Origin of the sequence: Kosakonia oryziphila (assembly GCF_900094795.1) — a bacterium.
Lineage (GTDB): Bacteria > Pseudomonadota > Gammaproteobacteria > Enterobacterales > Enterobacteriaceae > Kosakonia > Kosakonia oryziphila.
Map to the genome: position 1 here is coordinate 1 of NZ_FMBC01000023.1, position 55,910 is coordinate 55,910.

Below are 55,910 nucleotides of genomic sequence, written 5' to 3' on the forward strand. Positions count from 1 at the left end.
TGGCTGGGCCGAAGCAGACAACAACATCGCTGAAAATGCCCTGCGGACGGTCAGTCTGGGTCGTAAAAACTTCCTGTTCTTCGGTTCTGACCATGGTGGTGAGCGGGGATCATTGTTGTACAGCCTGATCGGGACGTGCAAACTGAACGGCGTGGATCCAGAAGACTACCTCCGCTATGTGCTTGACGTCATCGCCGACTGGCCGGTCAACCGGGTCAGCGAACTGCTACCCTGGCGCATCACACTGCCAACTGAATAGCACATCCCTGTCAATACGGCCCTCGGTGTACGCTTACGATAGAGCAGAACTTCAGGGATGAAAAAAGTGAGCGTTTTGGGTTCGGTTTGCGCGCCAGCTACAGTCGTTCAGTGGGACGTCTTCTGGTTCTGAGTTTGCTGGCAACCTTAAGTACAATAGTCTTGTGGTTGATAGGCTATCATGCTGAAAATAAAGGGTTACATTTGAGATATCAGGCTAACAGCGATTAAATCGCGGCGGGTTATCTCATACCTGACATTAGCGGAGAATATCTTACGACACTCCCCGCTAATTTTAAGAAGAATGGTGCTGAGCACCGTCCTTAATCACCTCGCCAAAACCTACCGAAGTATGGTGCTGGTTTATTAGCGCTGATTTATGGGGATCCCTCAGCGCATAAGCGAGGCTTGTGGCATGGATGTGACGGTTAATCTCTGCTGGCGAAGCCCAGGATACTCAGCAGGCTGACAAAAATGTTGTACAGCGAAACATACAGGCTGACGGTCGCACGAATATAGTTCGTTTCACCGCCGTGAATGATGTTGCTGGTTTCAAACAGAATTGCGCCGCTGGAGATCAGGATAAACACAGCGCTAATTGCCAGGTGCAATGCCGGCAGTTGCAGGAAGATGTTCGCCACCATACCGATCAGTACAACCACTACGCCTGCCATCAGCATACCACCGAGGAAGGACATATCTTTGCGTGTGGTCAGCACATAAGCCGAGCAGCAGAAGAACACCAGCGCAGTACCGCCGAGCGCCAGCCCGATCACATCACCCATACCGGCTGACAGATAGGCATTCAGCATTGGCCCAAGGATATAACCCAGGAAACCAGTGAACGCGAATGCCGCCAGAATACCGGTTGGTTTGTTGGCCAGTTTGTAGGTCAGGAACATCAAACCGTACATTCCCACCAGCGTCAGGATCAGCCCCGGCGAAGGCAGCATCAGCACGGTGCTGGCTGTGGCTGTGATAGCGGAAAACGCCAGCGTCAGGCTGAGCAGAAAATAGGTATTGCGTAAAACTTTGTGCGTGCTGAGCAGGGAACTGCGGTCACGCGATGAAGTAATAATACGATCCATTAGTCACTCTCTTATGACAGATGTAATTGTTTGCCGAGTCTAGAAAAGACTGGCTTTGTAACAAAGTTGTTTTACCCATCTTTACTCATAAAGCAAGGGTATCAGCACGGTATTTCCTGCGACGAAATGTGCTCCAGACAACATAAAGGGATTAATGTGAAGCAGAGCCATATTGGTGTCTTATATGTCACTGAAAGCTATTGCTATATAAATCTTTGGGCGCTAAGAGTGTAAACGCGTCGGCATACTATAAATGAATAAGGTGAAAAGGACATGAAACCACAACCACGTAAACATATAGCACTTTCTCTCATGGCGACCGGCATTCTGAGCATATGCAGTGGTGCTTTTGCCGCAACGGTGCCAGCGGGGACGGTGCTGGCAGAAAAACAGGAATTGGTACGCAACAATGGCAGCGAGCCCTCTTCACTGGACCCGCATAAAGTAGAAAGCGACGTCGAATTTAATATTATCAGCGATATCTTCGACGGTCTGGTGGCAGTCAGGAACGACGGTTCTATTGAACCGCGCCTCGCGGAAAAATGGGAGAATAAAGACAACACGGTCTGGGTATTCCATTTGCGTCCGGGCATCACCTGGTCAGATGGTACCGCCATCACCGCGAAAGATGTGGTCTGGAGCTGGCAGCGTCTGGTTGATCCGAAAACCGCATCGCCTTATGCCAGCTATCCCGGCAACATGCACATCCAGAATGCGGCGGACATTGCATTAGGCAAGAAATCACCTGATACGCTGGGGGTGAAAGCGCTGGATGATTCAACGCTGGAAGTCACGCTGACGCAGCCAACGGCCGCGTTCCTGGCGATGCTGGCGCACCCGTCGCTGGTACCGGTCGATCCGGTGTTAATTAACCGTTTTGCCGATAAGTGGACCAAACCGGAACATATCGTTACCAGCGGTGCGTATAAGGTTACCGGTTGGGTGGTCAACGAGCGCATCGTTGCCGAACGTAACGCGCGCTACTGGAACAACAAACAGACGGTAATTAATAAAGTCACCTATCTTCCCATTAATGCCGAAACGGCGGATGTTAACCGCTACAAGGCGGGTGAAATCGATATTACTTACACCATTCCGGTGAATCAGTTCGCGCAATTACAGAAAACGCTGGGCGATCAGGTGCATGTCGCACCGCAACTGGCGACCTATTATTACGAGTTTAATACCACCAAAGCGCCGTTTAACGATCCGCTCGTACGCCGTGCGCTGAATATGGCGCTGGATAAGGATATCATCGCCGATAAAGTGATGGGACAGGGGCAGCGTCCTGCATGGGTTATCAGCCAGCCGCAAATCGGCGGCGTGAAAATTGCGTCGCCGGATTATGCGTCATGGCCGCGTGAAAAGCGGATAGCCGAAGCGAAAAAACTGCTTAATGAAGCCGGATTCAACGCATCGCATCCACTGAGCTTCAACCTGCTCTACAACACCATGGAGACGCATCAGCGCATTGCCATTGCCGCCAGTTCGATGTGGAAGAAAAACCTCGGCGTGGAAGCGAAGCTGCAAAATCAGGAATGGAAAACCATGCTGGATACCATGCATACCGGTAATTTTGATGCGGTACGCTACGCATGGATTGCCGATTATAATGACGCGTCAACCTTCCTGAATACCTTCCGTACCGGCGACAGCGAAAATACCAGTAAGTACAGTAATCCGGCATATGACGAAGCGATGCAGAATGCGGCGAAAGCGAAAGACATTGCCGAACGTGGGAAATACTACCAGCAAGTGGAAGATCTCCTTGGACAGGATGTTCCGGCCATTCCGGTTTACCATTACGTGCGTACGCATCTGGTGAAACCGTGGGTGGGGGGGTTTGCGCCTGACAGCCTCGGCGTCTATCTGACAAAAGATTTGTACATCAAGAAACACTAAGTTTTGCTAGGAGGCATGTTGAATAAACGATCATAACGCTGATATTTCAGACAAATAACACGTTTTTGATTGTTTTTCAGGCAAACAAACATTCTCAGGCTTTACAGACGACCCGGGGATGTTTATAGTGCGCCTCATTCCGGAAGTGTGGCCGAGCGGTTGAAGGCACCGGTCTTGAAAACCGGCGACCCGAAAGGGTTCCAGAGTTCGAATCTCTGCGCTTCCGCCAGTTTAAACAAGGGGTTACCGAAAGGTAACCCCTTTGTTTTTTGAGCACGCTGATATAGTGTTGATGTATTCGCTTGGTATATTTTTCATAACCAACACTTTCGGTTTTACCGTCACGGTGGCTACAAATCAATCACCAGATCCCGCGAGTGGCTGCGTGAACAACATAGTGCGATATGCTGTGTGGCGGCGGTTTTCTCCGCTGCCGATTGCACCGTATCGCGGTGATCGACCACGCCATCAAGTACCGGCGTCAGACAGGCACCGCAAATTCCCATCTCGCACGAAAGCGGCACCGCCACGCCATTATCCTGAAGCACCTGCGCAATACTTTTGTTTGCCGGAACGGGCCATTTTTCTCCGCTGGAGGCCAGCGTAATGGTAAAGGTCTCTTCCTGCTGCGACGTCACAATGGGTGTGGCAGGCGCAAATGCCTCGCTGTGGATCTGCGCTTCAGGCCAGCCTCTTGCCGCTGCAACTTCTCTTACCGCCGCCATAAAACCCGCCGGGCCGCAGGTATAAATTCGCTCCCCGTCGCCGGGTGCAGGGATCGTTGCCGCCAGCGTCTGACGTGGGCTTTTGCCTTCTGAAGAGCAGTGAATAAGACAAACTCCATGCGTCAGCGAGCGGGAGAGTTCGCGCACAAATGCTGCCTCTTTTCGCCGTTTCACGAAATAGTGCAGCGTAAACGGCGCGCCTGTCGCCTCCCGTTGCAGCAGCATTGCATAGAGTGGCGTTATGCCGATGCCGGCGGCCAGCAGCAGCACCGGGCTGTCATCGCGTAACGCAAACAGGTTGCGCGGCGCTGAGATCATCAGCGTCTGGCCGGGGCGTAGCGTCTGATGGATATAACGTGAGCCGCCGCGTGACGCGCTTTCCTGTGCCACGCAGATCAAATAGCTTTCCGTCGTGCTTTCCCCGGTCAGCGAATACTGGCGGATCAGGCCGCAGGGCAGATGCACATCAATGTGTGCGCCAGGCTGCCAGTCGGGAAGCGGTTCGCCGTTGGCGGCAACCAGCCGCACGGCGAGGTTTTTATCGCCCTGGCGAAACAAGCCATCAACCACCACATTCAGCACATCATTCATCGCACACCTCATACCAGAAAGAACTCGCCAAAGCCCATTTTTTTCAGGCCACGGCGATAGGCAATCGAACTTCTGTCCGCCGGAATATGAGCTTCCAGCGTTAGATCCAGCGGCAGCCTTTCCGGCCGTTGTGTCTCCACCATCAGGCGATCTTCTTCAAACACGCGCAGGTTAAACGCGTGCACCTCTTCGATCGGGATATGCAGATCGAAATTGCGCGCGATCGGCGCAAACATACGGGTAACACGCGAGGAGACCGGCGACGCGGCATTCATGATCACCAGCCGCGCCTCGCCGGGAAAATGGATCGTCAGCGTGGCGGTAAACGGCAAGTGCATCTCGAAATGGCGCAGCCACTGAAAGCCTTCCGGCGCACGATAGTCAGAACTCGCCGGATAATTGCCGACTGAACTCCAGTAATCAGCAATAAAGCCGAACCCTGTCTCCTGCGGGCTGTAATCCGGGACGAACTGGTTATTGGCATCGGCAAAAGTGTCCGTGTGGATCCACGCAAAATGGGCAACATCGAGAAATCCTTCCACCTGGCGGCCAGCAAACCCGTTCACCTCAAAGGCCGGACAGTTGATCTGCTGAAAACCCTCGTCATCCCAGTGCGGCATCGTCGGGAGCGGCTGCGGGTTTTCCGCGTCAAACGCCAGGCAGGTCCAGATCAGGCCGAAGCGCTCTTCAACGGCAAACGTCAACAGATTGAGTTTCGCCGGTACTGGCTGATCGGGGCTGGAAGGGATGCGGTTACAGCGGCCATCTTCACCGAAACGTAGCCCATGATAGGGGCAGACGATGCCCTCTTCATCGTGGAAACCGAGCGTCAGCGGCACGCCGCGATGCGGGCAGATATCGCGGGCGACCACCACCTGGCCCTTCACGCGATAAATCACCAGTTGTTCATCAAGCAGCGTGGCTTTCACCGGCGCTGCACCAACATCGCAGGCGCGGGCGACGGGATGCCAGCATTTTGCCAGACGTAACCAGTCCTCCGGCTCGAAGGTACAATGGGCGGGTGGGGTGGGGAGTGCTGTTTTCATGGTCGACCTTCCTGCTTACGGAAAAGCAATTGTTTAATTGTTGTAACTTTATTGTTGTCATATTAGGGTGTTCACATCCATCGCCATTAATTCACTGTTACGTTGCAAAAAAGTGTACAGGTGCAGCATGAGTCCATTTTCCCGTTTCGCCCTCTATTTCGCTGAAGTTGCCCGCAGCGGCAGCCTGCGCCGCGCCGCAGAAAAACTGCATATCTCCGCATCGGCGATTAACCGGCAGATTTTGCAGGCGGAGGAGGCGTTTGGTACGCCGCTGTTTGAGCGTCTGCCGGAAGGTTTACGCATGACCACAGCGGGAGAGTTGCTGTATGACAATCTGCTGCGCTGGCAGAAAGAGTTCCAGCTTACGCGGCAAAAATTTGATGAGTTACAAGGGCTGAAGCGCGGCTCGGTCAGTGTGGGAATGGTGCAGGCGCTGGCGGAGGGGAGCTTTGCCAGCGCGCTGGCTGATATTATCACCGGGCAACCGTGGCTGGAGCTGGAACTCCAGGTCGCAGATAGCCATACCGTCAGCCAGAAAGTACGGCAGGCCGATCTCGACTTCGGTTTGATCCTCGATCCGGAAGGGCAGTCAGGGCTCAATGTGCTGGCCTTCGCCGAGCTGGAGATGGGTGTGGTGATGCGCGCGGATCACGAAATGGCAACCGCCCCGGCGTTATCACTGGGTGAGCTGAGCGGGACGCGGCATATTCTGCCCGGCGCGCCGCTCATTGTGCATGAACGTGTCGGCATGCTTTATCGCCACTACGATCTCGCTCCGGCAAATACCATCAATTGTAATGACATCCGGCTGATTAAATCGCTGGTGCTGAAGGGGAGCGGCATCACGGTGCTGAGCCTGCTGGATGTACTGGACGAAGTGAAAAATGGGCAACTGGCGTTTGTGCCGCTGCGCAACAAACTGCTGCGCCCGCTGACGCTGGCGCTCTGTACCGCGCCATCGCGCCAGCTTTCCCGCCCGGCGCAAATGGCGATCCAGAAACTGACCCAGGTGCTGGAAGCGATGCAGAGCGTTGGCGCATCAGCCTAACGGCCCGCCCTGAATGGTATCGCACAGGCCGTTGATAATGCGCTCGCCGCTCTCCTCTTTCAGTTCCTGATACCACGCCTGCGTCAGTGCCATATCTTTGCCGTGAGTGATATCGCAGCGTTTGCGCGCCTTGAGCACCAGATCGCGCACCCGGTCGCAACGTAGCGCTTCATACTGGCGCAGCACATTTTCGATGTCGCTCTGCTCGCGAAAAAGGTTTCCCAGTACCACCGCGTCTTCCATTGCCGCGCAGCCGCCCTGGCCGATATCCGGCGTGGTGCTGTGTCCGGCATCGCCCAGCAGCGCCACTTTACCGCGCACCAGCGTGTCGAACGGTTCGATATCATGGATCTCGATGCGGTTCGTGGTTTGCGGATCCAGCGCGGCAATCAACCGTTGCACCGGCGGTGCCCAGCCGCTGAAGTAGCGCGTCAGATCGTCGCGCAGCGTGCTGCGATCTTCGGCCAGCCCGGCGGGCAGCGGCACGTCAAAGAAGAAGTAGAAGCGTCCATCGGAGACGGGCATCAGCGACACCCGTTTGCCTTCACCCACGAAGGTTGTCCACTGCTCGGCGGGCGCAATCGCTTCATCGATTTTCACCAGGCCATTCCAGTTAACGTAACCTGCATAGCGACGCTCTGGCGTATAGCCCAGCACATACGGGCGCAGCGCCGAATGGCTGCCGTCGGCGGCAATCAGAAAATCACCGTGGGCGCAGGTGCCATCGCTGAACCACGCGGTCACGCTGTCGGCATGCTCTTCCACTTCGTTGACTCGTTTACCAAACTGCACCCGGTCGCGTCCCCAGTGATTGAGCATTTCGCGCTGTAACTCCGCCCGCGATACCGGGCACGGGCGTCCGCCCACCCGCTCGACCAGCGGCGCAAGGCTAAACTGCGTCAGCGTTTCGCCCTTGCGGTAATCCCTATAAGCCATAGATCGCATCGGGCCGCCGTAGGTCTCCATCATCTCGCCCATCCCCAGATGGTTCATACATTTCACGCCGTTGGGCCAGATGGAGATCGCTGCGCCGACCGGCTTGATCTCTTTTACCGCTTCGAATACCTGGCACGCAATGCCTGCATTCTGTAATGCGACAGCCGCACTCAGGCCGCCGATACCTGCGCCAATCACCAATGCTTTCATTCTGTTCTCCTTTTACTTGCGTGTAACTGATGGAGCAATTTGCGTACCAGAATGACGACGGGCGCTGGTGCGGGAGAACGCGGGCATGGTGAGGTTGTGTTGCACTTTTGTAGTGCGTGTTTGTATTAACGTTGCTTTCTTGTGAATCAAAAATTTCCAAATTTAGTGCAAGGAATCTAAAGTTTCACAGCGCTGGCGCGGGAGTAGCGACTCTGGCCTGCTTTGTGCATCAGGGCGTTGACGCGAATTGACAACAGGATGGAACGCCATGTCTGATGAAAAGAACAGCAACTTATTGTACGGGCTGGAGCAGCGGATCCCGCCGCTTCCGGCTTTCTTCAGCGCCTTACAGCACGTACTGGCCGGGTTAGTGGGCATCATCACGCCGCCGCTGATCATCGGTGCGACGCTGGGGCTGGGCGAGTGGATGCCGTGGTTGATTAGCATGTCGCTGCTGGCCTCCGGAATTGGTACCTTTTTACAGTCCAACCGCGTGTGGGGCGTTGGCGCGGGCATGATTTGCATGCAGGGCACCAGCTTTGCCTTTCTTGGTGTCTCCATTGCAGGCGGGATGTGGGTGAAAGGGCAGGGGGGCACGGCGCAGGATGTGATGGCGATGCTGTTTGGTGTGAATTTCGTGGCCGCGCTGGTGCCGGTTATCATCAGCCGATTTATTGAGCCGCTGAAGCGCATTTTTACGCCGATCATCACCGGAAGTGTGATTGCCCTGATCGGCATCAGCCTGATTAAAGTCAGCGTGAATAACTGGTGTGGCGGCGTGCAGGCGAAAGATTTTGGCAGTATGAGCAATATTGGCCTCGGCGCAGGCACGCTGGCGGTGATTGTGTTATTAAGCTGCGCGAAAAACCGCTGGCTGCGTCTCTCTTCCGTGGTGGTCGGCATCGCACTCGGCTGTATTGCCGCAGCTCTTGTCGGTAAGTTTCACTTCAGCGGCATTGGCGATACCTGGTTTCGTTTACCGGCGCTGTTTCCCTTTGGTTTCCAGTTTAATAGCGCCCTCTTTCTGCCCGTGGCGCTGGTATCGCTGGTGTGCATCCTGGAGGCGGTAGGTGATCTCACCGCCAACTGCCTGATCTCGCATCAGCCTATCGATAACAGCGCGTTTCGTTCCCGACTGAAGGACGGTATTCTTGCTGATGGCATCAGTTGCATGATCGCGGCGATGCTGGGCGCCTTTCCCAATACCACCTTTGCGCAAAACAATGGCGTTATCCAGATGACGGGTGTCGCCAGCCGCTTTGTTGGCCGCTATATTGGCGTGATCCTTATCCTGCTGGGAGTGTTCCCGCCGTTTGGCGAGGTATTACGCCAGATCCCGCTGCCGGTGCTGGGCGGCGCGACGATGGTGATGTTTGGCTGCGTGGTGGCGGCCGGGATCCGCATCATTACCCAAAATCCGTTAACTCGCCGCGACATGTTGATTGTCGGGCTGGCATTTGGTTTTGGTATGGGCGTCGAAGCCGTACCGGCTTTTCTTGCCCATTTCCCGCCAATTATCGCTAATCTGTTTGGCTCGGCAGCGACCTGTGGTGGTTTAGTGGCGATTGTTCTGAACCTGATTATTCCGCAAGAAAAAACAGCTATCGCCGCTGACGCAAGGAGCAATGATGATCGCGCTGAATCACTTTAATCAGCTACCGGGCAACGAGGCCGCAGCACTGTTACAGCCGTGTGTGGCGATCCCCGGCTGGACGGCGGCGCTGGTGGCCGCGCGTCCGTTTGCCTCACTCGTGGCGCTACAGCAAACCGCACGTGAAATCGCCGGAGCCTGGGGACGTGCTGAGCTGGAGCAGGCGCTCAGCGCGCACCCGCGTATCGGCGAAAAGCCTGCGGGTTCACATGCGGCCTTATCGCGCCAGGAGCAGTCGGCGGTGGACGATGGCGACGCGCAACTCGCCAGGGCGCTGCGCGAGGGGAATGCACGCTATGAAGCGCGTTTTAGCCGCATTTTTTTGATCCGCGCCAAAGGCCGTAGCGGAGAAGAGATTCTGCACGCGCTGGAACAGCGGCTGACCAACAGCGACGCCGAAGAGATCACCGCAGCGCTGGAGCAGTTACGGGAAATCACCTTATTACGACTGGCAGGAGCGATTGGCGAATGAACAGCCTCAGTACCCATATTCTGGATATTTCCAGCGGTAAACCCGCGCAGGGAGTGGCGGTTTATCTGTTACTTGATGAGCAGAGGGTGGCGAGCGGCGTCACCGATGCGAACGGGCGAATCGGTGAGTTTTCATCTTCATTAAAGCCGGGGCACTACCGGCTGGTGGCGCAAACGGGAGAATGGTTTGCAAAGCGCGGTGTGGCGACACTGTTTCCCTGCGCGCAAATTGACTTTGTGATCACGCAAACGGCAGAGGAGCATTTCCATCTGCCGTTCTTAATTGCTCCCGGCGGCTGGTCAACTTACCGTGGCAGTTGACCACGCGCACTGACCGTTAATCCACGTCTCGCTGATATTGCGCTCATCGCCGAGGGTCATCAGCACAAACAATTGCTCGTAAATGTCCTTGCAACGCTCATTACGCAGGCGCTGCAAGGGCGTAACCTCCGGGTCAATCACCACAAAGTCGGCTTCTTTGCCGGGCGCAAAATTACCAATTTCATCGTCCAGACGCAGGGCATGTGCGCCGCCGAGCGTGGCGTGGTAGAACGCTTCGCTGGCCCGCAGGCGATAGCTTTGCAACTGGCCCACTTTATAGGCTTCACCCAGCGTGCGCAGCATGCTGAAAGTGGTGCCTGCGCCCACATCGGTGCCGATGCCCATACGCACTTTGTTCCGCCAACAGGCGGGCAGGCGAAACAGTCCGCTGCCGAGGAACAGGTTCGAGGTAGGGCAAAACGCCACCGCCGAACCGGTATCGTGCAGGCACTGCCACTCTTCGTCATGCAGATGGATGCCGTGAGCAAACACGCTGCGCTCGCCAGTCAGTTGATAGTGGTGGTAAACATCGAGATAACGTTGATGTTCCGGCCACAGATCGTTCACCCATGCCACTTCATTCGGGTTTTCGCTTAAATGCGTTTGCAGCCAGGTCTGTGGGAACTCTTCGCGTAAACGGCGTACCGCTTCGAGCAGTTCTGGCGAGGAGGTGGGCGCAAAGCGCGGCGTAATGGCATAACCCAACCGTCCCCGATGCTGCCAGCGCTGGATCAGCTCGCGCGTTTGCTGGTAGCTCTGTTCAGCGGTTTCACTGAGGTACTCCGGCGTATGGCGATCCATCATCACCTTACCGGCGATCAGCCGCATATTCAGGCGCAGCGCCTCACTAAACAGCGCGTTGACGGATTCCGGGTGCAGCGTGCAAAACACCAGCGCAGTGGTGGTGCCGTGGCTCAGTAACTGGCTGATAAAGAATTCGGCAATCTCTGCGGCGTAGGCTTCATCAGCAAACTGGCTTTCAACCGGAAAGGTGTACGTTGTCAGCCACTCCAGTAGCTGCTCACCAAAGGCGCCAATCATTTCGGTTTGTGGATAATGCACGTGAGCATCGATAAAACCGGGGAGCAGCAGTTTGCCGCGCCGATCGGTGTAGCCTTTGTGCGCATCCAGATATTGCTCGCCCTCCTGCCAGCTCATTCGCGCCTGAATTTTACCGTCACGAATAAACAGCAAACCGTCTTCAATGAAACGCGCGTGGTGGGCGATATCGTCGGCATTGTCACAGACTTTGGCAATATCAAACAGCGCGCCGCGGATCGCGGCATGATAATCAATCATCGTTCCTGCCTTCGTCGTTTCCATACCGGGTGAAGTGTTAAAGCAAAATGAGTGCCAGCCGCGACGAGAAACGCCGCGGCCTGAGATAAGGGGTTACTCTTTTTGTGCCGCGACGTTGGGATTGAAACGTGATGTCGTGACAACAATGCGCTCTTCGCGTGCCAGCCAGCGATAAGTAACGCCGCCCAGCAGGACGCCGATAAACCAGCTAAAGTTGGCAACTTCGTGCAGCGCCGGAATAAAGCTGATGATCAACCCGACGGCCACCGACGGCACCAGCGCGCCAATCGCTTTCGGGTTAAAGCCGTTGCGATACCAGTATTTGCCTTTTGGCGTGTCATCAAACAGATCATCGACAAACACCTGCCCGCGTTTGATCAGATAGAAATCCGCAATCAGGATGCCGAACAGCGGGCCGATAAAGGCACCCAGCACGTCAAGGGTGTAGTGGATCAGTTCCGGCGAGTTAAACAGGTTCCACGGCGTCAGCAGAATCGAGCCGACAGCGGCGATCATACCGCCAGTGCGGAAGCTGATCTTCTGCGGTGAGCAGTTGGAGAAGTCAAACGCTGGCGAGACGAAGTTAGCAACAATGTTGATACCGATGGTAGCGGTGATCATGGTCAGCAGACCAATCGCCACCGCCAGATCGTTGCCCACGCGGCTGACGGTTTCAATCGGGTCGGTGATCATACGACCAAACAGCGACTGGGTACCGGAGACAATCACCACGGTCACGATCGAGAACAGCAGAAAGTTGAACGGTAAACCCCAGCGGTTGCCGCGACGAATTTCGCCCATGCTTTTGCCATACCGCGAGAAATCACCAAAGTTGAGCAGCGGCCCGGAAAAATAGGAGACTACCAGTGCCGTCGCGGTGATCATCTGCCAGGTTTGCTCTCCGGTGCTGAGTGATTTGCTGGCGAGAGTAAAAGAGATACCGTCAAACCCTGTCTTGTATACAATCCAACCCGCCAGCGACAGCATCACCACATACACGGCCGGACCGGCAATATCGATAAAGCGCTTAATCGCACTCATCCCGTGCCAGAACACCATTGCTTGCAGGATCCACATCGTGGCGAAGCACAGCCAGCCGAGGTGCGACAGGCCGAACAGCGAACTCTGTGTTAAAGCAGAGAGCGATGGCCAGAACTTCAGTAGCACCAGCATTAAGGCATTCGCTGCCAGATAGGTCTGAATACCGTACCAGGCGAAGGCAATAAGACCCCGGATCACCGCCGGAATGTTGGCACCGAAGACGCCAAATGCCTGGCGGCAGATAACGGCATAGGGCACGCCTGCCATCTGGCTCGGTTTTGCAACCAGGTTAGCGCACAGCTGCACGATGCAAATGCCCACCAGCAGGCAGAGCAGCACCTGCCAGCTTGCCAGCCCGAGCGTAAAGAAGCTCGCCGCGACAACGTAGCCGCCCATACTGTGTACATCCGACATCCAGAACGAAAAGATGTTGTACCAGCTCCAGTTCTGATCGCGCGTCGGCGCCAGATCCTCATTACAAAGCCGTGGGCTGTATACCGCTCCGGAATCAGCGGCCTTAACCTGATGAGTGTTTTGTGTATTTGGCATGAAACCTGCTCCTGTCAATAAAAGCCCGTGAAAAGGGAGTGCTGAGGTTATTGCAGGATCCAGGCCAAAATGATTAATCTTGTATCCAATAATTTAATTTTATGTATACGATACGATATCGAAAAGTAAAAGGCGGAGTGGTTAATGAGTAATGAAAACAGTCTGCAAGCCGCATCTGCTTTGCAGGACAAGGATGAAACCATCTACCAATCGCTGATGACCGCGATTGTCGAACATCAGTTACTCCCGGGGAGCAAATTACCGGAAGAGGCGCTGGCAGACGTGTTTGGCGTCAGCCGCACCGGGATCAGAAAAGTGCTGCAACGACTCAATGCTGTGCAAATGGTCACCTTAACGCCCAAACGTGGTGCACACGTCGCCAGTCCAACGGTAGAAGAGGCGCAGGCGATCTTCCGTACCCGCACTCTGCTGGAAGTGGCCAACCTGCCTGACGTGCTGGCACACTGCCAGCCACCGCATCTGGCGGCGCTGGAGGCGATTATCCGCCAGGAGCAGCAGGCGCACGAAGCCTATGACGGCCCGGCGGCCATCCGCTACTCCGCTGAGTTCCATATTCAGCTTCAGGCTATTTCCGGTAATCCGGTGTTGACAGAGATGGTCACCGGCCTGAGCCAACGCTCTTCACTGGTGATCGCTGCCTGGGGAGCGCCGTGGCGCCAGGGGTGTCGCTGTAACGATCACGAACAGCTCGTTGATTTACTGCGTAAAAAAGATTTGCGGGCGCTAAGCGCGGCGCTGACGCACCATTTTGAACATATCGTCGCCAGCCTCTGTTTTGAGCGCGCTGGCGTTTGTCTGCCGGATTTCGCCCGGCTGTTTGCCAGCCACAAGGAGGCGTAATGCCTGCCGTTTGTATACAAGTTATCAACCCGAACACCAGCCTGGCGATGACCGAAACTATTGGCGCAGCGGCTCGGGCAGTGGCAGCGCCAGGTACCGAAATTGTGGCGGTGTGTCCGCGTGAAGGTGTGCCGTCGATAGAAGGACATTTTGATGAAGCGATAGCCGCCATCGGCGTGCTTGAACAGGTGAAAGCCGGGCGTCAGCAGGGCGTGGATGGCCATGTAATCGCCTGTTTTGGCGATCCGGGATTGCTGGCGGCCCGCGAGCTGGCGCAGGGGCCGGTGGTTGGCATTGCCGAAGCTGCGATGCATATGGCGACGCTGGTGGCGACCCGTTTTTCCATCGTCACCACTTTACCGCGCACGCTGATTATCGCTCGTCATCTGTTGCAGCAGTACGGTTTTCAGGAGCACTGTGCGGCGCTGCACGCCATTGATTTACCGGTGCTGGCACTGGAGGACGGCAGCGGTGTGGCGCAGGAAAAAGTGCGTGCCCGCTGCATTCAGGCGTTAAAAGAAGATGGCTGCGGTGCGATTGTGCTCGGCTGCGGCGGAATGGCCCAGCTTGCGCAGGAGTTGACGCGTGAACTGCATGTACCGGTGATCGATGGCGTCAGCGCGGCGGTAAAAATGGTGGAGTCGCTGGTGGCGCTGGGTTTATCGACCAGCAAGCGGGGCGATCTGGCCTTTCCGGAACATAAGGCGTTGAGCGGGAAATTTCAGGCATTAATGCCGTAGCGAATGGAGGAGTAATGGCACTTTTCGACGACAACTATATGCGTGATTATCCGCGCGATTTACGTGGTTATGCAGGGAAACCGCCGCACGCGCAATGGCCGCAGCAGGCGCGCATCGCCGTGCAGTTTGTACTGAATTATGAAGAGGGCGCAGAGAACCATGTGCTGCATGGCGATGCCGGATCGGAGCAATTTCTTTCCGATATTATCGGCGCGGCCAGCTATCCGGATCGGCATATGTCGATGGATTCACTGTATGAATATGGCAGCCGCGCCGGGTTCTGGCGTATTCATCAGGAGTTCAGCAAACGCGGGTTACCGCTAACGGTATTTGGCGTGGCGATGGCACTGGCGCGTCAGCCGGAGATCGTTGCGGCCATTAAAGCCGCGAATTATGACGTAGTCAGCCACGGCTGGCGCTGGATCCACTATCAAAACATGGATATCAATGACGAGCGTGAACACCTGCAAAAAGCGGTACAGGTGCTGAGCGATCTGTTTGGTAAAGCGCCCACCGGCTGGTACACCGGACGCGACAGCCCGAATACTCGCCAGTTGGTGGTCGAGCACGGTGGGTTTGACTACGACAGCGATTACTATGGCGACGATCTACCGTTCTGGAGTGAAGTCACCTGTCGCGACGGTACGCGCAAACCTCACCTGATTGTGCCGTACACGCTGGATGCCAATGATATGCGCTTCGCCACCGCCCAGGGTTTTAATACCGCTGAGCAATTTTACACCTATCTGAAAGACAGCTTTGATGTGCTCTACGCCGAAGGTGAAAGTGCGCCGAAGATGATGTCCATCGGTATGCACTGCCGCCTGTTGGGGCGTCCTGGCCGTTTTCGCGCGCTGCAACGCTTCCTCGATTATCTCCAGCAGCATGATCGCGTCTGGGTCTGTACCCGCCAGCAAATCGCCGATCACTGGCGTCGGGTTCATCCCTACGCACAATAGAAAATGCCCGGAAAATGGACTGACCCTATAAAGTGGACAGTTCAAAATCCGGGCGTTTTGGTTAACTCATCAAACTGACCTGGGCGGCAACGATGCGCCAGCCGTAGGGGAAGCGCACCCAGCTCTGCTGCTGGCGGCCAATGCGATCGCTGCCTTCACGGGTGAATTCAGTGCTGCAAACGGCATAATCCTCGCCGAAAGTGGTGATCACCGTATGGCGCAGCTCGCGCTGTAACCCGGCTGCCGGGCGCGCGGCGCGAAAGGCGCGGATCTCCTCAATGCCGTAGAGATTCTCGCCTGCGCCGAGACGCACGGTGCTGGCATTGTGCCAGAACAGCTCATCAAGCACCGCAATATCATTGCCGACCAGCGCGTCTTCGTAGCGGTAAAACGCGGCGGTGACCTCCGCCAGTACCCACGGGCGGTTAATGTCGTCCTGATGCATCATAGTGTTATCTCCGCAGGGCGGGCATCGGTAATGCCCTGTTCTTCCAGCACGCGGGCGGTGCGCAGGCAGGCTTGTTCGTTAAACGGCGCAGCAATCAGTTGCAGGCCAATCGGCTTTCCGGATGCGGTACGCAGCGGCACGGTCACAACCGGCAGGCCTAAAAACGAAATCGGCTGCGTCAGCATGCCCATGCTGGCGCGGATCGGCAACGGCTGGCCGTTTATCTCCATCGTCTGTTCGCCGATTTGCGTGGCGCTGCGCGGTGTGGCCGGGGCGATCAGCACATCCGCATGGGCAAACAGCGCGTGGCTTTCCTGCTGCGCGTGGCGGCGAAAACGCTGCGCCTGTAAATACCACGCCGCCGGGATCATCGCCCCCGCCAGCAGACGTTCGCGCGAGTGCGGTTCAAAACGCTGTGGTTCGCGGCGCAGCGCGGGCAGATACTGATTACCACCTTCTGAGGCACTGATAATGAACGCCGCCGAACGCGAGAGTTCCGCTTCGGGAAAGAACACTTCTTCGCGCGCATCAAGAGCGTGCGCCACGCGCTTGAGCGCGGCTCTGGCATCATCGTCGCACCAGGTGGTGAAATAACCGCCCAGCACCGCGCAGCGCAACCCCTCCATCCCGCGTGAAAGCAGAGGTTGTACCGCTTCACTGGCAGTTTCAGCCTGAAAGGCATCCTGCGGATCGCGCCCCTGTAAGACATCATAAACCGCCGCCAGATCGCTTACCCGGCGGGCGAACGGCCCAATGTGGTCGAGGCTGGCAACAAACGGGTGCGTTCCGGCACGTGACAGACGGCCAAATGTCGGTTTAAGCCCGAAGATGCCGCACAGCGAGGCGGGCACGCGGATGGAGCCGTTGGTGTCGCTGCCGAGCGAAAAATGCACCAGCCCTGCGGCGACCGCCGCCGCGGAACCGCCGGAAGATCCGCCGGCAATTCGCGCCAGATCGTGCGGGTTGCGTGTCGCACCATAGTGGCTGTTTTCGGTGGTAAAACCGTAGGCATATGCATCCATATTGACCATGCCTGACAGCAGCCCGCCAGCTTGCTGTAACTGACGCACGGCCCGGCTATCTTCAGTGGCAGCAGGGCGCTGGCTGAATAACTCCGCGCCAGCAAGCGTAGTGTGCCCGGCGACATCAAACAGGTTTTTCACCGCGTAAGGAATGCCTGCCAGCGGCGGTAGCGGCTGGCCATTCTGCCGCAGGGTATCGATGCGCTGAGCTTCGTCGAGCATGCGTGCTGCGGTCACCGTCGTCCAGGCGTTGATCTGTGGGTTGATTTGCTCAATCGCCGTCAGCGTCTGGCGGGCAATGTCGCATGCGCTCAAATCACCTGCGGCTAGTGATTGCCGGATATCGGTAATGCTCATCTCATGAAGCTTCATGCTTTGTACACTCCGGCAATTTCCAGACGATCGTCCAGCGGCAGCGCCATCAACGGTTCAGCCATCGCAGCAATGCGGCGAAACTGTAACAGTAGCTCGGCGCGCCGCTCATCAGTCAGTTCGACGCCATGAATGCGGGTCATGGCATCCAGATAGACGTCCCATTCGGGTTGTGAATTGTTCATGGTTCTCTCCTCAAAAACCAGCGGCGGAGCCGTTACTGCGGGGATCAAATGCCCCTTCAAACAGACCGTCAGGATGGCGGACAATCGCGCCTGCGTGGCCCATCACTTCGGTGAAATCCGCCAGCACATCAACGTCATGACCTAACGCGCGCAGATGGGCGAGAGTTGCGGACGAGAAGCGGCCTTCCAGTTTCAGTGAATCCGAGGTTTGCCCCCAGGTGCGCCCTAGCAGCCAGCGCGGGCGGCTGATTGACTCTTGCAGCGGTACGCCTTGCATCACGTAGCGGGTAAAAAGCGCCGCCTGGGTTTGTGGCTGGCCGTCGCCGCCCATCGAGCCGTAGACCATCACGCGGCCATCATGTAACCGTGCTGCCGCCGGGTTGAGGGTATGAAACGGTTGTTTACCCGCTGCCAGCGCCAGCAGGTGATCGGGGTTGAGGCTGAACGATGCGCCACGGTTTTGCCAGACGATTCCCGTGTCAGGCAGCACCACGCCGCTACCAAATTCATGATAAATGCTCTGAATAAATGACACGGCGAGGCCGCGGTTATCCATCACGCCCATCCAGACGGTATCACCCGGCCCTTTGCCTGCGCCCCATGGCGCGGCTTGTTGATCATCCACACGGTTGGCCAGCGCCTGAAGTTCGCTTGCAGCCAGCAGGCTCTGGATATCGGTTTTCAGGTGGCGTGGATCGGTGATGTGGGCATCGCGCAGGCCGAAGGCGAGCTTGGTGGCCTCTACAATGCGGTGTACGGTGGCAGCATCGTCCGCGTTTTCCATCATCAGGCGGTCGGTAATACCAAGGATTGCCAGTGAAACCAGCCCTTGCGTTGGCGGCGCAAGGTTCCATACATCACCCTGCGAATGCTGCAAGTGTAACGGCGCAGCGCGGCGCGCATGGTGCTGCTGAAGATCCTCCAGCGTCACAGGCATGCCATATTGCGCCATGCCGCGCGCCAGCCTCTCCGCCAGCGGGCCGCGATAAAAACTCTCCAGCCCCTCTTCAGCAAGGCGTTGCAGCGTGGCGGCGAGCGCCGGTTGACGGAAAAGGCTGCCCGCTTTTGGCGGTTGACCATTGTGCAGATAAGTGTCGGCAAAGCCAGGGAGATTGCGCAGCTCTGCCAGTTTATCCGCAGTGGCGGTGGCCTGGGAAAGAGTTACTGGCGTGCCGTGCCAGGCGTAATCTATCGCATCCGCCAGCAGACGCGGCAACGGCAGCGCTTTTCCGGTTAATTCGTGAGAAACCTTCAACGCTTCATCCCAGCCGCTGACCGTGCCCGCAACAGTGAGCGCGGCGCGCGGCCCGCGATGCGGAATTGCCGCCAGATCGCTGTAGGCCGCAAGCGTCGCCAGTGAACCGGCGGCGCCGCTGGCGTCGATAGCAATCGGTTCGCCTTCCGGCGGCACAATCAGCCAGAAACCGTCACCGCCGAGGCTGTTCATATGGGGATAAACCACCGCAATCGTCGCCGCAGCGGCAACCATCGCCTCGATGGCGCTGCCGCCTTCGCGCAGGACAGACAGCGCACTTTGGCTGGCCAGATGATGGGGGGCGACCGCCATCCCGTGGGTGGAGACATTACTTTGCATTAGCTGTCCTCGAAAGCCGAAAAGTAGTCTGAGTTTGCAAAAGCCGTTCCATCTCTGAATAAAAAGTTTCACGAAGAGGGGCGTGGTATTTTTTTGCCGGGCTGGCATGCATTGTGAAAGGGGAAATCGGTATAGTGCGATGAAACGAAAGTTACAGGGGTCTTATGGAACAGCTTGATGAACGTCTGAAAGGGCAATATGCCTCGTTATCGCCCCAGGAGCAGCGGGTGGCTGATTTTATCTTTGATCACTTTGATGACCTCATTAGCTATAACAGCGCGGAGCTGGCGCAGCTCAGCGGGGTGTCGAAAGCTACCGTCAGCCGCCTGTTCAAGCGTCTGGGGTATGAAAAATACAAAGATATGCGTGATGAACTGCGTACGTTGCGACAAAGCGGAATGCCGCTGACGGATAACCGCGATGCGGTACAGGGCAATACGCTGCTGGCGCGCCACTATAAGCAGGAGATGGCGAACCTGACGCAGTGGGTTAATGCGCTGGATGCGCAGCAGTTTGCCGGCGCGCTGGACGCCATAGTGAAGGCACAACGCATCATTATTATTGGTATGCGTAACTCCTGGCCGGTGGCGCTGCACCTGCGCCAGCAGTTATTGCAGGCGCGCGGACAAGTACAGGTGCTGCCGCAGCCGGGGCAGAGCCTGAGTGAAGAACTGGTGGATTTAACGCCGGACGATCTGGTGGTAATGGTGGCGTTTCGCCGTCGCCCGCGCATTATCCGCCCGTTGATGCAGCAGCTACAGAACGCGAATATTCCGCTATTACTGCTGTGCGAGCCGCAGGCGCACAACCTTTTTCCACTGGCGAGCTGGCATCTTTGCGCACCGCTGGACAGCGTTTCTGCTTATGACAGCTATGCATCAGTAAACAGTTTGATCAACCTGCTGGCGAATGCGTTTCTGCATGAAATTCTCGATAAAGGACGTCCACGGATACATGACATTGCCACGCTGTATCAGAAGCTGGATGAACTGGAACAACGATAATGGGGCACCAGTGTGGTGATTTTGCATTATTTTGGTGCATTTGATTATTGCGAAACGTTCCGGCTTCAAGCGTATATCCTTTGTTTTCTCTGCGATAAATGCCGATTTCACCGTCGGCATTTTTATTGTGCATCGCTGGCACATTAGTTGCAGATGTGCATTTAAGGAATCTTTTGTTTCATGTTAACGTAACGGGGAATCACCATGAGAAAACTTTTGATCGCACTGGCCGGGGCCGCTTGTCTGTTCACCTATGCTGCGGCTGCGCAGGCTGACCAATTACAGGATATTGAAAAGCGCGGCGTGATCCGCATTGCCGTCCCGCAGGATTTTCCGCCGTTTGGCTCGGTAGGCACCGATCTACAACCGCAGGGCTATGACATCGATATGGCGCGTTATCTCGCCAAACAGATGAAGCTCAAGCTGCAACTGGTGCCGGTCACCAGCGCTAACCGCGTGCCTTATCTGCAAACCGATAAAGTGGATTTGGTGATCTCCAGCCTCGGTAAGAATGCCGAGCGCGAAAAGGTAATTGATTTCAGCCGCGCCTATGCGCCGTTCTTCCTCGGCGTGTTCGGGCCGAAAGGGGCGGAACTGAAAGATGCCGCAGCGCTGAGCGGCAAAAGCATCGGGGTAACGCGCGGCGCGGTTGAGGATATGGTATTGACCAGCGTCGCACCGAAAGATGCCGATGTGAAACGTTACGAAGATAACAACACCACGCTCTCGGCATATCTCTCCGGGCAGGTGCAGTATGTCGCGACCGGTAACCTTGTTGTGGCGGCGATTGCCCGGCAGAACGCGGACAAAGCTCCGGTGCCGAGCTTTATGTTGAAAGATTCTCCGTGCTTTATCGGCCTGAAGAAGGACGAACCGGCGCTGAAAGAGAAGGTGAATGCGCTGATTGAGCAAGGGATTAAGGACGGTACGCTGAACAGCCTCTCTGAGCAGTGGCTGAAAGCGCCGCTGCCAGCAAACCTTGGTGTATAAGGCGTGTGGGCGTGTGAATGACTGAACAACTTCATTTTTCTGCACTCTGGCCGCACTGGCCAGAGTTGCTGGCGGGGATGTGGATCACCGTGCAGTTGACGGTGATGGCAACGGTGGGCGGTCTGGCGATTGGCATTTTCGGCGCGGCTATTCGTAGTGGTCGGCCGACGTGGTTCAGCCGGATCTGGGGTGGTTATGTGGAGCTGATCCGTAACACGCCGTTTGTGGTGCAACTCTTTTTTATCGTTTTTGGTCTGCCAAATATCGGTTTCAAGATGACGGCAGGCGAAGCGGCGCTACTGGCAATGATCGTCAACCTGGGTGCTTACAGCACGGAGATCGTGCGCGCGGGGATCCAGGTGACACCAAAAGGGCAATGGGAAGCCGGGCGCGTGCTGGGGTTGAGCCGAAGCCAGACCTTTATCCGCGTGGTGCTTCCACCTGCGTTGCAGCGCATTTATCCGGCGCTGGTCAGCCAGTGCATTATTGTCATGCTGGGGTCGTCCGTGGTGTCGCAGGTCTCTTATGAAGAGTTGACCTTCGCCGCCAACCTGATCCAGTCGCGGACATTCCTCAGCTTTGAGGTCTATCTGGTGACCACCGGCATTTATCTGCTGCTCTCGATCGCCATGCGTCAGTTGATGATGGCAGCGGGACGTAAATGGTTGGGGGTACAGGCATGATGGGCACATTTACTGACTGGGACATTATCCGCAACCTGCTGCTGGCTGGGCGCTGGACGGTGTTGTTGTCGCTGGTGGCGTTTATGGGCGGTGCGCTGGTAACGCTGCCGCTGTTGCTGTTGCGACTCACTGGCGGGCGTCAGGTGAAACGTCTGATCCGCGTGTATATCGAACTGTTTCAGGGCACGCCGCTGTTGATGCAGTTATTCCTCGCCTTTTTCGGTGTAGCGCTGTTTGGCATCGATGTATCGCCCTGGACGGCGGCTTCGCTGGCGCTGACGTTTTATACCAGCGCATTTTTACTGGATATCGGCTATGGCAGCATTCGCGCGCTGCCGAAAGGGCAATGGGAAGCCTCACGCTGCCTGGGGCTGAGCTTTGGTCAGACATTATTCCGTGTGGTGGCACCGCAGGCATTGCGCATCGCCATTGCGCCAACGGTCGGTTTTGCCGTGCAGGTGATAAAAGGTACCGCGCTTTCGTCAATCATCGGTTTTGTTGAATTGACCAAGGCTGGCACGATGCTTACCAACGTCACTTATCAGCCGTTTAAAGTCTTTGCGCTGGTGGCGCTGGGCTACTTCATTTTGTGCTATCCGCTGTCCCGCTACAGCCGTTACCTGGAGAATAAATTCAATGCCTCTCATCACCATTAATCAGGTACAGAAGTACTACGGCGACAACCACGTGCTGAAGGGTGTCGATCTGGACATCGATATGGGCGAAGTGATCTCGATTATTGGCCGTAGTGGATCGGGTAAAAGCACACTGCTGCGCTGTATTAACGGCCTCGAAGGCTACCAGGACGGAAGCATCAAACTGGGTGGCGTGACCATTACCGACCGTGATTCACAGGCGCGAGAGATCAGCCGCTCCATTGGGATGGTGTTCCAGAACTTTAATTTGTTCCCGCACATGACCGCGCTGGAGAACGTCATGCTGGCGCCACGGCGGGTGCTGAAGAAAAGCGCCGCCGAGTGTCGCGAACTGGCGCAACGGATGCTGGAGAAAGTGGGGCTTGGCGACCGCCTCGATTACTACCCGGCGAATCTCTCCGGTGGCCAGCAGCAACGCGTGGCGATCGCCCGTGCGCTGGCGATGTCGCCAAAAGTTTTACTCTGTGACGAGATAACTTCGGCGCTCGATCCCGAACTGGTGGGCGAAGTACTGAGAGTGCTGGAACAACTTGCCGCCGAAGGGATGACGCTGATCCTCGTCACTCATGAAATGAATTTTGCCCGCGAAGTGGGCGACCGCGTGGTGTTTATGCATCAGGGACGTGTGTGGGAGCAGGGTGACAGCAAAACGCTGTTTGCCAACCCGCAAACCACCGAGCTGAAGCAGTTTATCTCCTCCGTGCGCGGTCTTAATTAATGTAAGGAACTTCAAATGGATATCGCTCAATTTCCGCAAATCAATCCGCCGCAACGTCTGCTGATGGGGCCGGGGCCAATCAATGCTGACCCGCGCGTGCTGCGCGCCATGTCGAGCCAACTGATCGGCCAGTACGATCCGGCGATGACCCACTATATGAATGAAGTGATGGCGCTTTATCGCGGCGTGTTTCGTACAGAAAACCGCTGGACGATGCTGATTGACGGCACGTCACGCGCCGGGATAGAAGCGATCCTTATTTCTGCAATCCGGCCGGGCGATAAAGTGCTGGTACCGGTGTTTGGCCGCTTTGGTCATCTGCTGTGTGAAATTGCCCGCCGCTGCCGCGCCGAAGTACATACCATTGAAGTCCCGTGGGGTGAGGTTTTCACGCCGGATCAGATTGAAGATGCCATTAAGCGCGTGCGTCCGCGTCTGCTGTTAACGGTGCAGGGCGATACGTCAACCACCATGCTGCAACCGCTGGCGGAACTGGGTGCTATTTGTCGTCGCTACGATGTGCTGTTTTACACTGATGCTACCGCTTCACTCGGTGGCAACACGCTGGAAACCGATGCCTGGCAGTTGGATGCCGTCTCTGCGGGGATGCAGAAGTGCTTAGGCGGGCCGTCCGGTACATCGCCCATTACCCTGAGCAGCCGCATGGAGGAGGTGATCCGCCGCCGTAAATGTATTGAAGAGGGCATTCGCACCGATGCGCATCTCGACGGTGTGGATGAGATGGTTTACTCCAACTATTTCGATCTCGGGATGGTGATGGATTACTGGGGGCCGGAACGGCTGAATCACCATACTGAAGCGACCACTGCACTATTCGGCGCGCGTGAATGCGCACGCCTGATCCTGCAAGAGGGGCTGGATAATGGCATTGCGCGCCATAAGCTTCATGGCGATGCGTTGCTGAAAGGGATTCAGGCAATGGGGCTTGAAGCCTATGGCGATTTGCAACACAAGATGAACAACGTGCTGGGCGTCGTCATTCCGCAAGGCGTGAACGGTGACCAGGTACGCAAATTGATGCTGGAGGATTTTGGCATTGAGATCGGCACCTCTTTCGGACCGCTGCATGGCAAAGTGTGGCGTATCGGCACTATGGGTTACAACGCGCGTAAAGCCTGTGTGATGAATACCCTGAGTGCTCTGGAGTCGGTGCTGAATTACCTGAAATTTGCCACCACGCAAGGCGCGGCGATGCAGGCCGCGTGGGATCACTATCGCTGCGAGGACGTGTGATGACTCAACCGGCACGTCTGGAGGCGGCAGTACGTGTGATGGCCCGCGCCAATGAGCTGGCAGCGATCAGTGAAACACCGGATGCGCTAACCCGGGTTTATCTTTCCGCACAGCATTTGCAGGCCAACCAACAGGTTGCTGAGTGGATGTGCCAGGCGGGAATGCTCGTCTGGCAGGACAGCGTGGGCAATATTTGTGGTCGCTATGAGGCGGCACAGGAAGGCGCTCCGGCGGTGTTGCTCGGTTCGCATCTTGATACGGTGCGTAACGCCGGGCGCTATGACGGGATGCTCGGGGTGCTGACGGCTATCGAAGTGGTACAGAGCCTGCATCAGCAGGGATTACGTCTGGCACAGGCGATCGAGATTGTCGGTTTTTGTGATGAAGAAGGAACGCGTTTTGGCATCACTTTGCTGGGAAGCCGCGGTTTGACCGGAAGCTGGCCAGCGCACTGGCTCACGCAAACTGATGCCGAAGGTATTAGCGTGGCGCAGGCGATGGTAAATGCCGGACTGGATCCGCACCGGATCCCGCAGGCGGCGCGTGATGCGGCGGCCTTCAGCAGCTATCTTGAATTGCATATCGAGCAGGGGCCGTGTCTGGAACAGGCGGGGCTGGCGCTGGGTGTGGTTGAGGCGATCAACGGCGCGCGCAGGCTGAATTGCCGCTTTATCGGCGAGGCCGGACACGCTGGCACGGTGCCGATGAGTCACCGGAAAGATGCACTGGCTGCGGCTGCCGAATGGATGATCGCGGTTGAGAGCACCACGCAACAGCAAGGCGGCAATCTGGTGGCGACCGTGGGAAATATGCGGGTTCTGCCAGGCGCGGTGAATGTTATCCCCGGCGAGGTGTTATTGTCGCTCGATATCCGTGGCCCGCAGGATGCACCACTTGATGCCTTGCTCAATGAATTGCTGGCGATGGCGCAGGTTATCTCGGCGCGTCGTCATCTGCAATTCAGCGCCGAAGAGTATTACCGCATTGCCGCCACGCCCTGCAATCAAAAGCTGCAAACCCTGCTTGCCGATGCGGTACAGGTTGTGCAGGGTGAGACGTTGTCGCTACCGAGTGGCGCAGGGCATGATGCCATCGCCATGGCGGAACGCTGGCCAGTTGGTATGCTGTTTGTGCGCTGCAAAGGCGGAATTAGCCACCATCCGGCGGAATCAGTACTGGTGGAAGATGTTGCGCTGGCCATTGATGCCTTTGGCCGCGCAGTGAGCGTGTTGGCCACTGCGGAATAACCTGCGCAGTGGCGGTTTTCGGCCAAAAGGGAGGCGATGGAGGAATTTCGTCGTATTGCGCTGCCCGCAGAGGCAATTGCTAAAGCCATTGTGTGGGCCATTGCACAGCCGGATGGCGTCGATGTCAGCGAAATGATTGTTCGCCCAACACAAAGCGCATATTGAGGAGGCGCAACTGGATAAAAAGTCTATATAGGGCGCTGCCTGCGCGGGCGTGAAAAGCAAGGACTGAGGCGATATTGATAATGACGCCACGGTCATTTTCGACAAAGCGCGGTAGTGCCGCCAGCGTCAGGCACATCAGTGCGGTGATATTCAGCGTATAAATGATTTCATGCTCTTCAGCAATTGAAGAAAAACATCGCTTTTTGCGCCAGTGCACACTCCGGACAACCGTACCCGGCGAAACGTCATAAATGTGTCACAATCTTTGCTTTCAGGCCGCGAAATGAGGGAAAAGAATGAAAAAGGTAATCAGGGTAAGCGCTATTGCCATGGCTATGTCCGCACCGGTCGCGCTGGCGCAGGAGATACCACAAGGCTATCAATTACAACAGGTTTTGATCATGAGCCGCCACAACCTGCGTGCGCCGTTAGCCAATAATGGCAGCGTACTGGAACAATCGACGCCGAACCGCTGGCCACAGTGGGATGTACCGGGCGGCGAGTTGACCACCAAAGGCGGCGTACTGGAAGTGTATATGGGCCATTTTATGCGCGAATGGCTGGTCAAAGAACAGTTGCTGAAAGCGGGGGAGTGTCCATCCGCGAACAGTGTCTATGTCTGGGCCAACAGCCTGCAACGCACGGTTGCCACAGCACAGTTTTTCACCAACGGCGCGTTTCCCGGCTGTGATGTTCCGGTTCATCACCAGGAAAAGATGGGCACCATGGATCCCACTTTTAACCCGGTGATCACCGAGGATTCGGCTGAATTCAGTCAGCAGGCGGTCAACGCGATGGAGGCACAGCGCCAGAAGTTTGCGCTGAATGGCAGTTACCAGTTACTGGAAAAAATCACGCGCTATCGCGCATCTCCGGCCTGTAAAGAGAAACAGCAATGCTCGCTCACCGATGCGAAAGATACCTTTAGCGCAAAATATCAGCAAGAACCGGGTGTGTCCGGGCCGTTGAAAGTCGGCAATTCGCTGGTGGATGCCTTTACGCTGCAATATTACGAAGGTTTCCCGCTCGATCAGGTTGCGTGGGGAGAGATTAAAAGCGATGCACAATGGCGCGAATTATCGAAGCTGAAAAACAGTTATCAGGACACACTGTTCACCTCGCCGGAAGTGGCGCGCAACGTCGCAAAACCACTGGTGAAATACCTCGACAAAACGCTGGTGGAAGAGGCCAGCAGCGCGCCGAAAATCATCGTTCTGGTCGGGCATGATTCCAACATTGCTTCCTTGCTGACTGCGCTCAATTTCGAGCCTTACCAGTTGCATAACCAGTACGAGCGTACGCCCATCGGCGGACAAATTGTGTTCCAGCGCTGGCATGACACGGCGGGTAAACGTGATGTCATGAAAATTGAATACGTTTATCAAAGTACGGAACAACTGCGAAACACGGAGCCGTTATCACTGGCTTCCCCCGCGCAGCGCGTCACCCTGACGCTAAAAGGTTGCCCGGTGGACAGCAATGGTTTCTGCCCGGTAGATAAATTTAATGCGCTGATGCGTGATGCGGCAAAATGAAAAAAAGCCCCCGCGAAGGCGGGGGCGAGAGTGGTTATACATTTTTCCGTTCTATCGTCTGTTCACCCCAGAAGAGTTCATCTTTGTCGGTTTTATCAAAGGCGCGAAGTAACACGTCGTCGCTGCCTTCTTCCCAGATTTTCTCTGCCAGTACCTCGTCGTAATCGGCGACTTCAAAGATAGCCTCGGCGATCTCCGGCGAGGTATTGCGTAAACTGGCCCATTCACCGACGCGATGGGCTTTCGCTTCTTGAGTTGGCATCTGTCTCCTCCTGATGAAGGTTAGCCGTTCAATTTTACTGCCAGTCCAGCAACATATTCGCCCTGGTAACGGGCAATGGACAGCTCTTCGTTGCTGGGCTGACGTGAACCGTCACCACCGGCAATGGTGGTTGCGCCATAAGGCGTACCGCCGCGAACCTGCGAGACATCGAACAATTCTTGTGCGGCATAGCCAATCGGCACGATGACCATTCCATGATGTGCAAGCGTAGTCCATGTCGAGGAAATTGTGTGCTCCTGGCCGCCGCCCGTACCGGTGGAACTAAAGACGCTCGCCAGTTTGCCGTACAGTGCGCCAGATGCCCATAACCCGCCAGTCTGGTCCAGGAAGGTACGCATTTGCCCGGACATATTGCCGAAACGGGTTGGCGTACCGAAAATAATCGCGTCGTAGTCGGCCAGCTCTTGTGGTGTGGCGACGGGAGCATTCTGCGTCTTACCGCCAGATTTTAAGAACAGCTCTGCAGGCATTGTTTCAGGAACACGTTTGATGACCACTTCAGCGCCATTCACTTTCTGTGCGCCTTCCGCGACCGCATGCGCCATCGTTTCAATGTGTCCATACATGGAATAATAAAGCACCAACACTTTAGCCATTTGCATCACTCCTGATTAGCTGATTTCGGCAGCACTTCGCTGCGTTCTTCTTAAGCGTATGACGTGATAGCCAGAGTGCAAGTAATAGAGCCATTTCTTTGATAAATAATAAGTTAAGCGTGGCCTGACGCAAGTTACAATCAGACACATATTGATAACGGCATTATTCTGAAGCGTTAAGAGGGGCTTATCGGTTTCGATTAGGGAATATTGGATATCAGGCAGCGAAGCTGTTGCAGGATATTACCATTCACTGGATGAATGATTATGTTCCACTAAGCTTAGTTCCACACGGCGCAGATAAAGGCTCGGCCTCTACGTCGTGAGGTGAAAGAATCCTCTTTTACTGAATGCAGTATGATGTCTAACATTTCACTTATCTGGAGGTCAGACATGGCAAACCATCGTGGTGGAGCAGGCAACTTCGCTGAAGATCGTGAAAGAGCATCAGCAGCAGGCCGCAAAGGTGGGCAGCAAAGCGGGGGGAATTTCAAAAACGATCCCCAACGCGCATCCGAAGCCGGTAAAAAAGGGGGCAAAAATAGTCACGGTAGCCGTGAAAGCTAACGTCGAGTATTGACAACCTGGCAGGTTGTCGCTACGCCCGCCGCCGGGGAAACCCGGCGGTTTTTTTGCGCTTGCGCAACCCGTCGCGCCAACGCACACTACGGGTTTATCTTCTGGTCGGTGTATTATGTCCCTCTCTCGTTACGCCTTTTCCGTCAAACCCCAGGAAGCGTTACTGATCGTCATCACTCTGTTCTGGGGCGGTACATTTCTTGCGGTGCAGTATGCCGTGACAATGAGCGGCCCATTTTTCTTTGTTGGTCTACGTTTTGCCACCGCCGGTCTGGCCGTAGTGTTACTTTCTTTGAGAGTCTTAAATGGCATCACCTGGCTGGAAATAAAAGCCGGCGGGGTGATCGGTATGGCTATCGCCCTCGGCTACAGCCTGCAAACCTGGGGGCTGCAATTTATTCCCAGTAGTAAATCGGCATTTATCACTGCTATGTATGTTCCGCTGGTGCCGCTGTTACAGTGGCTGTGTCTGGGGCGGATGCCGGGGCTGATGCCGTGCATAGGGATCGCGCTGGCGTTTAGCGGGCTATTGTCGCTGGCCGGGCCGGAGGGCAATATGCTGGCGCTGGGGAAAGGGGAGATCATTACACTTGCCAGCGCAGTGGCGATTGCCGCCGAGATCATTCTAATCAGCGCCTGGGCCGGGAAAGTCGATGTCCGGCGGGTGACAGTAGTGCAGTTGCTGACGGCTTCGCTGGTGTCTTTTGCCGCCATGATTCCTTCTGGCGAATCAGTACCGACGCTGTCGCCGGGGTTGCTGCTGGTCGCTCTGGGTCTGGGGATTTTCAGCGCCATTATTCAGGTAGTTATGAACTGGGCGCAGCGCAGCGTATCACCCACACGCGCGACGGTGATTTACACTGGCGAACCGGTGTGGGCGGGCGTATTTGGTCGTCTGGCCGGTGAGCGTTTGCCGCTGCTGGCGCTGTTCGGTGGGGCACTGATTGTACTGGGCGTGCTGGTCAGTGAATTGAAGCTGAAAAAGAAAAAAGCGCCGTTGCCAGCGCCTGAGAACAGTGTTAAACGGTCGGAAGGTTAGCAGGCAGGGCGTGATAGCGCCGGTCAAACCACACCAGCCCCTCCGGCGTTGGATGACGGGAAATATCGACGATCTGGCAAAACAGAATATCGTGCGTCCCAACGCTCACTACCTGGCTGATATGACAGTCAAACGAGGCCAGCGCATCCGCCAGACGCGGACAGCCGGTTTCGCCTTGCAGCCAGCGTGCTGCGGCAAATCGTTCATCCATTGGCGTTTTGCCGCCAAACAAATTCGATAAACTTTCTTGTCCCGCCGCCAGCGTATTCACACACAGCGCCTGATTATTGCTGAATACCGGCCAGACGGACGCTGAACGGTTAAGGCATACCAGCAGCGTTGGCGGTGAATCGGTGACACTGCATACGGCGCTGGCAGTGAAACCGGCACGGCCCGCCGGGCCATCGGTAGTGATAATGTTGACTGCCGCGCCGACACAGGCCATCGCGTCGCGAAATGTGGTGCTGTCGATACTCATAACATAAACCTCATGCAAACTGACACACATCAGCAAAGGGCAAGCGCGGCAGGCGATCGTAGAGTTTGCTGGCATCGCCGTAACCAATGTTGACCAGTAAATTGCTGCGCCAGCCGTTGTCAGCAAAAAATGCGCTATCGATAACGGCACGATCGAAGCCGGACATCGGGCCGGTATCCAGCCCCAGCGCCCGACAGGCGAAAATCAGGTAGGCCGCCTGCATGGAACTGTTGCGAAATGCCGTCTCCTCCGCCAGTTGCGGGCTGGAGGTGAACCAGCTCCGGGCATCGCCATGGGGAAACAGCACCGGTAATTGTTCATAAAATTCACTGTCCCAGGCAACGATGGCCGTCACCGGCGCACTGAGCGTTTTTGCCAGGTTGCCGCTGGAGAGCGCCGGGCGCAGCTTCTCTTTGCCTTCCGGCGTGCGGATAAACACCAACCGCGCCGGGCTACAGTTGGCCGACGTTGGTCCCATTTTCAGCAGATCGTAAACCTGTTGCAGCGTCTCATCGCTAACCGACCGTTCCAGCCAGCCATTGTGGGTGCGCGCCTGGTTGAACAGGGTATCCAGCGCCGCAGCGTTAACGGCTTCGCTCATAAATTCTCCTTCTGAGCCAGAGTCAAAACGGGCAGCATGCTATGTAGCCCGTCGAGTAAAAGAGTATTAAAGCCTTCGCTTTCGGTGATATTGCAGGCATGTGCGCCACGTTCCATCACATGTAATTGGCTACCGGGGATCGTTGCTTGCAGGTCGGCGGAGCAGGTCCAGGGCACCAGCAGATCGTCCCGCGCACAGATGATGTGTGTCGGGCAGCGAATCTCTTGCGCCCGGCGACTGAAGTCGGCATTTTTCAGCGCCGCCAGGCGACGCAACAGATTTCCCGAACCCTGAAAATGCGCCAGCGCCTCCTCCGCTTCCATCCTGGGGGCATGAGCGGCCATCCAGTCCGCCGGGTAGAGGAACAGTGGTTGCGCCTGTACCCAGGCTTCTGCGCCGCCCGCCGCCAGCAACCGCTCGCGCACGCGGAAACAGCGCAGCGTATGGTCGTTCAGCCGTAGCCAGCCATTCACCAGCACCAGCCCACTTATCGCCTGCGGATAGTCCAGCGCCAGTTGCAGGCCAATCAGAGCGCCCAGCGCGTGGCCGATAAGGCAAAAACGGGGAATTCCTTCCGCCAGCAACGCCTGGTGCAGCTCCGTTGCCATATCCTGCATGCTATAACCATCCGCTAGCGTGGCCGGGTTATTGCCGGTTCCGCGCTGGTCATAGCGCACTACCTGGTAATGCGCTTCCAGCGCCGAGAGTTGCGCCAACCAGTAGTTGCCAGCGCCGCCTAACCCGGCGCTCAGTACCACCACTGGCGCGCCTGCATACGGCGCATCGCTCAGGGTTAGCTTCATGGCATCCTCACAGACCGATGTGCGCAACGGTGGCGATCTCCACCAGCGCATCGGGTTTCACCAGGCCGCATTGAATGCAGAAACGCGCCGGTTTATCGCCGGGGAAAAACTCGGCGTACACTTCGTTAATCGCGGCGTAATTTTTCCAGTCGGTGATAAAGATGCTGTTGAATGTCACATCCTCCATCGTGCCACCTGCGGTCTCGATCACGCGCTTGATCGTTTCCAGCACGTGGCGCGTTTGCGCCTTTGGGTCGCCAACAAACACCACGTTATTGTCGGCATCAAACGGTAGTGTGCCGGAGACATAGACCACGCCGTCAGCCAGCGTACCCGGAACAAACGGGGCGATAGGGGTGGTGGTGCCCGGCGGAATAATGACCTGTTTTGGCATGATAAGTCTCCTTACGCAATGTTGACCTGTTTTTGAGGTGCCAGGGCGGAGCAGAAAGTCTGCACATCGCTCACCCAGCCGAAGAAAGTTTCGATATTGAACAGCGCGGCTTGCTGGGCAAATGCCGGGCCAGCCTGATGGGTGGCGTCTTCCAGTACGATGCCGAAGTATTCGAGAAAAAAGCCGTCACGCAGCGTGGATTCAACACAGACGTTGGTGGCAATGCCGGTAAATACCAGATGACGAATGCCGCGGCTGCGCAGGAGGCTGTCCAGTGGCGTATTAAAGAAGCCGCTGTAGCGTGGTTTCGGCAGTACGATATCACCAGCTTGCGGTTTCAGTTCTTCCACCAGTTCATAATCCCAACCGCCTTTTGCCAGCAATTTGCCCTGCAATTCCGGGTGTTTGCACATGGTCTTCAGCGCGTTAGATTTGTGGTAGTTCGGCGAACCGGGGCCACCGGCTTCCACATACTGATCATCCCAGCCGTTCTGAAACCAGATAATCAGCATCCCGGCTTTGCGGGCGGCGGCAACGGCAATATTGATACTCTCAATCACCGGCCTGGTGGCCGAGACATCAAACCCGGCCAAATCCAGGTAGCCGCCGGGGCTGGCATAGGCATTTTGCATATCCACCACAATCAGGGCGCTTCGCTCTGGCGAAAAATCGACCGATTCCGGGCGTGCGTTGAGGGTAATCATCAGGCAACCTCGCGTGTTGGGGCTGGAATATGGCTACGGCACTGCATCAGCGGCTGAATGCGCTCGCCAAACGTTTCGACGCCCTGTAAAAAATCATCAAAGGTAAGCAATACGCCGTCGGTGCCGGGAACGCTGGCAACCTCATCAAGTAAGCGTGCTACCGTGGCATATGAACCTACCAGCGTACCCATATTGATATTCACCGCCGATGTTGGATCGGCCATCTGGCGCACATTCGTGTCCGCGCCGGAACGGGTATCTTTCTGGCTTTGCTCGGTAAGCCATGCCAGCGCTTCGTCGTCAGCGCCCGCTTTGTAGTGCTCCCATTTTGCCCGCGCCGCCTCGTCGGTTTCATCGGCAATAACCATAAACAGTACATAGGAACCAACATCACGCCCGGTGGCGCAGGCCGCTTCCTGCATACGTTTGGCAGTAGGCGCAAATGCGGTTGGCGTGTTAACACCTTTGCCGAAGCAGAAGTTGTAATCAGCGTATTGCGCGGAAAATGCCATTCCCGCATCGCTTTGCCCGGCGCAGATTACTTTCATCGGGCCAGCAGGTTGTGGACTGACGCGGCAATCATTCATGGTGAAAAATTCGCCTTTGAAATCGCTTTTGCCGGTTCCCCAAAGATCGCGTAATACCTGTACGTACTCCGTCAGATAGTCATAGCGACGGGAGAAGTAGTCGTCGCCCGGCCACAGACCCATCTGCTCATACTCCGGCTTTTGCCAACCAGTCACCAGATTGACGCCAAAACGCCCGCCGGAGATGGAATCTATGGTCGATGCCATCCGTGCGACAATGGCGGGCGCCAGCGTTAGGGTTGCGGCAGTGGCGTAGATTTGAATACGAGAAGTGACCGCCGCCAGTCCGGCCATCAGCGTGAAGGATTCAAGGTTATGATCCCAGAATTCGGTTTTGCCGCCAAAACCGCGCAGCTTGATCATCGAGAGCGCAAAATCGAAGTGGTAATGCTCCGCTTTCTGCACAATCGCTTTATTCAGTTCAAAGGTCGGCTTGTACTGAGGCGCATGGGTTGAAATCAGCCAGCCGTTGTTGCCAATTGGAACGAAAACACCAATTTTCATTACCTACCTCGCTTTGTCAGGTGAATGTCTGGCGTGGCGTTGCATCCTGCATTTTCCTTTCAGCCGCGCAATCAAGGGTTTGCAAAGCGGATGCCAACAATAAAAAGATTATTGTTATTATGATGTTAAATGAAAGTTGATGAAATGGAGTGTGAAAAAGTGGACTAAATGGTCAAAAATGGTGCACAAAAAACAGGCATTCATGTGCATTCTGAGTGCACAGGGTCGAGTCGCCTCGCGCCTTTTGCTATGCTGCTGCCAACCAAAAGGAGAGAGAGAATGGCACAGGGTACGGTGAAGCGGGTCGGTAAACGTACGCAGGCGGTTAATGAGAAGCGACAGGCGATTTTGACAGCGGCGCTGGAGATCTTTTCCCGCGTCGGTTTTCACGGCGCACGGCTGGAGCAGGTCGCCGATGGCGCGGGCGTTTCGAAAACCAATTTACTCTATTACTACCCATCGAAAGAGGCGCTCTATATTGCTGTGTTGCGGCAGATCCTTGATATCTGGCTGGCACCGCTGAAAGCCTTCCGCGCAGATTTCACACCGCTGGTGGCGATTAAGGAGTACATCCGCCTGAAACTAGAGGTTTCACGCGATTATCCGCAGGCATCAAAACTTTTTTGCCAGGAGATGTTGCAGGGTGCGCCGCTGCTAAAAGCGGAGCTGACAGGGGATTTAAAAACGTTGGTGGAGGAGAAGTCGGCCATTATTGCTGGCTGGATCGCCAGCGGTAAACTGGCGGCGGTCGATCCGCATCATCTGATCTTTATGATTTGGGCCTCAACCCAGCACTACGCCGATTTCGCCATTCAGGTGGAAGCCGTTACCGGCGCGACGCTACAAGATGAGGCCTTCTTTCAGCGCACGGTCGATAATGTGCAGCGCATGATCATTGAAGGCATCCGCGTCCGTTAATGGCTGGGCGGCAGTGGGCAACTGACATCACCTTCGCCGCACTGTAGCAGCGAGGCCAGCCAGGCTTCGCGCTCGTTGGTTTTATCGGCCAGACACTGATTTTCCACCATTGGTTGCGCGCTTCCGCCCTCGACGCCGGAACTGACAAAGGCGCAATCGCTGTCGCGCAGCGTTATCCAGGCTTGTTGCGCTTTTTTCAGCAGTGACACCTGCGCGGGAGTGGCGCGCTTGATGGCACTCTGCCAGGTCTGGTTCAATTTTTTATCCGCAGCCTGATATTGTGCGGCGGTACAGCTATTCAGCTCAGCCTGTGTTGAGGCGTTCTCGCACTCGTCTGCGAGCAGCGGGCTGCTCATTAACAGCGCGGTCAGCGCCAGCATGCAACGTTTCATCCTGTCCCCTTCCGTACAAGGCTCTGCTTCAGCCGTTTTATTAGCATAGCTCCGGGGGAATGTCATCTGCAGCGATAAACGCAAGATGCGCCTTACCGGCCAGCCGCACCGCCACAGCGGTGACGTACTCAGGTGCTGATCCCATACGGCATCGCGGACAAATCCAGCGCCAATCCAGCTTTCAGGGCATAATACGTGAACGAATGTAATATGTTTCTGCGACAAGGATCGGTGAGTAATAGCGTTTCCAGTGCGCTGGCATAACGCATGTGCTGCTCCTGCCAAAAGCGAGTGAGGCAGAGACAGGGAGGAGACAGTTTGCCGATGTCGCGTGTGGCCTTAGAACCTATCCCATTAGGCTATTTTATTTGCCATTTTGGTCCTGAGCAGTGCTCACACAAAATGCCATAACATTTTGAACGACGCTTGCGGCGGCCCTTTAGGGCGAGCGAAGCGAGTCATCCTCACGTACTGAGTGTACGCTCCGGTTGTTGCGCGCTGTCCGTGCCCAAACTGGCTGCAACAATACACGCCTACTGGGCCTGGCTCTTACTCGTTTCAGTTCACAAATTTGCAAACTTTTCCCGCCGTTATAGCCATTCATTCAGCGCACAAGTACCTGCTCTTATCTTAAATTGCTAATAAAATGTTAATCAAATGTTTTATTTTTAGTTATTTTTAACATGCGTAATCCTATAAAGTAAGGCAGCATGAGTGTTTTTTACTTAAATTTAACTATCTGTTTTCGAAAATTTAACTTTTGTGGGCGTAAATCACATTTTCCATTTTTACATTATTTTGCCTCTTCCCTTCGTTGTTAATCTCCCCCTCGCGACTTTCCTCTGTCCCCAAGAAAGGTACAACTATGAAATTTAAACTCGCATTACTCAGCGCAACGCTTATTTCTGCCTGCATGGTGTCAGGCCAGTCCGTTGCAGCAGAAAAGTATGAGATCGCGGTGGTTGCAAAAGTGACCGGTATTCCTTGGTTTAACCGCATGGAGACTGGTGTTAACGATGCTGCGAAGAAGCTGAATGTTAACGCTTACCAGACCGGGCCTTCTACCCCGGATCCGGCGCAGCAAGTGAAGGTGATTGAAGATCTGATCGCGAAAAACGTTAACGCCATCATCGTGGTGCCGAACGATGCAAAAGTGCTGGAGCCGGTGCTGAAAAAAGCCCGCGACAAAGGCATTGTGGTGCTGACCCATGAATCCCCGGATCAACAGATTGGCCAGTGGGATATCGAAACCATCGACAGCGAAAAATATGCACAGGCCAACGTTGATGAGTTAGCGAAAGATATGGGCGGTAAAGGTGGTTATGCGATTTACGTCGGTTCACTGACCGTACCGTTGCACAACGCCTGGGCCGATTACGCCATTAAATATCAAAAAGAAAAATACCCGGATATGTTTGAAGTCACCTCGCGTCTGCCGGTGGCTGAAAGCATCGACAAATCCTACGCCACCACCCTCGATTTAATGAAAACCTACCCGCAGATGAAAGGGGTGATCGGTTTTGGTTCGTTGGGGCCGATTGGCGCAGGGCAGGCGGTACAGAAAAAACGCGCGAAAGACAAACTGGCGGTTGTCGGCATTGCTATGCCAGGCCAGGCTGCGCCGTATCTGATGCGTGGCGATATCAAAAAAGCGCTGCTGTGGGACCCGCGTGATGCGGGCTATGCGCTGGTGACGGTCGCTGACCAGTTGTTGCAGGGTAAGGAAGTCACTCCAGATTTGACCATCGACGGGCTGGGCAAAGCCGACGTTGATATGAACAAGAAAGTCATCCGCTTTAACAAAATCCTCGAAGTCACCAAAGATAACGCGCAATCACTCGGCTTCTGATTATTTCAGGCCACACCAGGGAACCGGAGACCGGCCGCAAGGCCGGACTCTTTTTGCAGCACAGATAACCATCGCGCCCCGTACGGGCGCTGGCAGGGGTATTGTCAATGACAGACACCACCGCATTTATCACTCTTGAGAATATCAATAAACAATTTCCGGGCGTGCGTGCGCTGGACAATGTGAACCTGACGCTGGAAAAAGGCGAAGTTCACTGCCTGGCGGGGCAAAACGGTTGCGGTAAAAGCACCATCATCAAAGTGATCTCCGGGGTTTATCAGCCGGAAAAAGGTGCCAGCATTGCCCTGGACGGTAAACTTTTTCACCATCTGACGCCGCAGCTTTCAGCGCATTACGGCATTCAGGTCATTTATCAGGACCTCTCGTTATTCCCCAATTTTAGTGTGGCGGAAAATATCGCCATCCACCGTTATTTGCCCGGCGGCGATATCTGGGTGCGGCGCAGCGCGATGCGTGCGCAAGCGCTGGCCGCGATGGCGCGCATTGGCGTGCGTCTTGATCCGGATAAAAAAGTCGAGAAACTCTCTATCGCCGATCGCCAGTTAGTCGCGATTTGCCGGGCGATTGCTGCCGATGCCCGGCTGGTGATCATGGATGAACCGACCGCATCGCTGACCCGCCAGGAAGTGAATGGGCTGCTGCGTGTGGTGAACGAACTGAAAGCCGCAGGGATCTGCGTGGTCTTCGTCAGCCACCGTCTGGATGAGGTGATGGAAGTGGCCGATCGCATTAGCGTGATGCGCGACGGCAAGCTGATTGGTAGCTGGCCGGCAAACGAACTGGACAGCCACGAGCTGGCGTATCTGATGACCGGACAGCGTTTTCACTACAGCCCGTTACCGGAAAAAGCGCCGGTGGATCAGACACCCATGCTGGAGTTGCGTCATCTGAGCCGCAAAGGCAAATATCGCGACATCAATCTGGCGCTGCGCAGCGGCGAGATCGTCTCCATTGTCGGTTTGTTAGGGGCAGGACGCACCGAACTGTGCATGAGCCTGTTTGGCATGACGCACCCGGAAGATGGCGAGATCCGCATTAACGGGAAGCCGGTGAAACTGCGTAATAACCATGACGCCATTCGTCACGGTATTGGCTACGTTTCGGAAGACCGTCTGACACAGGGGTTGATCATGGATCAGTCGATTTACGACAACACCATCGTCACCGTGTTCGACAAACTGCATACGCGCGGAGGCTTGCTCGATCACGCCAAGGCCGGGCAACTGGTCGCGGAGCTGATTCGCAATCTGAATATCAAAGTCTCCGATGCGCAACTGCCGGTAAAAACGCTCTCCGGCGGTAACGCGCAACGTATTGCCATCGCCAAATGGGTAGCGACTAATCCGCGCATCCTGATCCTCGACTCGCCCACCGTTGGGGTGGATATCGCCAACAAAGAGGGGATCTACCAGATTGCTCGCCAACTGGCGGAGCAGGGGATGGCGGTACTGATGATTTGCGACGAAATACCGGAAGCGTATTACAACAGCCATCGCGTGCTGGTAATGCGCCGGGGTGAACTGGTAGCGGAATTCAATCCGCACCGCTGCACAGAGCAGGAGATTGCCGAGGTGGTCAATGCGTAATACATCTCTTTCCCGCCTTGTCGGGCAACATGAATTCTGGCTTGGTCTGCTGGTGATTGCACTGGCTGTGGGGCTAAGTGTTCGTACCGATGAATTTTTATCACTGGGTAACCTGACAGACGTGGCGACCAGCTACGCCATTCTCGGTATCCTGGCCTGTGGCTTATTTGTGGTGCTTATCTCCGGCGGGATCGATATCTCGTTTCCGGCGATGACGGCGATTGCGCAATATGCGATGGCCAGTTGGGTGATCACCCACGGCGGCAACTTCGCGCTGGCGCTGGCACTAGCCATGGCCGTCGGGCTGTTGCTCGGTTTAGTGAACGGTTTTCTGGTTTACTGGCTGCGCGTCCCGGCGATTATTATCACTATCGCCACGCTGAACGTCTATTACGGGCTGCTGGTGTATGCCACCAAGGGTACCTGGCTGTATGGCTTCCCGGACTGGTTTATGAACGGCATTAACTGGTTCTCTTTCACCGCAGCGGATGGTTATGACTATGGTCTGACGTTGCCGCTGCTGTGCCTGGGGCTGGTGATCATGATTACCGCCGTGCTGATGAATTACACCCGGCTGGGCCGCCAAATTTATGCGATGGGCGGCAACCGCGATGCAGCGTCGCGTCTGGGCCTTAATCTGCTGAAACTGCATTTTTATGTCTACGGCTATATGGGCATTCTGGCCGGTGTGGCGGCAGTGGTACAGGCGCAGATCACCCAGTCCGTTGCCCCAAACTCATTGCTCGGTTTTGAGTTGACGGTGCTGGCGGCGGTGGTGCTTGGCGGCACCAGTATGTCCGGCGGCCGCGGTACGCTCACTGGTACGCTACTGGGGGTGGTACTGCTGGCCTTCCTGCAAAATGGCTTAACACTGCTCGGCGTCTCCTCCTACTGGCACATGGTCTTTAGCGGCGCGATTATTCTCGCCAGCATCAGTGCGACCGCGTGGAATGAAAAACGCAAACTCGCAAGGGAGCTTTAAGATGAAATCAATCGCCAGACTCTTTCCCGGTGATGCCATCATCCGTTTGCAATGCGTGATTATCATCGTTGTTGCGGTGGCCTTTTCCGCGCTGCTCGGCAGTCGCTTTTTCAGCGTCGCCAACTTCCAGTCCATCGGATCACAGCTACCGATCCTTGGCATGCTGGCGCTGGGCATGGGTATCACCATGCTGACCGGCGGTATCAACCTGTCGATTATTGCCAGCGCGAACGCCTGTTCGTTGGTGATGGCCGCAGTAATTGTCACTCATCCCGACGATCCATTGTTTCTCGCGCTGGCGCTGCTGGCTGGTTTGCTGGTGGCCGTGGCGATTGGCGCACTGAATGGCGCGCTGGTGGCGTGGATCGGCGTTTCGCCCATTCTTGCCACGCTCGGCACCATGACGCTGATCTCCGGCCTTAATATTTTGCTCTCCAACGGCACGGTAATTTCCGGCTTTCCGGCCGCGATCCAGTTTCTCGGCAATGCCACGCTGCTCGGTATTCCGGTAGCGCTATTGCTGTTTGTTGTGGTAGCGCTGCTGCTATGGGTCTTGCTGGAACATACTACGCTTGGCCGCAGCCTTTATCTGGTGGGTTCGAACGAACAGGCGACGCGTTTTAGCGGCGTGAATACCCTGCGGGTGCAGGTTTCGGTTTATATCATCTCGGCGCTGTTGGGATGGGTGGCGGCCATTCTGATGATGGCGAAATTCAACTCCGCGAAAGCAGGCTACGGCGAATCTTATCTTCTGGTGACCATTCTGGCGTCAGTGCTGGGTGGGATTAACCCGGACGGCGGCTTCGGGCGCGTACTCGGGCTGGTGCTGGCGCTGGTGGTGCTGCAAATGCTGGAGAGCGGCTTTAACTTGTTGGGTATCAGCAGCTATCTAACGATGGCGCTCTGGGGCGCGGTGCTGATCCTCTTTATCGCATTACAAAATCGTAAAGCCTGATCTCAGGAGAAAAAGAATGGCGAGCTACTTTATTGGTGTGGATGTAGGAACCGGCAGCGCACGAGCAGGCGTCTTTGATTTGACTGGCAGGATGGTCAGCCAGGCGAGCCGGGCCATTGAGATCTATCGTCCGCAGGCCGACTTTGTTGAGCAATCCTCTGACAATATCTGGCTGGCGGTGTGTAACGCCGTGCGTGATGCAGTGAATCAGGCGGATATCAACCCGATCCAGGTTAAAGGCCTGGGTTTTGATGCTACCTGTTCACTGGTGGTGCTCGATAAAGAGGGCAACCCGCTGACGATTAGCCCATCCGGGCGCAGTGAGCAGAATATTATCGTGTGGATGGATCATCGCGCGATCTCGCAGGCCAACCGCATCAACGCCACGCACCATCGGGTGCTGGATTACGTCGGCGGCATTATCTCGCCGGAGATGCAAACTCCCAAGCTGCTGTGGTTAAAACAGCATATGCCAAACACCTGGGCGAACGCTGGTTACTACTTTGATTTGCCTGATTTTCTGACCTGGCGCGCAACAGGCGATGATACCCGCTCGCTTTGCTCGACGGTGTGTAAGTGGACGTACATGGGCCACGAAGACAAGTGGGACAACAGTTATTTTCGTGAAATTGGGCTCGAAGATCTGCTGGAACACGACGCCGAAAAAATTGGCCGCTATGTGAAAACCATGGGCGAACCGTTGGGACGAGGGCTGACGCAGCGCGCGGCAACAGAGATGGGGTTGATGCCAGGCACGGCGGTAAGCGTGTCGATTATTGATGCTCACGCTGGCACGCTCGGTACGCTCGGCGCCAGCGGTGTTTCTGGCGAAGTGGCGGATTTCGACCGGCGTATTGCGCTGATTGGCGGCACCTCTACCGGGCATATGGCGATCTCTGCACAGGCACGTTTTATCGGCGGCGTCTGGGGGCCGTATTACTCGGCGGTGTTACCGGGCTATTGGCTGAATGAGGGCGGGCAATCGGCAACCGGCGCGCTGATCGACCATATTATTCAGTCGCATCCGTGCTACGAAACGCTACTCGGCCAGGCAAAAGCGCAGGGGCAAACCATTTACGAAGTGCTGAACGCATTGCTGCGAAAAATGGCGGGCGAACCGGAGAATATCGCGTTTTTGACGCGTGATATTCATATTTTGCCGTACTTTCACGGCAACCGTTCGCCGCGTGCTAATCCGACATTAACCGGCGTTATCAGCGGGTTAAAGCTATCGCGCACGCCGGAAGATATGGCATTGCAGTACCTGGCGACCATTCAGGCCATTGCGCTGGGTACGCGACATATTATTGAGACCATGAATCAGAGTGGTTACAGCATCGATACGGTGATGGCCAGCGGCGGCGGCACCAAAAACCCGATCTTTGTGCAGGAACATGCCAACGCGACTGGCTGTGCGATGTTGTTGCCGGAGGAGAGCGAAGCGATGTTGCTTGGCGGCGCGATGATGGGTACCGTGGCTGCCGGGGTGTTTGACAGCTTCCCGGAAGCCATGGCAGCGATGAGCCGCATTGGTAAAACGGTCACGCCGCAAACCAACCGTATTAAGCAGTATTACGATCGTAAATACACCGTGTTCCACGAAATGTATCAGGATTATATGAAGTACCGCGCGTTAATGCAGGAGCCGACATGAGCAGTAGCTGGCAGCAGGCCTGCGCCGCATGGCAAATCTACAGCGAAGAGATAGCGGCGCTGAACCGCCATCTTAACGAAACGCAGTGGCAGGCGCTAATGGCGGAGTTACGCGGTTGTCGCGGCAAAATTGCAGTCACCGGCGTTGGCACTTCCGGCATTGCGGCACGCAAAATTGCCCATATGCTGGCCTGCGTTGAGCGTCCGGCGATTTATCTCAACGCCACCGATGCTGCTCACGGCGATTTGGGTTTCCTGGATGCTAATGATCTGCTGATTATGTTGTCGCGTGGCGGAAATTCCGATGAGCTGACGCGGTTGCTGCCCAGTCTGACGGCGAAAGGCGTGGCGCTTATCAGCGTGACGGAAAACCCGGATTCAGCGATAGCCCAGGCCTCACGGTTGGTGATTTCAACCGGCGTTCGCCGCGAGATCGATCCGCTGAACATGCTGGCAACCACCTCGATTGTGCTGGCGCTGGCGATATTCGATGCCGCCTGCGCGTGCCTGATGAGCGAAAGTGGTTATTCGAAGGAGACATTGCTCGCCGTGCACCCCGGCGGTGATGTTGGCTTAACGTTAAGAAATAAAGCGATTTGAAACAATAAATTATACGGTCTGCGGTGTGTTGTGTATTCACTGTCCACCACCCGGAGTGGTGATGGTTTTTCAGGCCCGATAAGCGTAGCGCTATCGGGCCTGTTCACTGGTTTAACCTATGGTCATCAGGCTGGCATTACCACCCGCGGCGGCGGTATTGATGCTTAACGAACGTTCCAGCCACAGGCGTTCGAGCAGGATATGGCTTTCCCCGTGAGCAAAACCCTGCACCGAGACAATTGCGCCGTCGCGTGCGGCCACATTTTCACACAGCGTAACCAGTTGATCGGAATCACCATGGAAAATCACTGCGTCAAATGCCTGCGCCATCAGCGCATCGGCCCTGGCAAACTGGATGCGCGTGCTGACCATCGGCGGAATCTGTTTTGCCAGATCGCGGTGCAGTGTGTCATCCGGCCACAGTAGCTGGCTACCGCAGGCGATTACCGCTGCCAGTTGTACCAGCGCATCCTGTTCGTTATCCGCAACGCAAAGCACGCGTTCGCGCGGTACCAGCGTCCAGCTATTACGCTCACCGGTCGGTCCTGGCAGCAGACGCTGAGTTCCGCTCTGCGCCAGCTCGGCAAACTGACGGCACAAAGCCTGTAATGCCGGACGATCGGTGGCCCATGCGCTGAGCGCTTCCAGCGGTTGCGTCATTGCATTTTTCATCCGGGCATCCAGCGGCGCGGTAGCATCATGGCGGGCGAGCGTTTTCAGTACCGCATTTTCCGGGCGGCTACCGAGCAGGCGATAGAGATAGAGCGGCCCGCCCGCTTTCGGCCCGGTACCGGATAACCCTTCGCCGCCAAACGGTTGCACGCCGACCACTGCGCCAACCATATTGCGGTTAACGTACAGGTTGCCGACGTGTGCGCTGCCGGTCACCTGAGCGATGGTTTCATCAATGCGCGTATGTACGCCGAGTGTCAGACCGTAGCCGGAAGCATTGATCTGCTCAATCAACTGCGGTAATTGATTACGGTTGTAGCGTACTACGTGCAGTACCGGCCCGAAGACCTCTTTCTGAAGCTCGTCGACGCTTTCCAGTTCAATCAGCGTTGGCGCAACGAAGGTGCCGGTACGCCATTCGCGGGCATCTTCGCTGTTTTCACGCACTGCCTGGAATACATTGCGGCCTTTGGCCTGCATCGCCTGAATATGTTTGTCGATATTCGTTTTCGCTTCGGCATCGATCACCGGGCCAATATCGGTGGTCAGACGGCCTGGATTGCCCATCCGGCATTCAGCCATCGCACCGCGCAACATAGCCAACGTGTGATCGGCGATTTCATCTTGCAGACACAGCACGCGCAGCGCCGAGCAACGTTGCCCGGCACTGTCGAATGCGGAGGCCAGCACATCGACAACCACCTGTTCAGTGAGCGCCGACGAATCGACAATCATCGCGTTCATACCGCCAGTTTCAGCGATCAACGGCGTCGGACGGCCCTGCGCATCGAGTCGCGTGGCGATGGTGCGTTGCAACAGGCTGGCCACTTCGGTTGAGCCGGTGAACATCACGCCGCGCACCCGCGCGTCGGAGGTGAGCCGTGCGCCGACGGTTTCGCCACGCCCCGGTAGCAATTGCAATACTCCGGCGGGTACGCCCGCTTCCAGCAGAATGGCCACGCCTTGTGCGGCGATCAGCGGGGTTTGTTCCGCAGGTTTAGCCAGCACGCTGTTACCCGCCGCCAGCGCGGCGGCGATTTGTCCGGTAAAGATCGCCAGCGGGAAGTTCCACGGGCTGATACAGACCACCGGCCCTAACGGGCGATGGGTTTCGTTATCAAAATCAGCGCTGACCTGGCCTGCGTAATAGCGCAGAAAATCCACTGCTTCACGCACTTCGGCAATCGCGTTGCTGAAAGTTTTCCCGGCTTCACGTACCAGAATGCCCATCAACTGCGGCATTTGATCTTCCATCAGCACGGCGGCGCGTTGCAGAATGGCGGCACGTTCCTGCGGCGGTGTGGCGAACCAGATGGGCGCATGATTAACCGCATTATTCAGCGCCTGTTCCATAATTTCATCACGGGCTTCCACCACATAACCCACCACATCTTTCGGCTCTGCCGGGTTGATCACCGCGAGTGGTTCGCCTTCCATCACCATCTGCTCCAGCATCGGACGGGCATACCATTTTTGCGTGGCGCTGTTCAGCAACGAAGAAGAGAGCGATGCCAGTCGGTGCTCGTTCGCCAGATCCAGACCGGCGGCGTTGATGCGTCCTTCACCATACAGGGCGCGGGGTAGTGGGATCTTCGGATGCGGCAGACCCACCTGGCCTTCCTGAGCGGCCAGTTTTTCCGCTTCCGCCACCGGGTCGGCCACCAGCGCATCGAGCGGTAATGTTGTATCGGCAATGCGGTTAACAAACGAGGTGTTGGCACCGTTTTCCAGTAGACGCCTCACCAGGTAGGCCAGCAGGGTTTCATGCGTACCAACCGGTGCATAAATGCGGCATGGCCGGTTCAGTTTGCCGTCGGCAATTTTCCCCACGACCTGTTCGTACAGCGGTTCGCCCATGCCATGCAAACACTGGAATTCGTACTGCCCTGGGTAGTAGTTTTGTCCGGCAAGCTGGTAAATCGCCGCCAGCGTATGGGCGTTGTGAGTGGCGAACTGCGGGTAGATCAGGTTCGGCACCGCGAGTAATTTTTTTGCGCAGGCGAGGTAAGAGACATCGGTATACACCTTGCGCGTGTAAACCGGATACCCCTCCAGTCCCTCCATTTGCGCACGTTTGATTTCGCTGTCCCAGTAAGCGCCTTTGACCAGGCGGACCATCAGACGGCGGCGGCTGCGGGTTGCCAGGTCAGTCAGGTAATCAATGACAAACGGGCAACGCTTCTGGTAGGCCTGAATCACAAAGCCGATACCGTTCCAGCCTGCTAACTCTGGCTCAAAGCAGAGTTTTTCCAGCAAATCGAGGGAAATTTCCAGACGATCGGCCTCTTCGGCATCAATATTGATACCAATATCGTACTGGCGCGCCAGCAGGGTGAGGGATTTCAGGCGTGGATAAAGCTCTTCCATCACGCGGTCATACTGCGCACGGCTGTAACGCGGATGCAGAGCAGAAAGTTTAATTGAAATGCCCGGCCCTTCATAGATCCCGCGACCATTGGACGCCTTACCGATAGCGTTGATGGCCTGCTGATAGGAAACCATATAAGCCTGCGCATCAGCGGCGGTGAGTGCCGCTTCGCCCAGCATATCGTAGGAGTAGCGGAAACCTTTCTCTTCCAGCTTGCGGGCATTCGCCAGCGCTTCAGCGATGGTTTCTCCGGTGACAAACTGTTCGCCCATCAGGCGCATTGCCATATCCACGCCTTTGCGGATCAGCGGCTCGCCGCTTTTCCCGATAATGCGGTTCAGGGCGTGCGAAAGATTCGCTTCGTTGTGCGTAGAAACCAGCCGCCCGGTAAACAGCAGACCCCAGGTCGCAGCATTGACGAACAGCGACGGGCTGCGGCCAATATGCGACTGCCAGTTGCCGTTGCTGATTTTGTCGCGGATCAACGCGTCGCGGGTGGCTTTATCCGGGATGCGTAGCAGCGCTTCTGCCAGACACATCAGCGCCACACCTTCCTGCGAAGAGAGCGAAAATTCCTGCAACAGGCTTTGCACCATGCCAGCACGGCCGGAAGCGGTTTTCTGATTACGTAATTTTTCCGCTAACTGATAAGCCAGTTGATGGGCATTTTCCGCTACCTGCTGCGGCAAACGAGCCTGCTCCAGCAGCATCGGCACCGCATCGGTTTCCGCCCAGCGCCAGGCACCGGTAATAGCGGCACGGGAAACAGACTGCGGCAGGATCTGCTCGGCAAAATCGAGGAACGGCTGGTGGTTCTCGTCAGTCGGTACACCGCTTTCCTCATCCTGCGACGCAGCCCCTGGCGCGGCGGTCAGTTCCGGTAACCCTTCGCTGCGCTCCAGTTTCTCCAGATAATTAAAAATGGCCTGTTTAATTAACCAGTGCGGCGTACGGTCGATCGTTGCTGCGGCGGCTTTAATCCTTTCGCGCGTAGCGTCATCAAGCTTGACCCCCATCGTGGTGGTGCCCATGCTTTGCTCCTGTTTTTTTGGCTATTTTGCTGTTCAGGCAGAAATATCCACCATGTTGCAACTTTGTGCAACCTTGTTAAATGTGACCTGGCTGGCAAGGTTAAAAATGAAATAAATGTTAATTACTGGTAACGGGGGATGGCGCTGGATAATTCACTGGCCAGGTAGGTTTTATGCGGTGGATAACACTTTTAAAAGGTGCAACCTTGAAAAGTGTGACAGAGTACAACCTATCGCAAAATGCTATCAAGCTCAGGATGAATTTGATGTAAATGCTGTGTTAAATCAATTGTGAATAAGTGAGGCTTCCGGCAGGATACGGCGCTTCTGATAATCAACACGCCCCATCACTACGTTCCGGTGATGGATAAAGCAGCAACATGATTTTGCTGACGAAGAATCTGGAGACTTCTTAATGGCAATGAGCACACCGATGCTGGTGACTTTTCTTGTTTATATCTTTGGCATGATATTGATCGGTTTTTTCGCCTGGCGTTCGACGAAGAATTTTGACGATTATATTCTCGGCGGCCGCAGCCTGGGGCCGCTGGTCACCGCGCTTTCAGCCGGGGCGTCCGATATGAGTGGCTGGTTGCTGATGGGGCTGCCGGGCGCGATTTTTATCTCCGGAATTTCGGAAAGCTGGATCGCCATTGGCCTGACGCTGGGGGCGTGGGTCAACTGGAAACTGGTGGCCGGGCGTCTGCGCGTGCATACTGAGGCGAACAATAATGCGCTGACATTACCGGATTATTTCACCGGTCGTTTTGAAGATAAAAGCCGTCTGCTGCGCATTATTTCCGCCGTAGTGATACTTGTCTTCTTCACTATTTATTGTGCTTCCGGTATTGTGGCGGGCGCACGTCTGTTCGAAAGCACCTTCGGCATGAGCTATGAAAGCGCGCTCTGGGCTGGCGCGGCAGCCACCATTATTTACACCTTTATTGGCGGCTTCCTGGCGATTAGCTGGACCGATACGGTGCAGGCCAGTCTGATGATTTTCGCGCTGATCCTGACGCCGGTGATTGTCATTATTACGGTGGGCGGTTTCGGTGATTCGCTGGAAGTAATTAAGCAAAAAAGCATCGAAAACGTCGACATGCTGAAGGGGCTGAATTTTGTCGCCATCCTGTCGTTGATGGGCTGGGGGCTGGGTTATTTTGGTCAGCCGCATATTCTGGCGCGCTTTATGGCCGCTGATTCCCACCACACAATTGTGCATGCGCGCCGTATCAGCATGACCTGGATGATCCTCTGCCTGGCCGGTGCGGTCGCCGTGGGTTTCTTTGGCATCGCCTGGTTCAGTAACAACCCGTCGCTGGCGGGCGCGGTCAATCAGAACTCCGAACGCGTGTTTATCGAGCTGGCGCAACTGTTGTTCAACCCGTGGATTGCGGGCGTGCTGCTTTCTGCCATCCTCGCGGCGGTAATGTCGACGCTGAGCTGCCAGTTGCTGGTTTGCTCCAGTGCGATCACCGAAGATTTCTACAAAGCGTTTTTGCGTAAAGGCGCCGGCCAGACTGAGCTGGTGTGGGTGGGGCGCGCAATGGTACTGCTGGTGGCGGTAATCGCTATTGCGCTGGCGGCAAACCCGGAAAACCGCGTGCTGGGACTGGTAAGTTACGCGTGGGCTGGTTTCGGCGCGGCATTTGGCCCGGTGGTGCTGTTCTCGGTGATGTGGTCGCGGATGACCCGCAACGGCGCGCTGGCGGGGATGATTATTGGCGCAGTAACGGTCATTATCTGGAAACACTACGGCTGGCTGGATCTGTATGAAATCATTCCGGGCTTTGTGTTCGGCAGCCTGGGTATTGTGGTGTTCAGCCTGTTGGGCAAAGCGCCTTCCGCGGCGATGCAGCAGCGTTTTGCCGAGGCCGATGCGCATTACCACTCGGCACCGCCGTCCCGTTTACAGGCGGAATAACACGCCATTGACGAAAAACCCGCAGCGGCGGGTTTTTCTATTGCTAAATAATTGTAATTACGCTGTTATCTCAGAACAAATAACAATGAGGATAGCAATATGAAGTTAAAGACAGGGTTCACCGCGCTGGTGGTTGCAGGTTTGCTGGCAGGCTGCGCGGTGCCGACAGCGAAACAGAGCGTGAATATGCAAACCTGCAAGGTTGAAAACCAAATGCAACAAACCACGCTCTATTACGGTTTAACTCGACAGGGCGGTAAATTGATTACCGCTCAGGAGTGGCAACAGTATGTGGATAACGATGTTACACCGCGTTTTCGTGATGGTTTAACGACTTTCGATGCCCAGGGGCAATGGCTGGGCAGCAACGGGAAAGTGACGAAAGAACCGAGCAAGGCGCTGATGCTTATCCACAGCGTGGACGCACAAACTAATGCGAAAATTGATACATTGCGCGAGATTTATAAATCACACTTCGCACAGGAATCGGTGATGCGCGTGGATCAGCCGGTTTGCGTTCAGTTCTGATTTGAAACCCCTCTCCCGCAGGCGAGAGAGGGGGAAGCCCCTTACAGCACGATACCCGCAAAAGCGGCGGAGAGCAGGCTTACCAGTGTTGCCCCGTAGACCAGGCGCAGGCCAAAGCGGGAGACCGAATTGCCTTGCTGCTCATTCAACCCCTTAATGGCGCCCGCGACGATGCCAATTGAGGCAAAGTTGGCAAATGACACCAGGAACACTGACAAAATCCCCAATCCGCGCGGCGTCATCTGTGCGGCGATTTTTTGCAGTTCAATCATCGCCACAAATTCATTAGCCACCAGCTTGGTAGCCATGATGCTGCCAGCATGCAGCGCATCACTGAGTGGAATACCTATCAACCAGGCTAACGGATAGAAAACATAGCCGAGGATTTGCTGGAAACTGATACCGAATAGCGCAGAGAAAAGGGCGTTAACGGCGCTAATCAGGGCGATAAAGCCGATCAGCATTGCCAGAATAATCATCGCTACTTTGAAACCTGCCAGAATATACTCACCGAGCATTTCAAAGAAACTTTGCGATTCGTGGAGTTTTTCCAGTTTTATTTCGGCTTCCGCTTCCGGGCGCGCGGGATTAATGACCGACAGCACGATAAAAGTGCTGAACATATTCAGGATCAACGCTGCGACCACATATTTCGCATCCAGCATGGTCATATACGCGCCGACGATTGACAGCGAAACCGTCGACATTGCCGTGGCGGCCATGGTGAACAGGCGGCGTGAAGAGAGGTCGCCGAGTATCCCTTTGTAGGCAATGAAGTTTTCGGACTGACCAAGAATCAGCGAACTGACGGCGTTAAAAGATTCCAGCTTGCCCATACCATTCAGTTTCGACAGCAGGGTGCCGATCAGACGAATAAAAAAAGGCAGGATGCGCCAGTGCTGCAAAATGCCGATCAACGCCGAAATAAAAACGATGGGGCACAGTACACCAAGGAAAATAAATGCCAGCCCTTTTTCGCTCATGCCGCCGAAAACAAAACCCGTGCCTTCAGCAGCGAATTTCAGCAGCGCTTCGAAGAAACTGGAAACATATTTAATCAGCGTTAACCCGCTTTGCGCATGCAGGAAAAACCAGGCCAGCACTATTTCGATGACGATCAATTGCAGAATAAAGCGAAAACGAATTTGTCGCCGATCGAAACTCACCAGCCAGGCGAGCGCGAGGATCACGACCAGCGCCAGCAGAAAGTGTAGAAAGTTAATCATATCTCTAATTTTGCAGATAAATGGGGGAAGTATTTAGCCATAGCCGCAAGGTGCGGTAAACATAAAGTTAATGTTTTGTAAGCTAAGTTGTTGCTTTATTTCAACCCTTTCTGCATAAGGGCCGCTTCGCCAGGGTTAGCCTGCTATCCGTTTACATCCAGTTATTATTCTCGTCATATTTCGCTTGAGTTTCTCGTTTTCGTAATGATAATCACTATCAATGTAATTTACTTTTCTTTGCAACCATTGACCGCACATGACTCAGGGGCGTTCTCCATGTTTGTTCCATTTCTTATTATGTTGCGTGAAGGCCTCGAAGCGGCGCTGATCGTCAGTCTGATTGCCAGTTACCTGAAACGAACCCAGCGCGGACGCTGGATTGGGGTGATGTGGATTGGCGTTTTTCTTGCCGCCGCGCTCTGCCTCGGACTAGGGATTGCCATTAACGAAACTACCGGCGAGTTTCCACAGAAAGAGCAGGAGCTGTTTGAGGGAATTGTCGCGGTGATTGCCGTCGTGATCCTCACCTGGATGGTGTTCTGGATGCGCAAGGTGTCGCGTAACGTCAAAGTACAGCTTGAGCAGGCGGTAGATAACGCGCTGGCACGCAGTAATCATCACGGTTGGGCGCTGATTTTGATGGTTTTTTTCGCCGTCGCGCGTGAAGGGCTGGAATCGGTGTTCTTTCTGTTGGCGGCATTCCAGCAAGATCTCGGTATCTGGCCGCCGCTTGGCGCAATGCTTGGGCTGGCAACAGCCGTAGTGCTGGGCTTTCTGCTCTACTGGGGCGGGATCCGCCTTAATCTCGGCGCATTTTTCAAATGGACCAGTCTGTTTATCCTGCTGGTGGCCGCCGGCCTGGCGGCTGGCGCTATCCGCGCTTTCCATGAAGCCGGTTTGTGGAATCAATTCCAGAATCTGGCTTTCGATTTAAGCAATGTGCTCACCACGCATTCGCTGACGGGAACCTTGCTGGAAGGCATTTTTGGTTATCAGGAAGCACCGAGCGTTAGTGAAGTCTTTGTCTACTTTGCCTATTTGATCCCGGTGCTGGTGCTGTTTGTTTTGTCTCCACGCTCAGGTGCGCAGCCTTCGCAGGCAGCCTCCTGATGATTTTCACTGCTTTGTAGTTACAACATACTTATTTAAGGGAAGGGTCATGGTTATTCATTTTCGTCGTAGTGCTTTGCAGGTAGGGATCGCGGCGCTGATGTCTTGCGCTTTCGGGGTACAAGCTGCGGATGTTCCGCAGGTGAAGGTCACGGTAACGGACAAGCAGTGTGAGCCGATGAGCCTGACCGTTAACGCGGGTAAAACGCAGTTCATTATCGTCAACCACAGCCAGAAAGCGCTGGAATGGGAGATCCTTAAGGGAGTGATGGTGGTGGAAGAGCGTGAAAACATCGCACCGGGCTTCAGCCAGAAACTGACCGCCACTCTGCAACCAGGCGAATATGATATGACCTGCGGCCTGCTCACTAACCCGAAAGGGAAACTGATAGTCGAAGGCTCGGCAACCGCAGATGCGGCAAAAGGCGATGCATTGTTGAGCCTGAGCGGGGCCATTACTGCGTATAAAGCCTATGTTGTGGCGGAAACCGCGCAGTTGGTTTCCGGCACGAAAGCCTTTACCGACGCGGTAAAAGCTGGGGATATTGAAAAAGCGAAAGCACTGTATGCACCAACCCGCCAGCACTATGAACGTATCGAACCGATTGCTGAGCTCTTCTCCGATCTGGATGGCCGCATTGATGCCCGTGAAGATGATTACGAGCACAAAGCGGACGATCCGAAGTTCACCGGTTTCCATCGCCTGGAAAAAGCCCTGTTTGGCGATAACAGCACCAAAGAGATGGGCAAATATGCTGATCAGCTCAACAGCGATGTGCTGGAGCTGCAAACGCGTATTAACGAACTGGCTTTCCCGCCGTCAAAAGTGGTGGGCGGGGCCACCGATTTGATTGAAGAAGTCGCGGCCAGCAAAATCAGCGGCGAAGAAGATCGTTACAGTCACACCGATCTGTGGGACTTCCAGGCCAACGTTGATGGTGCACAGAAAATTGTCGATCTGCTGCGTCCACAACTGCAAAAAGAGAATGCGGAGTTGCTGGCGAAAGTCGATGCCAACTTCAAGAAAGTGGATACCATTCTGGCGAAATACCGCATTAAAGATGGCTATGAGACGTACAACAAGCTAACTGACACCGACCGTAATGCGTTGAAAGGGCCGATTACCACCTTGGCGGAAGATCTGGCGCAACTACGCGGCGTGCTTGGGCTGGATTAACAATATGAAGCAACATGATGATCATGGCGTCAGTGAACCTTCGCGCCGCCGTTTATTGAAAGGGATGGGCGCGCTGGGAGGCGCGCTCGCAATAGCTGGCGGATGTCCGGTTGCCTATGCAGCAAAACCACAAACTGCACCGGGAACGCTGTCGCCGGATTCGCGGATGGAAAAGCAGCCTTTTCTCGGGGCGCATCAGGCCGGGATTTTGACGCCGCAGCAGGCATCAATGATGTTGGTGGCCTTTGATGTGCTGGCTACGGATAAAGCCGATCTTGAACGTTTGTTTCGCTTACTGACACAGCGCATCACTTTTCTCACTTCCGGCGGCCCGGCCCCTGATACGCCAAACCCGCGGTTACCGCCAATGGATTCCGGCATTCTCGGGCCGTATATCGCGCCGGATAATCTGACGGTCACTGTTTCCGTTGGTCACTCTCTGTTTGATACGCGTTTTGGTTTGCAGGCGCAGATGCCGAAAAAGCTGCAAAAGATGGAACGTTTCCCCAATGATTCACTGGATGCGGCACTGTGCCACGGCGATTTACTGATCCAGATTTGCGCCAACACACAGGATACGGTGATTCACACGCTGCGCGATCTCATTAAGCACACGCCGGATTTACTCAGCGTGCGCTGGAAGCGGGAAGGATTTATCTCCGATCATGCGGCGCGCAGTAAAGGCAAAGAGACACCGGTGAATCTGCTGGGATTTAAAGATGGTACTGCCAACCCGGACAGTAGCGATAATGCGTTGATGAATGAAGTCGTCTGGGTCACCGGCGAGCAAGGTGAACCGACCTGGGCCATTGGCGGCAGTTATCAGGCGGTGCGGATTATCCAGTTCCATGTTGAGTTCTGGGATCGCACGCCGCTGAAAGAGCAACAAACGATTTTTGGGCGTGATAAGCACACTGGTGCGCCGCTGGGCATGCAGAAAGAACATGATGTTCCGGATTACACGAACGATCCGGGTGGTGATGTGATTGCTCTTGACAGCCACATTCGTCTGGCGAACCCGCGTACTAAAGAGACACAATCAAGTCTGATGATGCGCCGGGGCTATAGCTATTCACTGGGAGTGACGAACTCTGGTCAACTTGATATGGGCTTGCTGTTTGTCTGTTATCAGCACGATCTGGAAAAAGGTTTTCTGACGGTGCAAAAACGGCTTAACGGCGAGGCGCTGGAAGAGTATATCCGCCCGATTGGCGGCGGCTATTTTTTTGTTTTGCCCGGCGTGCAAGATGCCAATCACTATCTCGCCCAATCTCTACTCGAAGCGTAAAGATCCTATCCTGCTCGCTAGCGGGCAGGATATTCTATCATCTGTTGCATTTTGACATGCTTTTTCTGCCATCCAGTTATCATTTTTTCGTATGAGAAAGTATCTGTTATCTTTCTGTAATATTCATATCAGACACTCTTTGCAATCATTCGGAGCGCTTGCACGTTATGGGTGGGTAAAAATAATGTTGCAAGCAGGCGAAGTTTTGATGTAATTAGTTTAAAGCGTTTTTCCCTGCGGTGATGAAGTTCTTCAGGAGATCGCGGATGGTAAAGTCCTGTAGCGGACACTCAAAAAGACCACGTAAGACCCGGCACGGAGAGACCCCCTCCGGCAACGACTTCTTCGCCCCTGAATTTTCCTCCTCTTTTGTTATACCCTATTTCAACGATGTGACCGGCGATGCTGCCTGTCGCTCAGCCACATCATATTCAAAGGCAAGACAAGGCTTACAAGGAAGCCAACCCTCAGACGTTTGTGCGCATAGTCGTGTCGAAACGGACGCGCGTGATGTAAACCAACAACTCAAGGTGCTATCCATGGGAAGACAAAAAGCAGTGATCAAAGCTCGTCGTGAAGCGAAACGCGTGCTGAGACGTGATTCACGCAGCTATAAACAACGTGAAGAAGAGTCGGTCACCTCGCTTGTGCAGATGAGTGGCGTAGAAGCAATTGGCATGGCGCGGGACAGCCGTGATACCTCTCCGATTGCCGCTCGCAATGAAGCTCAAGCGCACTACCTGAATGCTATCGAGAGTAAACAACTGATCTTCGCAACCGGTGAAGCGGGATGCGGGAAAACGTGGATTAGCGCGGCGAAAGCGGCGGAAGCGCTGATTCATAAGGACGTGGAAAGGATTATTGTTACCCGGCCGGTTCTGCAAGCTGACGAAGATCTCGGCTTCTTACCCGGCGATATTTCGGAGAAGTTCGCGCCATATTTCCGGCCCGTCTATGACGTGCTGGTTAAACGCCTTGGCGCGTCCTTTATGCAATACTGCCTGCGTCCAGAGATTGGTAAGGTGGAAATCGCGCCGTTCGCCTATATGCGCGGACGTACATTCGAAAATGCGGTCGTCATTCTTGATGAGGCTCAGAACGTCACCGCTGCGCAAATGAAGATGTTTTTGACTCGCCTCGGGGAAAACGTGACGGTAATCGTCAACGGCGATATCACCCAGTGCGACCTGCCTTCCGGAGTTAAATCGGGGCTGAGCGATGCGCTGGCGCGTTTTGAGGATGATGAGATGATTGGCGTGGTACGTTTTAATAAAGATGACTGCGTACGCTCAGCTCTCTGTCAGCGCACGCTGCTGGCTTATGATTGATGCTATCTCAACTCAAGAGCCCGGCTTTTGCCGGGTTTTTTTTGAATGATGGCGGTGAGGGGGGGATTGACTCGCTTCGCTCGCCCGGCGGGCAGCCCACTCATGTTATTCGTGGTCTGTCCAACGGGCAGTTGCCCGTTGTCGAACCCCGGTCGGGGGTTCTCA

At 55.4% G+C, this 55,910-nt stretch carries 54 protein-coding genes, 1 tRNA gene and 2 pseudogenes; 35 read left to right on the forward strand and 22 right to left on the reverse strand.

All coding sequences use genetic code 11. The annotated features are described in order from the left end of the window. On the forward strand, positions 1 to 259 hold a 259-nt coding region (locus tag GA0061070_RS12240), incomplete at its 5' end, for a transposase domain-containing protein (RefSeq protein WP_139109760.1). A 32-nt stretch (positions 260 to 291) separates the two neighbouring features. Beyond that, positions 292 to 628, forward strand: a pseudogene (locus GA0061070_RS12245) (IS4 family transposase); the annotation flags it as partial. 58 nt (positions 629 to 686) lie between these two features. On the opposite strand, the gene yccA reads toward GA0061070_RS12245, so the two are convergent. Beyond that, positions 687 to 1,346: an FtsH protease modulator YccA gene (gene yccA, locus GA0061070_RS12250; protein ID WP_090136415.1), complete on the reverse strand. Its 660-nt coding sequence runs from the start codon at positions 1,344 to 1,346 to the stop codon at positions 687 to 689. A gap of 273 nt (positions 1,347 to 1,619) precedes the next feature. Between yccA and GA0061070_RS12255 the strand changes: the two genes are divergently transcribed. Together GA0061070_RS12255 and GA0061070_RS12260 are read left to right on the forward strand one after the other, a co-directional pair. Further along, positions 1,620 to 3,248: an ABC transporter substrate-binding protein gene (locus GA0061070_RS12255; protein ID WP_090136416.1), complete on the forward strand. Its 1,629-nt coding sequence runs from the start codon at positions 1,620 to 1,622 to the stop codon at positions 3,246 to 3,248. A gap of 141 nt (positions 3,249 to 3,389) precedes the next feature. Beyond that, positions 3,390 to 3,477: transfer RNA gene (locus tag GA0061070_RS12260), tRNA-Ser, on the forward strand. A gap of 121 nt (positions 3,478 to 3,598) precedes the next feature. Here the strand turns inward: GA0061070_RS12260 and GA0061070_RS12265 are convergent. Together GA0061070_RS12265 and hpxD are read right to left on the reverse strand one after the other, a co-directional pair. Next, positions 3,599 to 4,564, reverse strand: coding sequence for a PDR/VanB family oxidoreductase (locus GA0061070_RS12265; RefSeq protein WP_090136417.1), 966 nt, complete (start codon positions 4,562 to 4,564; stop codon positions 3,599 to 3,601). Between the two features lie 8 nt (positions 4,565 to 4,572). Beyond that, a complete protein-coding gene (gene hpxD / locus GA0061070_RS12270; protein ID WP_090136418.1) occupies positions 4,573 to 5,610 on the reverse strand; it encodes a molybdenum cofactor-independent xanthine hydroxylase subunit HpxD in 1,038 nt (345 codons plus the stop codon). A gap of 127 nt (positions 5,611 to 5,737) precedes the next feature. On the opposite strand from hpxD, the gene hpxR reads away from it, so the two are divergent. Continuing rightward, entirely contained in the window at positions 5,738 to 6,658 is a 921-nt protein-coding gene (hpxR, locus tag GA0061070_RS12275) for a LysR family hpxDE operon transcriptional regulator HpxR (RefSeq protein ID WP_139109761.1), read from the forward strand. Here hpxR and hpxO read toward each other — a convergent pair. Next, positions 6,650 to 7,804 (reverse strand): FAD-dependent urate hydroxylase HpxO, encoded by a 1,155-nt coding sequence (hpxO, locus tag GA0061070_RS12280; protein WP_090136419.1) that lies wholly within the window; start codon positions 7,802 to 7,804, stop codon positions 6,650 to 6,652. The two genes, hpxR and hpxO, sit on opposite strands and share 9 nt — an antisense overlap. 268 nt (positions 7,805 to 8,072) lie before the next feature. On the opposite strand from hpxO, the gene GA0061070_RS12285 reads away from it, so the two are divergent. From GA0061070_RS12285 to uraH, 3 genes are read left to right on the forward strand one after another with little or no spacing between them, the layout of a single operon-like run. Continuing rightward, positions 8,073 to 9,455: a nucleobase:cation symporter-2 family protein gene (locus tag GA0061070_RS12285; RefSeq protein ID WP_090136420.1), complete on the forward strand. Its 1,383-nt coding sequence runs from the start codon at positions 8,073 to 8,075 to the stop codon at positions 9,453 to 9,455. Further along, positions 9,433 to 9,927, forward strand: a complete 495-nt coding sequence (uraD, locus tag GA0061070_RS12290; RefSeq protein ID WP_090136421.1) for a 2-oxo-4-hydroxy-4-carboxy-5-ureidoimidazoline decarboxylase — start codon at positions 9,433 to 9,435, stop codon at positions 9,925 to 9,927. Before GA0061070_RS12285 ends, uraD begins: the two co-directional genes overlap by 23 nt. Next, complete coding sequence (gene uraH, locus GA0061070_RS12295; RefSeq protein WP_090136422.1) at positions 9,924 to 10,247, forward strand: hydroxyisourate hydrolase; 324 nt, start codon at positions 9,924 to 9,926, stop codon at positions 10,245 to 10,247. The genes uraD and uraH overlap by 4 nt, the downstream gene beginning before the upstream one ends. Here uraH and guaD read toward each other — a convergent pair. Further along, positions 10,227 to 11,546 (reverse strand): guanine deaminase, encoded by a 1,320-nt coding sequence (gene guaD / locus GA0061070_RS12300; RefSeq protein ID WP_090136423.1) that lies wholly within the window; start codon positions 11,544 to 11,546, stop codon positions 10,227 to 10,229. The two genes, uraH and guaD, sit on opposite strands and share 21 nt — an antisense overlap. Before the next feature lie 93 nt (positions 11,547 to 11,639). Continuing rightward, positions 11,640 to 13,136 carry an NCS1 family nucleobase:cation symporter-1 gene (locus tag GA0061070_RS12305; protein ID WP_090136424.1) on the reverse strand — a complete coding sequence of 499 codons (1,497 nt, stop codon included), beginning with the start codon at positions 13,134 to 13,136 and terminating at the stop codon, positions 11,640 to 11,642. 144 nt (positions 13,137 to 13,280) lie between these two features. On the opposite strand from GA0061070_RS12305, the gene GA0061070_RS12310 reads away from it, so the two are divergent. Genes GA0061070_RS12310 through puuE form a run of 3 tightly spaced genes read left to right on the forward strand, consistent with a single transcriptional unit; the run spans position 13,281 to position 15,696 of the window. Next, on the forward strand, positions 13,281 to 13,997 hold the full coding sequence (locus GA0061070_RS12310) for a GntR family transcriptional regulator (protein ID WP_090136425.1): 717 nt from the start codon (positions 13,281 to 13,283) through the stop codon (positions 13,995 to 13,997). Next, positions 13,997 to 14,737, forward strand: a complete 741-nt coding sequence (gene hpxA, locus GA0061070_RS12315) for an allantoin racemase (protein ID WP_090136426.1) — start codon at positions 13,997 to 13,999, stop codon at positions 14,735 to 14,737. The genes GA0061070_RS12310 and hpxA overlap by 1 nt, the downstream gene beginning before the upstream one ends. A 14-nt stretch (positions 14,738 to 14,751) precedes the next feature. After that, positions 14,752 to 15,696 (forward strand): allantoinase PuuE, encoded by a 945-nt coding sequence (gene puuE / locus GA0061070_RS12320; RefSeq protein ID WP_167353574.1) that lies wholly within the window; start codon positions 14,752 to 14,754, stop codon positions 15,694 to 15,696. Between the two features lie 61 nt (positions 15,697 to 15,757). Here the strand turns inward: puuE and hpxZ are convergent, their stop codons facing one another. From hpxZ to hpxW, 4 genes are read right to left on the reverse strand one after another with little or no spacing between them, the layout of a single operon-like run. After that, positions 15,758 to 16,144 carry an oxalurate catabolism protein HpxZ gene (gene hpxZ, locus GA0061070_RS12325; RefSeq protein ID WP_090136427.1) on the reverse strand — a complete coding sequence of 129 codons (387 nt, stop codon included), beginning with the start codon at positions 16,142 to 16,144 and terminating at the stop codon, positions 15,758 to 15,760. After that, on the reverse strand, positions 16,141 to 17,538 hold the full coding sequence (locus tag GA0061070_RS12330; RefSeq protein WP_090136428.1) for an AtzE family amidohydrolase: 1,398 nt from the start codon (positions 17,536 to 17,538) through the stop codon (positions 16,141 to 16,143). The genes hpxZ and GA0061070_RS12330 overlap by 4 nt, the downstream gene beginning before the upstream one ends. Further along, positions 17,535 to 17,723 (reverse strand): oxalurate catabolism protein HpxX, encoded by a 189-nt coding sequence (hpxX, locus tag GA0061070_RS12335; RefSeq protein ID WP_090136429.1) that lies wholly within the window; start codon positions 17,721 to 17,723, stop codon positions 17,535 to 17,537. Before hpxX ends, GA0061070_RS12330 begins: the two co-directional genes overlap by 4 nt. Before the next feature lie 10 nt (positions 17,724 to 17,733). After that, entirely contained in the window at positions 17,734 to 19,317 is a 1,584-nt protein-coding gene (gene hpxW / locus GA0061070_RS12340) for an oxamate amidohydrolase (RefSeq protein ID WP_090136430.1), read from the reverse strand. Positions 19,318 to 19,481: 164 nt separating this feature from the next. Between hpxW and hpxU the strand changes: the two genes are divergently transcribed. From hpxU to GA0061070_RS25525, 8 genes and pseudogenes are all read left to right on the forward strand, one after another. Further along, positions 19,482 to 20,321, forward strand: coding sequence for a MurR/RpiR family transcriptional regulator HpxU (hpxU, locus tag GA0061070_RS12345; protein ID WP_090136431.1), 840 nt, complete (start codon positions 19,482 to 19,484; stop codon positions 20,319 to 20,321). 204 nt (positions 20,322 to 20,525) lie between these two features. Further along, the gene (locus GA0061070_RS12350; RefSeq protein ID WP_167353575.1) at positions 20,526 to 21,311 is read left to right on the forward strand and encodes a transporter substrate-binding domain-containing protein; all 786 of its coding nucleotides are present in this window, start codon (positions 20,526 to 20,528) and stop codon (positions 21,309 to 21,311) included. A 17-nt stretch (positions 21,312 to 21,328) separates the two neighbouring features. Then, complete coding sequence (locus GA0061070_RS12355) at positions 21,329 to 21,994, forward strand: amino acid ABC transporter permease (RefSeq protein WP_090136433.1); 666 nt, start codon at positions 21,329 to 21,331, stop codon at positions 21,992 to 21,994. After that, the gene (locus GA0061070_RS12360) at positions 21,994 to 22,650 is read left to right on the forward strand and encodes an amino acid ABC transporter permease (RefSeq protein WP_167353577.1); all 657 of its coding nucleotides are present in this window, start codon (positions 21,994 to 21,996) and stop codon (positions 22,648 to 22,650) included. The genes GA0061070_RS12355 and GA0061070_RS12360 overlap by 1 nt, the downstream gene beginning before the upstream one ends. Continuing rightward, complete coding sequence (locus GA0061070_RS12365) at positions 22,631 to 23,368, forward strand: amino acid ABC transporter ATP-binding protein (protein WP_090136435.1); 738 nt, start codon at positions 22,631 to 22,633, stop codon at positions 23,366 to 23,368. The genes GA0061070_RS12360 and GA0061070_RS12365 overlap by 20 nt, the downstream gene beginning before the upstream one ends. A gap of 15 nt (positions 23,369 to 23,383) precedes the next feature. After that, the gene (locus GA0061070_RS12370) at positions 23,384 to 24,622 is read left to right on the forward strand and encodes a pyridoxal-phosphate-dependent aminotransferase family protein (RefSeq protein ID WP_090136436.1); all 1,239 of its coding nucleotides are present in this window, start codon (positions 23,384 to 23,386) and stop codon (positions 24,620 to 24,622) included. Further along, on the forward strand, positions 24,622 to 25,869 hold the full coding sequence (gene hpxK / locus GA0061070_RS12375; RefSeq protein ID WP_090136437.1) for an allantoate amidohydrolase: 1,248 nt from the start codon (positions 24,622 to 24,624) through the stop codon (positions 25,867 to 25,869). Before GA0061070_RS12370 ends, hpxK begins: the two co-directional genes overlap by 1 nt. Positions 25,870 to 25,896: 27 nt before the next feature. Then, positions 25,897 to 26,034 (forward strand): annotated as a pseudogene (locus GA0061070_RS25525) (oxidoreductase); the annotation flags it as partial. On the opposite strand, the gene GA0061070_RS25975 reads toward GA0061070_RS25525, so the two are convergent. Further along, entirely contained in the window at positions 25,994 to 26,251 is a 258-nt protein-coding gene (locus GA0061070_RS25975) for an SDR family NAD(P)-dependent oxidoreductase (RefSeq protein WP_425256054.1), read from the reverse strand. The pseudogene GA0061070_RS25525 and the gene GA0061070_RS25975 sit on opposite strands and share 41 nt — an antisense overlap. 79 nt (positions 26,252 to 26,330) lie before the next feature. Here GA0061070_RS25975 and agp point away from each other — a divergent pair, with 79 nt between their 5' ends. After that, positions 26,331 to 27,569, forward strand: coding sequence for a bifunctional glucose-1-phosphatase/inositol phosphatase (agp, locus tag GA0061070_RS12390; RefSeq protein WP_090136438.1), 1,239 nt, complete (start codon positions 26,331 to 26,333; stop codon positions 27,567 to 27,569). 34 nt (positions 27,570 to 27,603) lie between these two features. Here the strand turns inward: agp and GA0061070_RS12395 are convergent, their stop codons facing one another. Together GA0061070_RS12395 and wrbA are read right to left on the reverse strand one after the other, a co-directional pair. Beyond that, a complete protein-coding gene (locus GA0061070_RS12395; protein ID WP_007374322.1) occupies positions 27,604 to 27,831 on the reverse strand; it encodes a YccJ family protein in 228 nt (75 codons plus the stop codon). Positions 27,832 to 27,851: 20 nt separating this feature from the next. Further along, a complete protein-coding gene (wrbA, locus tag GA0061070_RS12400; protein WP_007374323.1) occupies positions 27,852 to 28,448 on the reverse strand; it encodes an NAD(P)H:quinone oxidoreductase in 597 nt (198 codons plus the stop codon). A gap of 393 nt (positions 28,449 to 28,841) precedes the next feature. On the opposite strand from wrbA, the gene GA0061070_RS12405 reads away from it, so the two are divergent. Together GA0061070_RS12405 and GA0061070_RS12410 are read left to right on the forward strand one after the other, a co-directional pair. Beyond that, positions 28,842 to 29,015: a con-10 family general stress protein gene (locus GA0061070_RS12405; protein WP_071532050.1), complete on the forward strand. Its 174-nt coding sequence runs from the start codon at positions 28,842 to 28,844 to the stop codon at positions 29,013 to 29,015. Between the two features lie 124 nt (positions 29,016 to 29,139). Beyond that, positions 29,140 to 30,066: a DMT family transporter gene (locus tag GA0061070_RS12410; RefSeq protein WP_090136479.1), complete on the forward strand. Its 927-nt coding sequence runs from the start codon at positions 29,140 to 29,142 to the stop codon at positions 30,064 to 30,066. On the opposite strand, the gene rutF is transcribed toward GA0061070_RS12410, so the two are convergent. The 6 genes from rutF to rutA are packed head-to-tail and all read right to left on the reverse strand — an operon-like array spanning position 30,047 to position 34,137. After that, a complete protein-coding gene (rutF, locus tag GA0061070_RS12415; protein WP_090136439.1) occupies positions 30,047 to 30,544 on the reverse strand; it encodes an NADH-dependent FMN reductase RutF in 498 nt (165 codons plus the stop codon). The genes GA0061070_RS12410 and rutF overlap by 20 nt on opposite strands. A 10-nt stretch (positions 30,545 to 30,554) precedes the next feature. Further along, positions 30,555 to 31,145, reverse strand: coding sequence for a malonic semialdehyde reductase (locus tag GA0061070_RS12420; protein ID WP_090136440.1), 591 nt, complete (start codon positions 31,143 to 31,145; stop codon positions 30,555 to 30,557). Further along, complete coding sequence (rutD, locus tag GA0061070_RS12425; protein ID WP_090136441.1) at positions 31,142 to 31,948, reverse strand: pyrimidine utilization protein D; 807 nt, start codon at positions 31,946 to 31,948, stop codon at positions 31,142 to 31,144. The genes GA0061070_RS12420 and rutD overlap by 4 nt, the downstream gene beginning before the upstream one ends. A 7-nt stretch (positions 31,949 to 31,955) precedes the next feature. Continuing rightward, positions 31,956 to 32,342 carry a pyrimidine utilization protein C gene (gene rutC / locus GA0061070_RS12430; protein ID WP_090136442.1) on the reverse strand — a complete coding sequence of 129 codons (387 nt, stop codon included), beginning with the start codon at positions 32,340 to 32,342 and terminating at the stop codon, positions 31,956 to 31,958. Positions 32,343 to 32,353: 11 nt separating this feature from the next. Then, entirely contained in the window at positions 32,354 to 33,046 is a 693-nt protein-coding gene (gene rutB / locus GA0061070_RS12435) for a pyrimidine utilization protein B (protein ID WP_090136443.1), read from the reverse strand. After that, positions 33,046 to 34,137, reverse strand: coding sequence for a pyrimidine utilization protein A (gene rutA, locus GA0061070_RS12440; protein ID WP_090136444.1), 1,092 nt, complete (start codon positions 34,135 to 34,137; stop codon positions 33,046 to 33,048). The genes rutB and rutA overlap by 1 nt, the downstream gene beginning before the upstream one ends. 279 nt (positions 34,138 to 34,416) lie before the next feature. On the opposite strand from rutA, the gene rutR reads away from it, so the two are divergent. Then, positions 34,417 to 35,055 (forward strand): HTH-type transcriptional regulator RutR, encoded by a 639-nt coding sequence (gene rutR / locus GA0061070_RS12445; protein WP_090136445.1) that lies wholly within the window; start codon positions 34,417 to 34,419, stop codon positions 35,053 to 35,055. On the opposite strand, the gene GA0061070_RS12450 is transcribed toward rutR, so the two are convergent. Further along, positions 35,052 to 35,447 (reverse strand): lysozyme inhibitor LprI family protein, encoded by a 396-nt coding sequence (locus GA0061070_RS12450; RefSeq protein ID WP_090136446.1) that lies wholly within the window; start codon positions 35,445 to 35,447, stop codon positions 35,052 to 35,054. The two genes, rutR and GA0061070_RS12450, sit on opposite strands and share 4 nt — an antisense overlap. 865 nt (positions 35,448 to 36,312) lie before the next feature. Between GA0061070_RS12450 and GA0061070_RS12455 the strand changes: the two genes are divergently transcribed. The 6 genes from GA0061070_RS12455 to GA0061070_RS12480 all read left to right on the forward strand — a co-directional run bounded on the left by GA0061070_RS12455 (position 36,313) and on the right by GA0061070_RS12480 (position 43,093). Continuing rightward, entirely contained in the window at positions 36,313 to 37,296 is a 984-nt protein-coding gene (locus GA0061070_RS12455; RefSeq protein ID WP_090136447.1) for an autoinducer 2 ABC transporter substrate-binding protein, read from the forward strand. 107 nt (positions 37,297 to 37,403) lie between these two features. Then, positions 37,404 to 38,903 (forward strand): sugar ABC transporter ATP-binding protein, encoded by a 1,500-nt coding sequence (locus GA0061070_RS12460; RefSeq protein WP_090136448.1) that lies wholly within the window; start codon positions 37,404 to 37,406, stop codon positions 38,901 to 38,903. Further along, complete coding sequence (locus GA0061070_RS12465; RefSeq protein WP_090136449.1) at positions 38,896 to 39,885, forward strand: ABC transporter permease; 990 nt, start codon at positions 38,896 to 38,898, stop codon at positions 39,883 to 39,885. The genes GA0061070_RS12460 and GA0061070_RS12465 overlap by 8 nt, the downstream gene beginning before the upstream one ends. Position 39,886: 1 nt before the next feature. After that, a complete protein-coding gene (locus GA0061070_RS12470) occupies positions 39,887 to 40,840 on the forward strand; it encodes an ABC transporter permease (RefSeq protein WP_090136450.1) in 954 nt (317 codons plus the stop codon). A 16-nt stretch (positions 40,841 to 40,856) separates the two neighbouring features. Then, positions 40,857 to 42,494: an FGGY-family carbohydrate kinase gene (locus tag GA0061070_RS12475; RefSeq protein ID WP_090136451.1), complete on the forward strand. Its 1,638-nt coding sequence runs from the start codon at positions 40,857 to 40,859 to the stop codon at positions 42,492 to 42,494. Next, positions 42,491 to 43,093: a KpsF/GutQ family sugar-phosphate isomerase gene (locus tag GA0061070_RS12480; protein WP_090136452.1), complete on the forward strand. Its 603-nt coding sequence runs from the start codon at positions 42,491 to 42,493 to the stop codon at positions 43,091 to 43,093. The genes GA0061070_RS12475 and GA0061070_RS12480 overlap by 4 nt, the downstream gene beginning before the upstream one ends. Positions 43,094 to 43,204: 111 nt before the next feature. Here GA0061070_RS12480 and putA read toward each other — a convergent pair whose 3' ends face one another. Then, positions 43,205 to 47,164 (reverse strand): trifunctional transcriptional regulator/proline dehydrogenase/L-glutamate gamma-semialdehyde dehydrogenase, encoded by a 3,960-nt coding sequence (gene putA / locus GA0061070_RS12485; RefSeq protein ID WP_090136453.1) that lies wholly within the window; start codon positions 47,162 to 47,164, stop codon positions 43,205 to 43,207. Positions 47,165 to 47,579: 415 nt separating this feature from the next. Here putA and putP point away from each other — a divergent pair, with 415 nt between their 5' ends. Both putP and GA0061070_RS12495 read left to right on the forward strand, forming a co-directional pair. After that, complete coding sequence (gene putP, locus GA0061070_RS12490; RefSeq protein WP_090136454.1) at positions 47,580 to 49,088, forward strand: sodium/proline symporter PutP; 1,509 nt, start codon at positions 47,580 to 47,582, stop codon at positions 49,086 to 49,088. Positions 49,089 to 49,187: 99 nt separating this feature from the next. Continuing rightward, a complete protein-coding gene (locus GA0061070_RS12495; protein WP_090136455.1) occupies positions 49,188 to 49,616 on the forward strand; it encodes a DUF3574 domain-containing protein in 429 nt (142 codons plus the stop codon). A 41-nt stretch (positions 49,617 to 49,657) separates the two neighbouring features. Here the strand turns inward: GA0061070_RS12495 and GA0061070_RS12500 are convergent, their stop codons facing one another. Continuing rightward, positions 49,658 to 50,842: a NupC/NupG family nucleoside CNT transporter gene (locus GA0061070_RS12500; protein ID WP_090136456.1), complete on the reverse strand. Its 1,185-nt coding sequence runs from the start codon at positions 50,840 to 50,842 to the stop codon at positions 49,658 to 49,660. Between the two features lie 276 nt (positions 50,843 to 51,118). Between GA0061070_RS12500 and efeU the strand changes: the two genes are divergently transcribed. The 4 genes from efeU to phoH all read left to right on the forward strand — a co-directional run bounded on the left by efeU (position 51,119) and on the right by phoH (position 55,745). Next, complete coding sequence (efeU, locus tag GA0061070_RS12505; protein ID WP_090136457.1) at positions 51,119 to 51,952, forward strand: iron uptake transporter permease EfeU; 834 nt, start codon at positions 51,119 to 51,121, stop codon at positions 51,950 to 51,952. Positions 51,953 to 52,001: 49 nt separating this feature from the next. Continuing rightward, positions 52,002 to 53,129: an iron uptake system protein EfeO gene (gene efeO, locus GA0061070_RS12510; RefSeq protein ID WP_090136458.1), complete on the forward strand. Its 1,128-nt coding sequence runs from the start codon at positions 52,002 to 52,004 to the stop codon at positions 53,127 to 53,129. A 4-nt stretch (positions 53,130 to 53,133) separates the two neighbouring features. After that, on the forward strand, positions 53,134 to 54,417 hold the full coding sequence (gene efeB / locus GA0061070_RS12515; RefSeq protein ID WP_090136459.1) for an iron uptake transporter deferrochelatase/peroxidase subunit: 1,284 nt from the start codon (positions 53,134 to 53,136) through the stop codon (positions 54,415 to 54,417). Between the two features lie 539 nt (positions 54,418 to 54,956). Beyond that, positions 54,957 to 55,745, forward strand: coding sequence for a phosphate starvation-inducible protein PhoH (gene phoH / locus GA0061070_RS12520; RefSeq protein ID WP_208598170.1), 789 nt, complete (start codon positions 54,957 to 54,959; stop codon positions 55,743 to 55,745). The last annotated feature ends 165 nt before the right edge of the window (positions 55,746 to 55,910 follow it).

Excerpts from the sequence above, each read along its gene's own strand:
- GA0061070_RS12500 (WP_090136456.1), bottom strand. The coding sequence starts at position 50,842 with ATGATTAACTTTCTACACTTTCTGCTGGCGCTGGTCGTGATCCTCGCG.
- hpxD (WP_090136418.1), bottom strand. The coding sequence starts at position 5,610 with ATGAAAACAGCACTCCCCACCCCACCCGCCCATTGTACCTTCGAGCCG.
- rutC (WP_090136442.1), bottom strand. The coding sequence starts at position 32,342 with ATGCCAAAACAGGTCATTATTCCGCCGGGCACCACCACCCCTATCGCC.
- GA0061070_RS12460 (WP_090136448.1), top strand. The coding sequence starts at position 37,404 with ATGACAGACACCACCGCATTTATCACTCTTGAGAATATCAATAAACAA.
- GA0061070_RS12265 (WP_090136417.1), bottom strand. The coding sequence starts at position 4,564 with ATGAATGATGTGCTGAATGTGGTGGTTGATGGCTTGTTTCGCCAGGGC.
- GA0061070_RS12330 (WP_090136428.1), bottom strand. The coding sequence starts at position 17,538 with ATGAAGCTTCATGAGATGAGCATTACCGATATCCGGCAATCACTAGCC.
- putP (WP_090136454.1), top strand. The coding sequence starts at position 47,580 with ATGGCAATGAGCACACCGATGCTGGTGACTTTTCTTGTTTATATCTTT.
- GA0061070_RS12360 (WP_167353577.1), top strand. The coding sequence starts at position 21,994 with ATGGGCACATTTACTGACTGGGACATTATCCGCAACCTGCTGCTGGCT.
- hpxZ (WP_090136427.1), bottom strand. The coding sequence starts at position 16,144 with ATGATGCATCAGGACGACATTAACCGCCCGTGGGTACTGGCGGAGGTC.
- GA0061070_RS12305 (WP_090136424.1), bottom strand. The coding sequence starts at position 13,136 with ATGCCAAATACACAAAACACTCATCAGGTTAAGGCCGCTGATTCCGGA.
- hpxK (WP_090136437.1), top strand. The coding sequence starts at position 24,622 with ATGACTCAACCGGCACGTCTGGAGGCGGCAGTACGTGTGATGGCCCGC.
- rutR (WP_090136445.1), top strand. The coding sequence starts at position 34,417 with ATGGCACAGGGTACGGTGAAGCGGGTCGGTAAACGTACGCAGGCGGTT.
- rutA (WP_090136444.1), bottom strand. The coding sequence starts at position 34,137 with ATGAAAATTGGTGTTTTCGTTCCAATTGGCAACAACGGCTGGCTGATT.
- hpxA (WP_090136426.1), top strand. The coding sequence starts at position 13,997 with ATGCCTGCCGTTTGTATACAAGTTATCAACCCGAACACCAGCCTGGCG.
- hpxR (WP_139109761.1), top strand. The coding sequence starts at position 5,738 with ATGAGTCCATTTTCCCGTTTCGCCCTCTATTTCGCTGAAGTTGCCCGC.
- GA0061070_RS12255 (WP_090136416.1), top strand. The coding sequence starts at position 1,620 with ATGAAACCACAACCACGTAAACATATAGCACTTTCTCTCATGGCGACC.
- GA0061070_RS12370 (WP_090136436.1), top strand. The coding sequence starts at position 23,384 with ATGGATATCGCTCAATTTCCGCAAATCAATCCGCCGCAACGTCTGCTG.
- uraH (WP_090136422.1), top strand. The coding sequence starts at position 9,924 with ATGAACAGCCTCAGTACCCATATTCTGGATATTTCCAGCGGTAAACCC.
- GA0061070_RS12475 (WP_090136451.1), top strand. The coding sequence starts at position 40,857 with ATGGCGAGCTACTTTATTGGTGTGGATGTAGGAACCGGCAGCGCACGA.
- yccA (WP_090136415.1), bottom strand. The coding sequence starts at position 1,346 with ATGGATCGTATTATTACTTCATCGCGTGACCGCAGTTCCCTGCTCAGC.
- GA0061070_RS12465 (WP_090136449.1), top strand. The coding sequence starts at position 38,896 with ATGCGTAATACATCTCTTTCCCGCCTTGTCGGGCAACATGAATTCTGG.
- efeO (WP_090136458.1), top strand. The coding sequence starts at position 52,002 with ATGGTTATTCATTTTCGTCGTAGTGCTTTGCAGGTAGGGATCGCGGCG.
- GA0061070_RS12310 (WP_090136425.1), top strand. The coding sequence starts at position 13,281 with ATGAGTAATGAAAACAGTCTGCAAGCCGCATCTGCTTTGCAGGACAAG.
- wrbA (WP_007374323.1), bottom strand. The coding sequence starts at position 28,448 with ATGGCTAAAGTGTTGGTGCTTTATTATTCCATGTATGGACACATTGAA.
- rutB (WP_090136443.1), bottom strand. The coding sequence starts at position 33,046 with ATGATTACCCTCAACGCACGCCCGGAATCGGTCGATTTTTCGCCAGAG.
- rutF (WP_090136439.1), bottom strand. The coding sequence starts at position 30,544 with ATGAGTATCGACAGCACCACATTTCGCGACGCGATGGCCTGTGTCGGC.
- puuE (WP_167353574.1), top strand. The coding sequence starts at position 14,752 with ATGGCACTTTTCGACGACAACTATATGCGTGATTATCCGCGCGATTTA.
- GA0061070_RS12470 (WP_090136450.1), top strand. The coding sequence starts at position 39,887 with ATGAAATCAATCGCCAGACTCTTTCCCGGTGATGCCATCATCCGTTTG.
- agp (WP_090136438.1), top strand. The coding sequence starts at position 26,331 with ATGAAAAAGGTAATCAGGGTAAGCGCTATTGCCATGGCTATGTCCGCA.
- hpxX (WP_090136429.1), bottom strand. The coding sequence starts at position 17,723 with ATGAACAATTCACAACCCGAATGGGACGTCTATCTGGATGCCATGACC.
- GA0061070_RS12355 (WP_090136433.1), top strand. The coding sequence starts at position 21,329 with ATGACTGAACAACTTCATTTTTCTGCACTCTGGCCGCACTGGCCAGAG.
- putA (WP_090136453.1), bottom strand. The coding sequence starts at position 47,164 with ATGGGCACCACCACGATGGGGGTCAAGCTTGATGACGCTACGCGCGAA.
- GA0061070_RS12365 (WP_090136435.1), top strand. The coding sequence starts at position 22,631 with ATGCCTCTCATCACCATTAATCAGGTACAGAAGTACTACGGCGACAAC.
- guaD (WP_090136423.1), bottom strand. The coding sequence starts at position 11,546 with ATGATTGATTATCATGCCGCGATCCGCGGCGCGCTGTTTGATATTGCC.
- GA0061070_RS12405 (WP_071532050.1), top strand. The coding sequence starts at position 28,842 with ATGGCAAACCATCGTGGTGGAGCAGGCAACTTCGCTGAAGATCGTGAA.
- GA0061070_RS12420 (WP_090136440.1), bottom strand. The coding sequence starts at position 31,145 with ATGAGCGAAGCCGTTAACGCTGCGGCGCTGGATACCCTGTTCAACCAG.
- efeB (WP_090136459.1), top strand. The coding sequence starts at position 53,134 with ATGAAGCAACATGATGATCATGGCGTCAGTGAACCTTCGCGCCGCCGT.
- GA0061070_RS12350 (WP_167353575.1), top strand. The coding sequence starts at position 20,526 with ATGAGAAAACTTTTGATCGCACTGGCCGGGGCCGCTTGTCTGTTCACC.
- GA0061070_RS12480 (WP_090136452.1), top strand. The coding sequence starts at position 42,491 with ATGAGCAGTAGCTGGCAGCAGGCCTGCGCCGCATGGCAAATCTACAGC.
- GA0061070_RS12395 (WP_007374322.1), bottom strand. The coding sequence starts at position 27,831 with ATGCCAACTCAAGAAGCGAAAGCCCATCGCGTCGGTGAATGGGCCAGT.
- GA0061070_RS12495 (WP_090136455.1), top strand. The coding sequence starts at position 49,188 with ATGAAGTTAAAGACAGGGTTCACCGCGCTGGTGGTTGCAGGTTTGCTG.
- hpxU (WP_090136431.1), top strand. The coding sequence starts at position 19,482 with ATGGAACAGCTTGATGAACGTCTGAAAGGGCAATATGCCTCGTTATCG.
- GA0061070_RS12455 (WP_090136447.1), top strand. The coding sequence starts at position 36,313 with ATGAAATTTAAACTCGCATTACTCAGCGCAACGCTTATTTCTGCCTGC.
- hpxO (WP_090136419.1), bottom strand. The coding sequence starts at position 7,804 with ATGAAAGCATTGGTGATTGGCGCAGGTATCGGCGGCCTGAGTGCGGCT.
- uraD (WP_090136421.1), top strand. The coding sequence starts at position 9,433 with ATGATCGCGCTGAATCACTTTAATCAGCTACCGGGCAACGAGGCCGCA.
- hpxW (WP_090136430.1), bottom strand. The coding sequence starts at position 19,317 with ATGCAAAGTAATGTCTCCACCCACGGGATGGCGGTCGCCCCCCATCAT.
- GA0061070_RS12285 (WP_090136420.1), top strand. The coding sequence starts at position 8,073 with ATGTCTGATGAAAAGAACAGCAACTTATTGTACGGGCTGGAGCAGCGG.
- rutD (WP_090136441.1), bottom strand. The coding sequence starts at position 31,948 with ATGAAGCTAACCCTGAGCGATGCGCCGTATGCAGGCGCGCCAGTGGTG.
- efeU (WP_090136457.1), top strand. The coding sequence starts at position 51,119 with ATGTTTGTTCCATTTCTTATTATGTTGCGTGAAGGCCTCGAAGCGGCG.
- GA0061070_RS12450 (WP_090136446.1), bottom strand. The coding sequence starts at position 35,447 with ATGAAACGTTGCATGCTGGCGCTGACCGCGCTGTTAATGAGCAGCCCG.
- phoH (WP_208598170.1), top strand. The coding sequence starts at position 54,957 with ATGGGAAGACAAAAAGCAGTGATCAAAGCTCGTCGTGAAGCGAAACGC.